The following is a 55,368-nucleotide window of genomic DNA, read 5'->3' as shown; positions in this document are numbered from 1 at the left end:
CCAGCGGAACAGCACGACCTTGTTCTCCAGGTACAGGCTGATGGCCTCGGCGGGGGTGTCGCAGTCGTGGTCGACGGTGTACCTCGCCGTAAGGATGCTTCCGTCAGTCAGCTCGATCTCCACGATGGCGGTGGTGATCGGGTCGCCGGTGAGGCGGTGCTCGTGGGCGATGCGGACCGGCGGGGCGTCGAAGAGGTTGCCCAGGTGCCAGGCGAAGTCGCGCGCGATCTCGTGGGCGGTGAGCGGGACGTCGGTCGTCACAGAGACCTTCGCTGCGGTGCTGGTCGCGTAGGCGAATCCGAGGGTGGGGTTCATGGGTCCTCCTCCTGGTGGGGTGCGTTTCGGGACCTGGGGCGGCGCGGCCAGCGCCGCCCCAGGGTGGTGCTTGGTCAGTCCGTGGCGCGGACCTCGTGCACGGGCTCCTCCTCGCCCGGCAGGACCCAGAGCGGGAGCGGGGTGAAGTCGGTCGGCGGAGCGAGCTTGGCGACGGCCACGGCGACCATGTCGGCGTCGACGTCGCGGGGCAACAGGCGGGCGACGGCGGCGGTGTCCTTGAGCACCGACCACAGGTCGTAGAGCGCCTTTTGGCGGAGCTGTAGGGCGTCACGCCATGCCGCGCGCGTGCTGCCGACCAGGTGGTTGGCCTCCATGGCCCGGATGATCAGCGCGGGGTCGACGTCCGGCTCGGCCTCCTCGTACTGCCGGGCCGCTTCCAGCATCTCGGCGCGCACCGCCCGGTAGGCCGCCACCCCGATCTTCTTCGCCTCGGCCCGCTGTTCGGGGGTAAGCTGGTCGGTCGTCTCGTTCATCGCTGGGCCTTTCCGGCGTGGTTCGGTGGTGTGTTTCGGGTGAGGCCGGGGGCGGCGCGGCCAGCACCGCCCCCGGGTGTCGCTCTGGGGTCTTACGCCTTGGGGAGGGTGAGGCGGGTTCCGAACTCCGTCGGGGCGGCCAGTCCGTTCCGAATGGCGGCGAACGTCAGGGCCTCGGCGAACTCCTCGATCATGGGCTTGACCAGGGCGTGCCGGGTGCCAAACAGACGGCGGGTGTGGATGCGGCCGTCCGGGCCGGTCTTGGCGTCCACGGTCCAGCCCTGCTCCTTCACCAGCCGGGACAGGTGCAGGATCGTGGGCCGCTGGCCCTGAAGCTCGGTGATGGTGGCCTGTGCGTAGAGGCCGAGGCGCACACCGTCCGGGCCGACCTCCTCGCAGCGCTCCATCACCTGGATGGTCAGCTCGTAGCTGCGGGCGCGGCACCCGGCCTCGGGGTAGGTGGTGACGCGGACCGCGCTGGGCTTGAACACCGGGGCCGCCGCCTTCTTGACGGAGCGACGACGACGGGCCTTGGTGAAGGTGGTCATGATGGTTGCCTTTCGGGTTGGTTGGTGTGTTCCGGGCCTCCGGGGCGGTTGCCGACCGCATCTCCGGGGCTTGTCGTCCGGGGGGCTCCCGCCCTCCCCTTCCGACAAAGACAACAATACCAGAATTAGCCAGGAAAGCAAGACCTGAAAGGGCCCTGACCAGCACTTTTCACCCGAATGACAAGATCATTCCCGAGGCCGTCCCCACCCACCGGACCCCCCTCCCAGCCAGCCCTCCGGCCCCGGCCCCCACAGGCCGGCACCCCGCTGACCAACCCTCACCACCCGAACCACCACACCGCACCACCACGACCACCCCCGCACGTCGGCAAGCCGACGACGGCGCCCGCCGCCAGCCCGTACCACGACGGCGACCAGCCACCCAACGGAGCCGTGGGGGGCGGGGGTCCGGAGGAGCCCCCCACGGAGCCCACGCGCGCGGCGAAGCCTCCCAAGACCGGCACAGCGCGGGCACGCGTCCCGCACCCGACCACCAGACCCGCACAGCGCGCGAACACGACCAAGCGCGCCCACTGCCGGATCGGCCGAAGGCCGATGCCGGAGAGCACACGCCGCACCACCACCCCCGCGGCCCCCCCCCCCACCCCAACCCGCGCACCACCACAACCAACCACCAACGAGCCGGCGCCCACCCCACCCACCACCCACCAACCCCCGCACCACCCCACCCACCACCACAAACCGACGCACAAACACCAAAACCCCCAGCAGCGGTCACCCAAATTTGGGTGACCGCTACCAGGGGCAGGAACCAGTGCCTGGGCCTACTCCGGTTCCGGTGCGAAGAGTGGGTCCTGGACGGGGCTGGGGGCCTGGGCGTAGACGGGGGCGTTCTGCTGGCGGTAGCGGAGGTGGTCGGCGACCGTCCACCCCAGCCACTCCCAGTCAGGCAAAAGCCGGTGGGGGCGGCTGGTGGTGTAGAGCGACGCTTCGCTACGCCCGATGGCGCTGGCGGCGGCCCTCGTCGTGCCGTCGATCAGGAGCATTTCGGAGCGGACCTGGTGGAGCGTGCTGTCGCCGTGGAGCCAGATGCCGCTCGTCGGCAGGGCCGGCGTGGTGAGCACGGCGAGACGGTGGATGTCTCCCCACCCCGGGTGGAGCCCGCCGGGGCGCACCCAGAGGGAGGCACCGGGGCGGATGTCGCCGGGGCCGGTGGGAATGTGGCTGGGGTGGTGGGGTCGTGGGCTGGTACGCCGTCGTGGTTTGGGCGGGTAGTAGTGGCTCGGCGGGTAGTTGGGGTTGGCCTGGTGGTAGGCGTGCAGTTCCTCGGCGAGGGCGGCGAGCTGGTCGGTGTGTGTGTAGCAGATGGGGCCGATGTGCCAGCGGCGGGGCAGTTTGAGGTCGTGGTACGTGGGGGCGCCGCACTGGCAGGTGCCGCTCTGGATGTAGGGCTGAGCGGTATCGCAGGGCCAGGGGGTCTGGCAGGTGCGGCAGGTCCAGCCCGCGGCGCTGCTGGGCAGGTGTTCGTCGGGCAGGTAGATGGGGCGCATTGGCCAGTGTCTGCTCGTTTCGGGGATGGCGGGCTCCGGTGGTCTCGCTCGGGCGGAGTGGAGTCGTGGCGGAACGGGTGCAGGCCCCGGGGCCGGGTCGGCTCCGGGGCCTGCACGGGTGTTGATCAGAACGGGCGGCCGTCGCAGCCCTCGTAGCCGTCCAGGCGTTGTGCCTCAGGGGCGGCTTCTGCCAGGGCGGCGGCGGCCAAGCCGAAGCCGGCGTCCAGCGTGGCCCGGTCGTACGCCTGGTCAGCGTCCGTCATCATCTGCTCGCGGGCGGTCCTGATCGCCTCGGCGGCCTTGATGGCGTTGGGGCGGGCGGGCGCGGAGGTGGTGGCGAGCACGAAGAGTTCGATCTCCAGGTCGTTGAGCTTCAGCGGGGTGTCCTGCTGCCTCGCGGCAGCAAGGGCGGAAGCGGCGGCCGCGTGGCCGATCGTGAGCATGGCTCCTCCTGGGTGAGGTGGTGTTCGGTGTGTTCCGGGGTCGTCCGGGTCGCGGTGCCGCCGCGCCTCGGGGTGTTGTTGGCTGCCATAGGTGCTTAGGGGAGCTATGCGTCGCAGACCGTGCAGACGACTCGGCCTCGGGGGCGGTCGGTGGCTGCGGTGGCGAGCTGGGCGAGGCCGTGCAATGCGGTCCAGGCCCGGCCGGGGCGATCCGGGATGAGGCAAGAGACCTGCACCTCGAGTCGGCGGTCGCCGACCTCCGGCCAGCCCAGTCACAGCTCCTGGCCGCAAGCGGCCAGGGTGCCGGCCCTGAGCTCGTGCCCCTTCGGATGGTGCGGTAGGTGGGGAGGGCCGGCCGAGGGAGCGTCAGCCCCGGGTCGGGCGGCTCGATGCCGCCCGACCCGGCCTGGCGCGCCGGGCAGCGGGGGCTGGCCCGGCGTACTGAGCCCGCCCCCGCACCTTGCGGACCTACTCAGCCAGGGCCTTCGCGACGGCGATACGGATGGCTCGCGCCTGACCGGGAACGAGCTTGCTCCAATCCCCTCCGATGGACTCCAGCGCCACCGTCTCAAGGAAGGCACAGCGGTGCAGCGCCGCGCCGGTCAGGTTCTGCTGGCCAGCGACCAGGTACCCGTAGTAGCGAGCGGTCAGGAAGCTGTCGCTGGTGCCGTCCAACTCCTCGGACGGGCTGCGGTCCTCGGCGGCAGCCTCAGCGGCGATCTTCTCGCACAGAGCCTGCAGGGCGGGGTGGTCGAGCTCGATGGCGGGGGTGGTGGACATGTCGTCTCCCTGGTGGGTGTGTTTCGGAGTTCCGGGCACCGGTGCCAACCGGCGCCCTGCCGGGGTAGAACCTAGCCCGACATGAAGAAAATTACCAGCTTTAGACCATCTTGTCGAGAGTGAGCGGTCACGACCGGCGTAATTCCCCTGGTGTCGGACCCGCTATGCTCGGTGGTACAGACTGGCATCTCCTTCCTGGGGAGGTCGGTGTGTTTCGGGACCGGTGGCCGCGCCAGCCTGCCGCACTTGTGCGGGGGGTCCGCCTTATGGCGGGTGGCCACCGGTTTTTTGCGCGCTCGGCCCGCTCGCCTGCGGGGTGCGGGACGGCGTTGATCGCGCCGCCCCGCCCGGGCCGTCTTACTCGCTGGACCCCTCGTCGGTGAGGTCGCCGTCCAGCTCCGCCTCGTCGTCGGTGAGGTCGCCGTCCAGCTCCAGCTCCGCCTCGTCGTCCTTCGCCTGGGCCGCCGCTCGGGCCGCTTCCTTGGCCGCGACCTCGGCGGCCTGCTGTCGGGCCGTCTCCAGCGTCTCCTCCTCGATCTCGCTGAGGGTGTAGCCGCAGTGCTTGGCCAGGAATTCGATCCACTGGACGACTGCGCGGTCGATGGTGTTGCGCCAGGCTCCGTCGTGCATGTACTGCCGCTCGCAGTGGGCGGCGACCTGGGCGAAAAGGATGGTCCATCGGCGCTGCTTGCCGGTACGGGCGATCAGGTCGCCGAAGGGGTCCTGGCGTCCGTAGCGGGGATCCCTGCCCGACTTCGGCTCGGCGCTGAGGAACTGCGCCATCATGTCGGTGTTGGCGGCGCACCCGCTGCTGATGATGGAGAGGATCTGCGTCCAGATTTCGGAGGATGCCTCGCCCTTACGGGCGCAGATCTGCTTGATGAAGTCGTGCCGCACCGTGCGGGCGGACCTCCACGCGGCGTTGTAGGCCTTCACCTGCCTGAGCTCGGAGTTGTCCGCGACCGGCTTCGGCGCCTCGGGCATCTGGTGCCGGTTGGCTTTCCAGTCCGCGCACAGCGGCACCGGCTCGCCGGAGGGGTCGATCGCCACCGCGCGCCCGGGGCAGTCCTGGGCGTGCCGCTCGGCGTCGAGGGGCTTGCCCAGGGAGCCGAGCAGGCCGGCTACCGGACGGGCCGCGACCTGCGTCCAGTCCGAGCGCCAGTCGAGCACGGTCAGCCCGGCTTCGCGAAGCTGCTCCCGGAGCTGGGCGAGCTTGGCGCGTTCGGTCAGCTCGTCGCGGAGCTTCTGCAGCGTGTGGTTCCAGCGTCCGCGATCGGCGCCCCCGGACCGCTGGTCCCAGTACCTCGCGGTCGAGAGCTCGGAGATCGCGTCGGGGTGCTCCTTGACGGTCTCCAGGTCGGCCAGTTCGAGGAGGTCGAAGTCGCGGTCCACGCCCCGCTTCAGGGTGGCGTCGTCGAGCTGGGATGCCTGGGCGGCGGCGTCCAGCTCCTGCTCCGTCAGGCCCATCGCTCGGGCCTGGCGCTTGCGCTTCGTCCTCGTGCCCCCCTTCATCAGCGCGAGCTGCTGGGCGGCCTCGATGTAGTCGAGCGTGCTGGCGTCCTCGCGGTGCCGGTTCTCGACCACGCTCAGCACCAGGGCGTCGTCGTCGGCGTCGGCCAGATCGTCCCGCACGATGGCGGGGACCTTCCAGGGCTGCCCGGCGGCCTTGCGGGCCGGGGCGGCCAGTTGCGCGGCCTTGTTGCGGCGCTGGCCGAAGATGATGCCGAGCGTGCCGTCGGGCTGCGGGCGGAGCAGGAGGGGCGTCTGGACGCCGAACTCTTCGACGCTGGCGATCAGTTCGAGGTTGGGCTCGGTGGTGTCGTCCTCGTCCTCTCCGTCGGATCGCTTCTTGCGGTGGTTGAACGGGTCCACCACGAGGACGAACGGGTCGGCCCAGACGAAGCGGCCCGCCCCGGCGCCGGCGTCGGGGTCCTGCTCTTCCTCCGGGTGGTGGTCGCTGTCGAGCACCTCGGCTCGCAGCTCCTCGTAGGCCGTGCGCTGGATCTCCTCGGCCTCGCCGTCCGCAAGGGCCGCCGACTGGTACTCGGTGACGGTGTCGGTCACGTTCATGCCTCTCGTTCGTGGTGAGCGGTGCGTTTCGGTCGGGGGCGGCGCGGCCAGCGCCGCCCCCGGATGTCGGAAGCAACCCCCTCCGACAAAGACAACATTACCAGCAAAAGACCGTTTTTGGAAGTGTCAGACGGTCCTTGAGCTGCCGTTTTCGCGCTGCTTGGTTCCTCGCGGCCGGGCGGTCGACTCGTCGACCGCCCGGCCGCGCCGCCTCAGCCCTCGCTGGGGCGGGCGATCGTGATCACCGGCTCGCCGCAGTCGCCGGGGCCGATCGTCGCCACCAGGATGACGCGCTGAGCCTTGACACTGGAGCCGTCACAGGGGATGCGGAACAGCTCCACGGTCAGCCGGTTGCCGCGCGGGCGGGCGGAGCTGCAGGCGGCGCCGATCGCCCGGCTCGTCATCAGCAGGAGGTCCCACTCGCGCTGCACCTCGTCCTGCCGCAGGGCCTCGGTGCCGGGGGCGTCCCGCCACGCGATGCACTCCCGGAACACGGCATCGGTGTAGGCGACTGGCGCGGGAAAGCCCCCGAGAGTCGCGACCAGCTGCGGGTCGGCCTCGATCAGGTAGCCGTCGGCGATGGCCTGGGCGCGAGTGTAGGTGGTGGTCATGGTGGTTGCCTTTCGGGTTGGTTGGTGTGTTCCGGGCCTCCGGGACGGTTGCCGACCGCCCGTCCGGGGCTTGTCGTCCGGGGGGCCTTGCCCCCTTCCGACAAAGACAACAATACCAGAGTTAGCCCTGAATGCAAGACCTGAAGGGCTCCTGACCAGCACTTTTCACCCGAATGCCAAGATCATTTCCAGGGCCGTCCCACCCCCGGAACCCCCCTCCCAGTCAGCCCGCCGTGACCCCAACCCCCGAAGGCCGGCACCCCGCTGACCAACCCTCACCACCCGACCGCGACACCGAGCACCACCACGGCCACCCCCGCGAACCGTCAGATCGGCGACGCTGCTGCGCCCCAGCACCCGCCACGACGACGACCAGCCACCTGCGCTGGGACCAACTGCCCAGGGAGGGCCGCGAGGCCCGAGTGGTGAACGCGGGAGCTTGCGAGCGCGTTCAGGGCAGGCGGTAGCGCATGTCCAGCCCGCGCAGGGCTGGTGGGGGGTGCGGGGGGAGGCGCCCCCCGCAGGGGTAGGCGGGTCCAGCGCCGCCGGGCGCTGGCGGCCTGCCGGGGCCGGTCCCGGCACCGGCGCGAAGCGCCGGTCTCACTGACCCGCGCGCTGCGGCCACCCGGAGGCACGCGGCCGTCGTTCGTCCTGCTCAGCCACCCAACGGCCGGCGCACCGCCGCCGCCACCCGACCGGTCGGCGCACCCGGCCGCAGCGGTTCCGGCGACGGCTCCCGTTCGCGGGGGGCGCCGCGCTGCGCCCCCCGCGAACGCAGACCCGGCCGCGCCTGGTCGGGCGCGGCCGGGTCTGGGGTCAGCTGCAGAATGCGGCGATCTCGCGGACCAGGTCCAGGGCGTCGAGGTCGCAGGTGCAGTTGTGGTCGTTCATGTGATCGGGGTCGCTCGCGAGATCGTTGATCTCGACCGCCCGCTCGAGCAGGGCTGCTAGGACTGCCTGTCGGTCGGCGGACTGAGTCGCGGCCGGGCGGATCGCCTGGCTGGAGTCGTTCTGCATCGTCTCTCCTGTGGGGGTGTTTCGGGTGGGCCGGGGCGGCGCGGCCAGCGCGCCCGAGGATGGGTCAGAAGTCGGCGGTGTGGAGGGCACCGGGGAAGGTCGCCACGTGGTACAGCAACTGGTCGGCGGCCAGGGCCAGCTCCTGACCGGCCAGTCCTCCGAACTCGCTGATGTGATCTGCGTAGGCCTCGCCGACGGCGAGGAAGGCGACTTCCCGAGCGTCGAACCGGTCGGCGGCGTCCACGTGGACAATCTCGGGCCCGAGCAGACTGTGCGTGTCGCCCCAGTCCAGGACGACCGTGTAAAACCTGCGTTCCTGTTCGGCGGTCTTCTCGCGGCGGGCGGCGGTGAGGAGGTTGATGAGCCTGCGGATCATGTTCTTGCTCCTTCGGTGGTGTGCTTCGGGTGGCCGGGGGCGGCGCGGCCAGCGCCGCCCCCGGGTGGGGTGGTCAGAAGTCCATGGAGTTGGTGGCGTGCTGGACCCCGGGGAAGGTGCACACGCGGCGGAACACCTGGGTGGCGGCCAGGATCAGCTCTTCGCCGTCCAGTCCCTGGAACTCGGCGACCTGGCTGGCGTAGGCGCGGGCGGCCTGGAGGTAGGCGGCCCAGACGGCGGCCAGCGGGGTGGCGGCGCGGACGTGGACCACCTCGACCGCGTAGTCCTGGTAGGCCTCGGGCATCCAGTCCAGGACGACGGTGTAGGGCTTGAGCCCGCCGGTCGCGGCCGCCGCGCGCTTCCGGGCTCGGATGGCCTTGAAGGTCTCGATGAAGGTGCGGAGCATGGTGGTTGCCTTTCGGGTTGGTTGGTGTGTTCCGGGCCTCCGGGGCGGTTGCCGACCGCATCTCCGGGGCTTGTCGTCCGGGGGGCTCTCGCCCTCCCCTTCCGACAAAGACAACAATACCAGAATTAGCCAGGAAAGCAAGACCTGAAAGGGCCCTGACCAGCACTTTTCACCCGAATGACAAGATCATTCCCGAGGCCGTCCCCACCCACCGGACCCCCCTCCCAGCCAGCCCTCCGGCCCCGGCCCCCACAGGCCGGCACCCCGCTGACCAACCCTCACCACCCGAACCACCACACCGCACCACCACGACCACCCCCGCACGTCGGCAAGCCGACGACGGCGCCCGCCGCCAGCCCGTACCACGACGGCGACCAGCCACCCAACGGAGCCGTGGGGGGCGGGGGTCCGGAGGAGCCCCCCACGGAGCCCACGCGCGCGGCGAAGCCTCCCAAGACCGGCACAGCGCGGGCACGCGTCCCGCACCCGACCACCAGACCCGCACAGCGCGCGAACACGACCAAGCGCGCCCACTGCCGGATCGGCCGAAGGCCGATGCCGGAGAGCACACGCCGCACCACCACCCCCGCGGCCCCCCCCCCCACCCCCACCCGCGCACCACCACAACCAACCACCAACGAGCCGGCGCCCACCCCACCCACCACCCACCAACCCCCGCACCACCCCACCCACCACCACAAACCGACGCACAAACACCAAAACCCCCAGCAGCGGTCACCCAAATTTGGGTGACCACCACCAGGGGCAGAAGCAGCAGACGATCAGGTGAGGACGACGGCCACGACGGCGGCTGCGAGTACGAGCAGCGCGACGATGGTGGTGTCGATGGCTCGTCGCAGGCCCTTGTACTTGCTTCGGGCCAGCTGGGACAGGATCACCACCTGGCTGGACAGCTGCTCGGTGGTGAGGTCGGCCGCGAGGTCGTCGGCGGTGCAGTTGGCCCAGTGGAGCCAGGAGCCGCGCACCTGGCCGTCCAGGCGGGGGCGGACGACGAGCAGCACCATCACCATGGCAGCGACGAGGCCGGCTGCTCCGAGCGCGACCAGCGCGGTTGCCACCGGCGGGAGGTGTCGGCTTGGGGCCAGGGCGACCAGGACGGCAAGTGGCAGGCCGAGCGCGGCCGTCAGGGCTTGGGCCTTCGCCTCGGCGCGGGCCAGCTCGTTGGCCACCGTGGCGTGTGCTCGTTCGTACTGGGTGTTGGTGGGCCTGACCACCGGCTCCTGATGCTGCACGGTCTCCTCCTGGGCTGTGGTGCGGCCGGACAGGACTTTCCTGTCCGGCCTGGGTGGTTCTGCTGCCTGCGTCACCCTGAAGACCGGGTGCGCGGAGCGTGGTGCGTGCGCCGGTGTCAGAAGGCCCAGGCGATACCGAGCTCGTCGGCGTGGGCGCGGAGGTCCGGCGTGATGTCGCCGATGAAGCCGAGCTTCTCCTCGGCCTGACGCAGCAGCCCGGGCCGGTCGTCGTCGCCCGCCTTGAGGGCGTTGGCAAGGTGGGAGGCGGCGGCCGTCAGCAGCCCGGCTTGCTCGAAGCTGTGGTCCTGGGTCAGGAAGTCAGCGGCATCAATCACGAGTTGGACCAACGTGGCGGCGTCGGCCGCGGTCGGATCCGATGGCACTGGGTTGCGGTCGAGGCTCGCGAGGTATGCGACCGCTCGGCCGTAACGGTCGGCCAGGACGGCGAAGGTCAAGGGGGTGGTCGTCATGGGCACTTCCTCCGTCACGGTTGTGTCGGCCGGGTAGCCGAGGCCGAGCAGGGGTGGGTCCTGCTCGACTTCGAGCGCCCGGTCAGTCGAGGGTCCAGCGGGTCGTCGGGGTGGACTCGCCCTGGTGGACGGTGGCCAAGTGCGCGGTCAGGCCGGCGCGCCCTCCTTGGCAGACCAGATAGCAGCGGGGGCATCCGTGTGACCACTGGTCGTCCTTCGGCAGGCGCCAGGGCTCCAGTTGGGCCGGGCTGGGTGCCCCCCAGAGGGGGGCATGGGTCGGTCGGCTGGTCACGGCAGCAGGTGGACGAGCGTCTCGACCAGGGCCAACGGGACGCCGCCGTCGCGGGCGGCCTGGTCGGCCCTCTGCAGCAGGGCACGGATATGGCGCTGGTCGAAGGAACCGGGGTGGGTCAGCTCGGCATCGATGACCCGCGCCACCCGGTCGTACAGCTCACCGGCCGCGTCGAGGGCGGCGGACTTCTCGAACTCGTGCGCCGGGACGTCGGCGAGGAAGTCGGTGCACTCGTCGCTCGCCCGGCTGACCAGCTCGTGGACGGCCGCGTGCACGAGCTGCGGCGCGTGTGCGGCGGCGGCGATGAGGCTGCCGGGGATCTGGGTGGTCACGGTGTGGTCCTCTCGTTCGGGTTCGATGGTTGCCGACGGTTCGTCAGCGGGTCGTCCGCTTCGGGACATTCAGCCGTCGGCCGATGTGGTAGTGCGGATTGCCGGTGCGGCTGTACGGGCACACGTAGGCGACGCGGTCCAGGTAGCCGGGGTGCTTGTCGGCGAAGTCGCGTCCGGCCTGCTGCGCGTCGGTCTTGTTGCTGTAGTGGGCCTTGCCGTTGCACGCCTTGGCGCGGCTGACGCCGGGCTTGCTCCTGCGGATCGCGGTCTTGCCCATGTCTGTGTTCCTCTCGCTCGTGCGGTTTGGTGGTGTTGCCGCGGGCCGGGTCGGCTGGGGGCGATCGGCGGACTTCGGCGGCTCCCTTGGCGGGATCTGGGGGCCGCCTCGACTCGCGGCGGGCGGTCAGGGGGCGTCGATGCTGGTGAGCAGGGCGCTGACGGCGGTCAACTGCCCGATGGTGGTGGCGGCGGGCGGCCAGGCCGCGGCGGCCAGGAAGGTGCCGGGAAGGCCGGCGAAGGTGTCGCCCTCCCGCTCGCGGTCGGCGAGCAGCTGCTCGCGCAGCCCCTCGGTGATCCGGGCGTAGGGGGCGACGAGTTCCAGGACGGTGTCGGGGTTGCTGATGTCGTACCGCGACCCGCCGGCGAAGACGTGGTCGACGGGCTGCTGCTCGCGGCCGCGGTCGTCGTAGACCTGAGCCCAGTAGGTGGCCAAGGCCTGGTCCCACCCCACGCGGGCGCTGCGGCCGGCGGGGGCTCCGTCGAGGAGGTCGAGGTGGTGGACGGACATGCGCTCCTCCTGTTCTGCGGTCCGGGGTTCCGGCTCCGTCCGCGCCGTCCGGAGGTGTGGTCCGGGCGGCACGGGCTAAGCCAGCTGGGCCCGCTCGCTGTCAGGAGTCCGGGGAGGCGGAAATGGCGACCTTCCAGGTATCCAGCAGGGGCCAGGCCGGCGCGTCGTGGACGGCTCCGCGGCAGGCCTCCATGCGTTGCGTGGCGGCGGCCGTGTCGCTGGAGAAGGCAGCGCGGACCAGCTCGGCGCGCTCGGTCTCCGTGAGGCTCCAGACGGTGGCCCGCACGAGGGGGCGGGCCTGGAGGCGCGGGCCGTTCGTGATGTCGCAGGTCGCCATGTCACTGGCGAAGAGCGCGTCGGCAGCCCACTGGCGGAGCTTGTCGTCGGTGTCCAGGCCGAGGCTCTGGATGGAGGTGTGCGTCACGCTGTACATCGGTCTCTCCGTCAGCTGGGCCCGGCGGGACGGCGGTACCGCCCCACCGGGCTCGGGTGGGGGCTCAGTGCTGCTGGCCGGTCCAGGCGCCAGCGGCGGCGTTGCCGCTGGTGCGGGCCCGGGCGGACAGGTCGCGGGCGTCGGCGGCCCGCTGGGGGTCCTGGGCGGCGGCGTAGGCCTGGCGGGCCTCAGCGTGCAGCTGCTGGACGGTCTCGGAGATGCCGGCGGCGGTGTTCTCGGACATGGGTCCTCGTCTCTCGTCGGAAGGGGGTGTGTTTCGGGTGCCGGAGCACTGCCACGTGCGTCCGGGTGGTCGGGACCACCGGTCCCGACAGATAGAACATTACCAGTTTTAGAACTAATCGGGAAGGGTGACGTCCCGTCGACCTTCCGGGGGTGGGAGTATTGGGCCGCCCTGGCCTTGGCCTGGGCAGGCCGGGGGCGAACCCGGCCCGCGGGTGCCGTCGGCGCCCGGCGTGGGCCCCGGGGTGTCTGCTTCATCCCGGGGCCCTTTGCCGTCGTCAGGCGCCCTGCGTGATCCCCGGTGTGCGCTCGGGGCTGGGCTTGGGACGGCGGTCGTACCGGTCCCGCGCGACGGCGAGGCGCTTGGCTGCCGTCGACTTGGGCCTCCCCGTTAGCAACATCGCCTCTGGGAGCTTGACCGTGAACCGGCCCCCGCGCTGGACCAACCGGGTCAGCAGGAGGTCGATCTCGGTCTCGATCTCGCCGATGCTGGAGACCTCGCCGTCCGGCTCGTCCTCGCCGGTCTCGGCCGGGACCTGGTCGGTCTCGGGCTCGGAGGTCCCGCTCCCCTCGGTACCGGAAAGGGGAGTCCCGTTGGTCTCACGGCGCCGAGTCTCGGCGGTCCAGGTCTCGGAAGCGATGGTCTCGGTCTCGGAAGCGGTGGTCTCGGTCTCGGAAGCGGTGGTCTCTCCCGCGCTGGTCCCGGTCCCGTTGGTCTCACGGCGCCGAGTCTCGGCGGTCCAGGTCTCGGAAGCGATGGTCTCGGTCTCGGAAGCGGTGGTCTCTCCGGCCCTGGTCCCGGACCCGTTGGTCTCACGGCGCCGAGTCTCGACGCCGGGGATCGTGGAGGTCTCCCTGGTCTCGCGACGGCGGGTGCCAGTCTCGCCGGTCCCGATGCTGCGGGTCTCGGTCCAGCTGGTCTCGCTGGCGGGCAGGGCCGGGGCGGGGAAGCCGGTCTCGGCCTTCCGTCGGGTCCCGGCCGTGGTCTCGCGCTTCGTCCCTCCCGAGGTACCTCCCTGGGTGTCCAGGCGCTCCAGGACGTAGGTCGCGGCCCGGTTGTACGGCGTCGTTGCGAGACCGGTCTCCTGCACGGCGAGACCGGGGAGACCGGCCGGGGAGAGACTGGGACTGATCGGGACCACCCTGAACGTGGACGGGACCGGAAGGCCGGCGCGTACGGCCTTCAGGGACCGGCGGTGCGCCAGTTTGGTCTCGGCAGCAGCCCACGCCAGTTCCAGCGTGACCAGCGACTCGTCGGTGATGGTCAGGGACCATGCGGTCCAGGAGTGCCGGGGGTAGCGGACCCATCGAATCAGGGTGATCTTTGGCCGCACCCGCGCTGCCAGTCCCTTGCTGCGCAGGTACTGCTTGTGGATCAGCCGGGCGTACAGCTCCCACAGGACCATGCCGGTAATCGACACCACCGCAAAGCTGACCGCCTTGGGGGTGGCGTGCCAGTAGGTGATCTGGTCGACCCACTTGCCGGATGCCGAGTCGAAGCTGCGGCCGGTGACCTGCCCGGAGTTATGCCAGTAGTTCATTACCGCGGCCCCGCTCGCAAAGCACCAGGTCGCGACCCGGTAGATCGTGCCAGCGTCGCCCTGCTTACGGGCTTCGTGGTACATCCAGCCCGTGAAGGTCGTGGACAGCTCCCAGGCGGCCGCGAACAAGATGGTGAACGGGAAGGCCCAGTCCAGGACGGTCTCCGCGAACGACGCCTGTCCGGTCCAGGCCACCGCCATCGGCGAGGTGATCGGGATGACCACCATCAGACGGCGCAGGTTGGCCTGCACGAAGCGCATGACCCGGTCGGACAGGGTGCCACGGTCCGCTCGCTCGGCCTGTCGGGCGCGTCGGCGGTCCGCCTTCGCCTGGTCCTTGAGCTCGCGGCGGTGGTTGCGCTGAATCGTGCGCGACATCGCACGCTCCAGCACCTCCTCGGCCTCGGCCAGGGCCCTTCCGGCGGCCAACTCCCGCTCCTTGGCTGCAGCTTCACGAGCCTGGGCCTTCGTCAGGAGCTCGTTGGCGTCGCTGGCGGCCTGGTTGGCTGCCGTGCGGGTCGCGTCGGCCTCCTTGCGGGCTGCGTCGCGCAGGGCGGCGGCGTCGGTGTCGGCATCCGACCGGCGCTGGTCGACCTCCCGGCCGACGGCCTGGCGCAGGCGGTCGGTGTCCGCGGCGGCCTGGTCCTGGAGGTTGGAGGCGGTCTGCTGCGCGGTGATCAGCGCGGCACGCGCGGTGCGCTGGGCCTCTTCGGCCTCCGCCTTCAGAGCGTTGGCCTGCTGCTTCGCCTCCTCCTGAAGGCGCCCGGCCGCAGCGGCGGCCTCGGCAAGGATCCGGTCCGCCTCCTGACGAGCGGCGTCGCGGATCCGCGCGGCCTCCTGCTTGGCCTCGGTCTCGGCGGTGCCCTTCGCGGTTGCGCAGACCTTCTCCGCTTCCTGCCGGGCCTCGGCGACCAGGGCGTCGGCCTTGTTCTGGGCCTCGGCGAGCAGGTCCTGAGCCTGCTGGTCGGCGGCCGCGAGGGCTTCCTCTGCGCCCTTGCGGTCTTCTTCGCCCGGGGCGGCGGCCTGCTCCTCGCCGGGGATAGCCGGCATGGCGCGGGGCACCCCCTCCGCCGGGTCCTGGACGGCGGGCGGGGCGGCCTGCCGGGGGGTCTTTCGGGGCCGTTTCGAGGCGGCCCGGGAGTTCCTGCTCAAGGGGTCTCCAATCGCTCTGGAAGGGCGGGATATCCGCCCCCCAACACAGAGAACATTACCAGGTTTAGTCCTGATTGGGAAGCCTGGCGCACACCGTCCGGTCGGCAGATTGCCGCCGGTGGCGTTCGTGCGGTGTCGGCTGGCTCGAGGAGAGTGCTGCCTAGGACGTCAGGAACGGCTTGGTGCAGAAGCCGGCTTCTGTGTCCCGCCTGCGGCTGCTCCTGGACCGGAGCAGCCGCACGGAAAACCGTCCTGAGAAGCCGGGTGGTGCTCGCTGACGGTGGGTCAGTCGCGTACCCGGCGCATCTCCTCGATCGCCGTGCGCAGGGCCTCCTCCAGCCGGACCGCGTGGGCGGCGGCCTGGGCGAGGGCCTTCTGGCCGTCGGTAACCTCGCGTTGTTCGGGGTCGCGGGCGTGCAGGAGCAGGGCGAGGCCCTGCTGGGTGAGGACGGGGGGCAGGTGCTCGGCCAGGGCGCGCAGGTGCTCGGCGGTGCGGGTGATCTCGTCCACGTCGTCGTAGGCGTCGCGGTCGGTGGCCTTCTCCCGGATGGTGCGGATCGCATCGGCGGCGTCGGAGGCGTGGCGGGTGGTCGTGTAGTAGCCCATGACGCACAGTCTGGTGAACCGGGCCGACCGGGTGGGGCGGGTTTGGCGATCTCCGTCCCGGGCGGTGACGGCGTGTCCGGCAGGTCGCCGTCGAGGCCTCCCCCGGAGGGGCCTGGAGGGCACCTCCGGGGGCGTTGGGCGGGGGGTGGGTGTAATGGCCGTAATGGCGTAACTGAGCAGGTCAGAGCCTGTGTGGGGGCGTAACCAGGGTGTGATCCGGCCGTACGGCCGGCGTCCCCGGTTACACCCCCGCAGCGGCCTCGGTTACGCCTCTTCGAGGGCGTCCGTCAGGTCCTGGAGCCGGTAGCCCCGAGCGGTCTTGCCGCCGACGTTGACCGGCTTCGGCACGCCCACGAGGGGCTTGAGGAGATCGCGGAGCTGGGTGCGGTTCCAGTCGCCGAACTCGTCGGGCCAGCGCTCGGTGAGGCGCTCCAGAAGGGTCTCCGCGCTGAGCGCGGCGTCGTTGTCGAAGGCGGCCGCGACCCACCCGATCCGGGCGTCCTGGTCTCCGTCGTCGCCGCCCGCATCGTGGCCGGCCTCCGTGAGGGTCGCCGCGTCGATCTGCACGATTCCGGCCGCCTGGCGCTCGACGGCGCGCTGCTTGGCTGCGACCGGCCCCATGTAGGTGCACTTACGCAGGATCGGGTCCGTCAGGCCCGGCCCCAGGATGTAGAACTTCCCGGCGTCGGCCGGGTCCCAGTCGCCCGGGGAGGGGGTGAGCCGGTGAGGTGCCCACCCCTCGGAGACCGCGGTGCTCGATCCGACGACCAGCGGCACGTCGGCGAGGCGGCAGGGGAGCATGATGCGGATGCCGAGCGCGTCGGCGATCGCGTCGCCGACCGCGTCGGCCGTCCCGTCCTGTACCAGGATCACCAACGAGATTCTGACCTTGCGGGTGATCCGGGTGCCCTGGATCAGCCGGGCCCTCTGCTTGGGCGTCAGCTGCAGGAACTCGTCACAGAACACGATGATCGCCGGGGCGTCCTCGGTGACCTGCCAGTTGTCGACGTCGTCGCCCAGCAGCCGGGTACGGGCCTGGGCGTACCGGATGATGTCGCCGATCGCCTTGTCGATGTCCGCCTTGGTGTAGGCGGTACGTCCGGCCGCGCCCCGCAGGGGGCCCAGGCCGCGCCCGGTGGGGTCGATGTCCCACGCCACGGCGTCATAGCAGCTGGTCACGTAGTCGGCCATCGTCCGTACCAGCGCGGACTTCCCGCCACCTGAGGCAGCGACGACCAACATGTTCTGTCCGGCGAGCACGACCGTCGTCGCGGTGCCGTCCATGGACGGGCCCAGGTTCACCGGGTTCAGGATGGAGTTCGACTTCGGCGCGTAGACCGGGTGTTCGGGCATCTGCGCGAACGGGTCGCTGGTGATGACCCGCAGGACCACGGATCCGGCGGCGGCGCGCTGCGGCTGCGCCATGACGCCGTTCTGCTGGACGCCGAGAAGCACCTCCAGGTCCGGCAGTTTGGCAACCAGGGTGCTCGGCCGGCCCTTCGTGAGGTGAGCCGTTGCCCTCCAGCCCCAGCGCTCCTGGGAGACATCGGTGACGGAGCCCACGGCCAGGCCCTCGGCGCGCAGGGCGAGGTGGATGCACTGCCCGGCCTGCTCCGGGGTGGCGGCCAGCCGGATCGGGTATGGCTGGCCGGTCGGCTGCGGGGCGTCGGCGCGCGGGGCGCCGGCCGGGCCCGGCGCAGGTGCGGCGGCGGGTGGTTCTGTCGGCGCCGCCGCCGGATCCCGCTGTTCGTCGGGCGCGGGGTTGCGGGCGACCAGGAGCGTGCCCTCGGGCACCGGGTAGGCCAGGCCGGGCGGCTGCGGAGAGGCGGCGCGCCAGCTGGGATTCGCGCCCTTCGCCCACCCCGCAACGGTCACGGCGGCGGCCGCGGCGGCGCCCACGACCATCAGGCCGTGGGCGCCGCCGGTCAGCAGGACCGTCCCGACAACAGCGAGCACGGTCGGCACGCACCGGCGCCACAGCCGCCGGGAGGCGATGCGGCGCCGGTGTTCGCTGATCTCCGCCGGGGTCGCGGGCAGGTGGTTTTGGTAACTGCGGGCGAGGACGGCTGCGGCCTGCTGCTCCCACTGGGCGGCGGTCGCCGTGGCGGCGAGGGCGGTCTTGCGGGCGGCGCCGTACTCGGTCGGGGTGACGCTCTGGACCCGGGAGGCGGAGGTCGCCTTCTTGGCCTCGACGTGGTGCTCCTTCGCGCGGGCGCTCAGGTTCGTGTGCTCGATGTCCTGCGCGCCCTTCCACTGCCGGTGGCGGCCGTTGAGGAGGTCGACGGCCACGTACTCGTCGCTCAGGTTGTGGCCAGTCAGCCAGGCGCCGCGCTCGGCGGCCAGGACGCGCAGGCCCTCGCGGGTGTGGGCGCGCTGCCGTTCCCACCACGGGAGCGGCTGGACCGGCCGCGGGCCGGGGTGGTCGTCGTCGAGGAGCTCGGCGTCGACCACCTCGTCTTCGTCGGGTGTGTCGTCGGGGGCGGGCTTGTTCAGCGTCACCGACACGTCGAGCTGTCCTTTCTGGTCGTGGGTCAGGAGCTGACGGCGTGGTTCAGGGCGGTGAGGAGGCTGTCGCCGCCCGTGGACAAGGCGAGGTGGGAGTAGTAGGCGACAAGGGGGACGGCGGTGAGGGCGGCCCCGTTGACCACGCCCGCCATCAGCTGGCGCTTCGGGCCCTTGTTGAGGCCCTTCCAGGCGGCGGCGCCTCCGACGGCGACGACGAACAGCAGCAGGGAGCCGCCGTTGGAGAGCGGGATCGGCTCGACGCCGTGGTACTGGGTGGTGGAGTCCGCGCCGGTGGCGCCCCAGAGGGTGAGCTGTCCGCCGTAGACGCTGGCCTGGTAGCTCAGCCAGCCCAGGCCGCCGAGGATGCCGCCGGTGCACAGGCCGCCGGTGACCCCGACGACGTTGCCGACACCGAACGGGACCAGATCCGTCACGTTCTTCGAGCCGGCGATGAGCTTGCCGATTCCGGTGACCTTGACGACGCGCCACGTGGTGAGGCCGAGCACGGTGGCGTAGGTGCCGAGGGTAATGTCCATGGGTTTCAGTTCCCTCCGGTGAAGACCTGGACAGTCCAGGTCGTGAAGTCGGTGATGGCGGGGATGTTGAGGACGCCGGTCAGGACGGCGACCCAGGCGGCCAGCCGGCGCAGGGGCGAGACCGGCGCGAGGGTGCCGTTCTTGGCGGCGTGGATGCGCCAGCTGGCGAGCGGCGCGATCAAGGCCAGGGCCTCGATGGTGTTGCTGGTGGCCTCATTCAGGCCCGCAGCGGCGGAGGCGTACCAGGCCGCGCACACGGTGGCGGATGCGAAGGCGACCGGCCGCAGCGGGAAGAGCACGAGTACCGTGGCGGCGACGGGGACGCCGTAGTGCGCCCCGAGTGGCTGCAGGTACCAGGCCGGGACGACGGCCAGGCCGGCGGCGACGGCGTTCTTGCCGAGCTGGAGCCAGGACCAGTCCCACATCGGCTCGGGCGGGGCGGGCGGCTCCACCACGTAAACCGGGACCGGGACCGGGGCGATGACCTCGACGGGGATCGGCTCGCCGGGGCGGAGGTTGCATCCGCCGCAGTTAGGGCTACTGCCGGGAGCGCACGGCGTGCACGGGGGTAGCGGCGGCGGGGGCGGAGCGGTGAACGTGCTGGGCGCCGGGGGGACGTAGGGGACGGTCCTCGGCGGCGGGACGTGGGTTCCTGGGCCGGGGGAGTCCTTCACGGTGGTGACGGGCTCGGGCTCGATCACAATGATCTGCGGTGCCGGTTCGGCTTCGGGGAGCGGGTCGATGATCTCGGCGTCGGCGATGTCCTCGATGACTACGGCGTCCACGATCTCGCCGGTGTGCGTGGCGAAGACGGTGTCGAACAGGTCGGCCGGGCTGGTGGTCTGGTCGGTCACCGCGGCCACCTCCGGATCAGCAGGTAGCAGCCGTAGACGATCAGCGCGGCGTTGAACAGGAGGAACAGCGCCGCAACGTACTCCAGCGCCCAGCGCGCGAAGTCGGGCATCCTGGTGTCTCCCTTCGGTTCGTGTAGCGGATCGGTGGGGTGGGCCGCCCGGCCGTGCCTGCAAGCTGGGGCCGGGCGGTCCGGTGCCGTCGCGGACGGCGGTCGGCATCCGTGCTCGGGCCGTGGGCCCGAAGGTCCGGAGCTCCCCGTTCGCCCCCGGCCGTCGGCTGATGCCGGCGGACGGGGGATCAGGGCAGCCACGGGCTGCGGATGGTGCTCCTGCGGCAGGCCGTGCCAGGGCCCCGCAGGCTGTTGTCGAATCAAGGAACCGCGCTGCCTTGGCCGTCCTGATGGGGAAGCGACTTCCGGGCGCTGGGTGGTGCGGATCAGGTGCGCTGACCGATGGCTCGGTCGGCGCCCACTGACGGGGCCGCTCCAGCCCGCGAAGGGGATCGGCCCGGGGGTGGGCGTCGATCAAGATGGCGACGCGTACGGGGGTGCGGCGGACTAGCCGCTGTTGGAAGTGCGCCTGGCGTCGGCCTGACGCGCCCACCTGAGGGCGAGGTCGGCCTGGTTCAGCACCGGCGCGTCCGGCGGCCGGAACTGAGCGACTCGGGGCGGGCACTCGCCGGAGGGGGTGCGCCTGGCGTCGGCCTGACGCGCCCACCTGAGGGCGAGGTCGGCCTGGTTCAGCACCGGCGCGTCCGTCACGCGGCGCCGCCCGGCAGGTCGGGCCAGGGTCCGGGGCGCCCGAAGTTGCGCCGCACGGGCTCGCTGCTCCCCTCCCCGTAGGGGTCCTGCTCGGGGGTGAGGGGCACCCGGCCGTCGACCGGGACGATCTGCCGCTCGGGGCGGGTGTCCGTGGAGGCGGCGGTCGGGCTCGAGGTGGCGTAGCGGGTTTTGGTCATGGGCTCGGCGGCGGTCGCGGACGGGCTGGCGCCGAAGCCGAAGTAGGACCGGATGCTCATCGGGCACCTCCAGCGATGCCGCCGTGGCGCCCGGTGTCGGGCAGAGCTGTCAGACTGTTCACGGGTCAGCTCCCTTCACGTTGGTGACCCTGTTGTCCAAGGCCGGCCATGCCCGGCGGGCCTTGGTGACTTCTCGAAAGGCCCGCCATGCCCGGCGGGCCTTTCGTTTTGCCTACTCAAGGGCTCATTGCCTAGCCCTTGTTGTCGAATCACATTGCCTAGACAATGTGCGGACAACGAGAACTCTTGCACCCCGGACGCGATTGGTCAAGGGCTATGGCGCATGTTGTTCATATTGACTAGACAATGGGCGTCTGAGCAGGTAGAACAGACTCATGTCACCTAGCAACCAGAAGCAGCAGCCGCTCTATCTGCAGATCGCGAGCTGGCTCCGCGCCCGCATCGTGCCGGGCCAAGCCGGCCCGGCGGGGGCTCTGGACGACGACCGCCTCATGCCTGGCGACGCGCTCCCGACGGAGAACGCTCTCGCCGAGCAGTGGAAGACCACCCGGACGACGGTCAAGCGCGCTCTGGAGGTGCTGATCAACGAAGGGCTGATCTACGCCGACCGTCCGCGCGGGCACTTCGTGCGCTCGCGCCAGCCCATGGTCTACCGTCCCCAGGCCGAGTTCCGGAAGCGCCCGCTGAGCCCGCAGATGGACTCGTTCATGACGGACATGGTGCGGGAGGGGCGCACGCCCGGCCAGACCATCACGATCGAGATCCTGCCGGCGCCCGCCGCCGTCCAGGAGCGCATGCACCTGAAGGCCGGCGAACTGGTGGCCGTGCGGCGTCGCATCCGCCTGCTCGACGGCGACCCCTACCTCACCAACGACTCCTACTACCCCCTGGCCATCGTCCAGGGTTCCGAGATCATGAACCCGGCGGACATCGCACGCGGAGCGAACCAGGTCCTGTCGGAGCTGGGGTACCACCAGGTCGACGCCATCGATGAGTTCGAGTGGCGCATGCCCACCCCGGATGAGGCTGGCCGACTCAGCATCCCGCCGGGCACGCCGGTGGCCGAGCACATTTCCACCGGCTACACGGCGGACGGGCAGGTCCCACGCGTGGTGGTCAACTGCCTGCCGGGCGACCGGATCAAGATGCTGTTCGAGCGGCGCCGGCCCCGGCTCGGCAACGAGCTGACGGTCTCGGCAGCCTCGCCGGACGATCTCAAGACGGTGGTCGAGCTCTGGGAACACGCCGCGTCCTGGCTCAAGGAACGAGGCATCGACCAGTGGCAGTACCCGCCCCGCACCGAGCGGATCCAGGAGAACATCGCGGCCGGGCAGTGCTACCTCGTCTGGGACGGCGAGGTGCCGGTGGCGACGGTCACCGTGGACGAGCACGCCGACACCGAGTTCTGGACGAGCGAGGAGGCAGCTGAACCAGCGTTCTACGTGCACCGGATGGCGGTCCGCCGGGACGCGAGCCGCCAGGAGCTGGGCAGCGCGATGCTCGACTGGGCGAGCAAGCTGGCCGAGGAGAGCGGCAAGCGCTGGCTCCGGCTGGACGCGTGGAAGTCCAACGAAAGTCTCCAGGCCTACTACCGGGCCCGCGGCTTCGAACACCTGCGAACCGTCGAACTCGAGCACCGAGGATCGGGAGCCCTCTTCCAGCGGGCTGCAGGGGTCACACGCGGCGTCGGTCCGCTGCTGAAGATGGCAGCAGCGGACGCCGTACCCGACTGCGACTGAGCCGTGGCTCCGGCATCACCGAGGAGCCCGGCATCGACTTACACCCGACGGCGAAGGCCCCGACCGAGGACGGTCGGGGCCTTCGCCGTTCGGTAGGGCGGCGTGGGTTTGGGCCGGCGGATCCCGCAGTCGCCGGGGGTCGTCGTGACGACCCCTCTGGGGGGTCGTCGTGACCACCCCTCGAAGGGTCGTCACGACGACCCCTGCAGGGGTCGTCGTGACGACCCCCCTTCTTCTTACTGGAGTTCTGGGTAACTGGAGTACTTCTCTCCGTACTACAGCTGACTGTTCCAAGGGGTACGGAGGCAGCCGGATCTGATGCGCTCACACACCTGGATGGGAACCGATCAGCCGCCGCCGGATCGCGCAGCTCGCCGGATAGGGTGCCGTGAAGGCAAGAGCCCCGACCAACGGCCGGGGCTCGGGTTGCCGGCGGGAGGACGAGTCCCGTAATCGGCAGCTGCCGCTCACACTCACGAAGGACGACGGAGCGGACATTGCAGAGCGTAGGCGATGGCCTCGGCCCAGACCACAACGGTCGCCCTGAAGGTCAGCTGGAGGCGGTCTTCGCACCGCAGGCCTGGCGCGCCAGGTTCAGGGAGCTCATGCTCCAGCACGCAGAGGATCTGCGGGGCCTACCGACCGCGGACATGCTGCTCGTCGGATACGACATCGCGACCGTGTACGAGATCGGCGAGGGGTCAGCCGAGTACGCGACCACCCCCCGCAAGGGCGCAGCCCTGCAGGATCCGCGCCGTCGCGCGGCTCTGGCGGAACTGACCAACAAGGGCAAGGCCTCCGTCGCCAGGGCCCTCAAGCTCCTCGTCGCCGCCGACCTGGTGTACGAGGAATCCGGAGGGGACGTGAACAGCCGTACCCGGTACGGCCTGGCGATCCCTCGGGTGCTCCCTGTGGCGGAGATCCTGCGCTGCGCGAGCGAGCTGGGCATCAACCTCAGCGCCCGTCAGCGCGACCTGACCAAGGCGACCGCCTACCGGCGCTCCTACGCCGCGCTCCGGGATGCGGGTGTCGAGATTCCTGGGCACCGTCATGACGCCCAGCCGCCCTGCGAGGGCGAGGTTCGGTACGACAACGTCACCGCGCTCGGCGAGCGGCGTGCGGATCCTCAGCACGCAGGCGGTGCTGTTCCGGACGGGCGGATCGACGGCGACCCACGGGGGGTCGTCGCGACGACCCCCGCTCCGGTTGGAGAGGATGGGAGCGGAGACGTGCAGGACCTGCGGTACCCGGCCATGGACGCCGGTCCGAACGCCAACCAGATCCTCTGGGAGATCCGGCAGAAGATGGCCGACGCCCAGGAGGCCAGACAGGCCGGATCTGGTCGTACGACGGGCCGCAGCGCCAACTAGCATGAGCCGACCAGGCGACCATCGAGGAGATCCACAGTGACGGGCAACGCTGTTCTGCTCCTCCGCTCCTACCTCCCGCCCGAGTACCAGCTGCACCTCGTGGAGGGGACCCGGGCTGCGGGTGACCCCTCCTGGTGGCACCAGTGCGACCGTTGCCCGATTCAGGTTCAGGGAGGCCTAGCCGGCTACCTGGCGCACTGCAGCACCGTGCACTGGGACCAGGAACTCCCCGGCGTCGCACCGGAGCCGGTAAGCGCGCCCCCCGGCGGGCTCTTCACGGGGATCATCCGCACCTCCCGTACGGGTGCTCCGGAGCAGCTGGCTCTCTGGTAGACGTGTCAGCGATTCGTTGACACGTGTCAGGGGCCTGTGCCCGCTGCTCCTAGCCGGCCGAGCCGTAGTGGTACTCGGAGATCGCTCTCTGCATGGCGGTCGTTGCGGCGGGCATCCAGCCGGTCGACGGCCAACGCCGCCAATCTCGCCGCGGGCCGGGCCGTGAAGAGGAGCTTCTCACCGCAGCGGAGCCGGTCCTTCCGACCATCCTCCGATAGCCGCACCACGAGCTGGCCTCCGCCCACCCGCGGCGTGAACGTCGGAGCGGAGCCTTCCGTCGAGAGCAGACTTCGGTGGTTGCTCGCCGTTAACCGGCGCTGCGCGGCACCACGATGCGCCCCCATGCTCGTAGGTGGTCCTCACCGTGGCGCATCGCGGCACCACGCATCAGCCGGCTCCCGCGTGTAGTCGCCACCTGGACGAGGTCCTAGCCGTGGGCTGCCGGGCTCCCGTTCGGGGTGGTCAGGGTGAGCCAGCTGCCTGTGGTGAGAGAAGTTCGAGTGGTGTTCGGACTTTTTTTCCCTGAGCCCTCCCCGGGCCGTCGCCCCCGTTTGCTGGTACCCGAACGACGATCCCGAACCGCCCGAAGCTCGACGTTCAGCACCACCAGGTCCACCCCCGCAGGCGTGTTGTCCGAGGACGGTGCTCGCCCCCGAAGTCCGCCCCGACGGCGACTGGCCACCTGCACCGGAACCAACTGCCCAGGGAGGGCCGCCAGGCCCGAGTGGTGAACGCGGGAGCTTGCGAGCGCGTTCAGGGCAGGCGGTAGCTGGCGGGTCCAGCGCCGCCCGGGCGCTGGCGGCCTGCCGGGGCCGGTCCCGGCACCGGCGCAGCGCGCCGGTCCTCCGGCCCTTGGCCGGCGAGACGGTGCCGCACGTGGTCGGAGACGTCTAGTGAGTATTAAGAGGAGAAACGCGTTTCCGCAGGTCAGGGGCCATATCGAGTGGACGATTCGTTCATTGCAGTGGACGAAACGTGCATTCACCTTGCCTATAGGCAACCTTCGGCGGTGATTCGGGGGGCGACACGACACGATTCACCCGCGCAGGGACTTGCCTATAGGCAAGTCCACGATATGGTGGTTCCCTCAGGTTGCCTATAGGCAACATCGCGAGGTGAGGAGGGGTATGTCGCGATCCAACCCGGTTCGTCTGGAGGGCGTGAACCGGGCGACAGGTGAAGTGGTCATGCAGCTGGACCTCTTCAGCGAGGAGGAGACCAAGCCCGGACCCGACAAGGTCCGCTACGACTGGAACCCTCACGCTGGGCGGCACATCAATCTGCCGAAGGCGCTCGCCCGGAAGCTGTGGCACAAGGACTCCGGGTACGACCAGAACGCGCGGGACATCTTCGGGTTCTTCCTGGCGCACTCTCCGGACGGGGCCGAGCCCCTGCGGCTGACGTTCGCGGAAATCTCTGAGATCCTTGGTCCCGCGCCGAAGACCGTGCGAGTGGCCGTCGAGACGCTCCACCGAGGGGGGCTGCTCCTGGAGGCGGAGAAGTTCGGGCGGATGCGGTTCTACCGGGTGAACCCGCGGGCAGGCTACGACGGCCCTGCGCGGACGCAGGTAGAAGCTACGAAGGACGCTCGCTTCCCGGTAGTCCCGGCTCCGGAAGCGCCGGCGAAGCCGAAGAGGAGGAAGGCCGCGTGAGCACGCCCGCTATGCATCAGGAGCATGACGCCGATTTCACCCAGGCGCTGATGCACGAGATCCTGCTGCGGACGGCGGGGGCTCCTGGCGCCGACTTCAGGGTGCTGGCCTTCTACGCCACGGCGGCCCCGCTCGGGCAGACCGTGCGGATCGTTGCGAAGTCGGTGGCCGAGGGGCTGAAGCTGAGCGAGCCGACGGTCTCCAAGAGCATCCGGCGCCTGGCCCAGGAGGGCTGGCTCGAGCTCAGCTATCGCCAGGGCCCGATCAACTTCTACCGGGTCGGCCCGCTGGTGAGGCAGGTCGTTGAGTGCCTGCAACGGCGCGAGGGCGAGGACGAGGCCGCGGAGGATCTGGCCACCGTCCACCACCTGCCGTTCGGGCGCCACGGCCAGGACGACGAGGACGAGTAGCAGGTCCTGCAGCAACGGCGGAGGCCGGTCACCTACTACGGGGTGACCGGCCTCCGCCGTTCGCGGTTGCCTACGCCGGGCTGTGGCCTGCCTCGGCTAGGGCGTCCAGGATCAGGCGGAACTCCCTGCCGTCCACGGCGCGGAGCACCCTTCCGAGCTGGACTCCGCAGCGGTTCAGGAGCGAGGCGGCGATCTCCAGGACTGCCTTCTCGCTGCTGGAGGCCTTGAGGATCCACGGCTTGTCGAGCAGGACCAGGCCGACGGCGTCCCAGTCGACGCTGGGGCGCCGGGCATCGCGGTCGATCAGGGGATGGTCGGCGGTGGCGGCCGCGAGCTCTTGGTCCCCGATGAAGCGCCGCAGCCAGTAGCCGTTGCGGTGGGCGCCCAGGAGCCTGGTGGCCGCCCTCATCTGTTCGTTGCCGACGCCCTGCAGCAGGTCCTCGGCCAGCGCCGCGCCCGAGATGTCGTTGTCGGTCCTCACCGGCACCGCGGTCTCCGTTCCCATCAAGGCCGGGGGGATCCGGCCCGCTCGCCCCCACTCTGAGGGGAGGCTGCCTGGCCTCCCGGGCGAACACGCCGAGGGTCGGCCGTGCACGTCAGGCCCTTCTCCAGCATGCAGGGATAACGAGCCCAGGCGGCGTGGACTCCTCTGAGGGGGAGGGTGCCCGCTCGGCACCCTCCCCCTCGTGACACCCCTTGTGCGCGGACGCCGGCAGGCCCCCGGCCGTAGTTGCCCCGGCCCTTCGAGAGGAAGGACGGTGCGTGCTGAGGCGTACGAGGGGTGGCCTGGGCCCGCGAGGCGAGCGAGCGTAGGACGGTGACGTCACGGGGCGATGTCTCGTCGCGCCTGGGCTCGTTATCCCCCTTGGTTGAGGGAACGCGCGCCCAAGGGCGCGCGGAACGGGTCGTGAGGGTGGGGCGGGGCCGGTGGCTCGCCTTCTACCCTCCCTGCGGGCCCGTACGGGGCCGGGCAGGCCCCGCCCCACCCTCACGAGCTGCATTTCGTCCGTACGCCCCTGACCCGCCGTCGGCAGCCTGCAGACCGTAAATGGTTCAAGCGGACGCGCTTCGCGCGGCTCCTAGAAGCAGTAGCCCGGCCCGAGCGCGAACGTGAACGTGACTGCTGGTCAGCACGCAATCACGCCGTACAGGCCCTGGAAGGCCCCTCCAGGGGCCGAACGGCGTGCGCACGGCCGATTCCTCGTGACAGCCCGTCAGCGGCCCTTCACGGGCGCAAAGCCCGCTCCGTCGCTCGGCGAGGCCCGTTTGCCGGCCCTGGTGTCAACGATTCGCTGACACCAGGGCCGGTGTGGCACGCTCCTCTCCATGCCAGTCGACCCCGAGAGCCAGCAGCAGCTGCGCGAGGCCGCGGAGGAACGGCTCCGCGCCCGGTACGGCAGCGGGCAGCCCCTGATCCCGACCCGGGCGATGAACGCGGTCCGGGGCGCATCCCTGGGCCTGGGGCTCCCGGCCGGCGAGCCCGCGCCGGAGGTGCCGGCCGGTGACCTGCTGGCGGCCCTGACCCAGGTGGGAGAGGCCCAGCACGACCTCGACGTCCTGGAGCACGACCTGATCGCCGGGGCGCGCGAGCGGGGAGCCACCTGGCAGCAGATCGCCGACCACCTCGGCTTGACCAGCCGCCAGGCCGCCGAGAACCGCGCGCTTCGCCTGGAGCGCGCGGTTCAGGCACGGGGCGACCGCTACGTCGAACGGCAGCGGGAGGACCGTGCCCGCCAGCGCAACGGCGAGTCCTGGTGCCGCGCGCACGAGCAGCAGTTACGTGCGGCTGCGGCCGCGCTGGTCGACGTCGCGGAGGCCTGGCCGTTGCTGCGGGACGCTGCCGGCGCGCCCAGGGTGCGGGCCCTGGCTGCCGCCGCCGAGGACGAGACTCGAGGCCCGGAGCTGGCGCAGCTGCTGCGGGGACTGCGGTACGCGCTCGACTCGCCCAGCGGGCAGGAACGGCTGCCTGACGGAGAGCGGACTGGTGAAGCGCTGTCGGCGCGCGATCAGGTCCTGGGGCTGCTCGATCAGCTGGCCGCCGAGCGGGCCAGGGATCCACGGCTGTCAACGAACCGCTGACACTGCGGTCCAGCTGACGGACGGTCAGGTGGGAGACTTCGGGGATGACTACCGCCCGCCGCCCGCTGAACACCGGCCCCCTGCCCGCCGAGCGCCAGGGCGAGGAACAGGCCCTGATCCACCGGCGCGGAAGCGCGGTCGAGCGGCTGCTGGTGCCGGGCCTGGTGGGCACGCCGGTAGTGCCGGTGGTCGAGCCGCAGGCCCCGCGCACTGGCCGCCGCCCGCTGGCCGGTGGCATCGACCGGAGCGGCGACCCGCGGTGACCCCGCACGAGGTGTTCACGTAGCTCGGGGCGCGGCTGGCCCAGGTGCTGGAGACGATCGGCCGCAGCAACACCGCGGCCGCCGTCGCCCGGCGTACTGCCTGACGGTTCAGGCGCTGAACTGCTGGCGGAGGCGGTCCAGCTTCTCCAGGACCGCCTCCGGTGACGACGAGCTGGCGCGCTCGGCGGCCGCCGTCGCCAGCGACACCGCCGCCACCCGGTCGAGGCCACCCAGGTCGCCGAGCGGGCCGAAGTCGCCGTCGGCGAAGGCCCGCAGCGCGGCTCCCACCTCCGGTGGCATCATGAACCGGCCCATCATCACCACGACCTCCACCGCCACGGTGCTGGACGACATCGCCACCGTGTCGCCCGGGTGGCAGCCGAGGGCTTCCACCGCGTCGGCGAACAGCTCCTCCACCCGGTACCTGATGTAGCTGTCGAGCGCGAAGCCGCCGGCCGGGTCGGTCAACCGGCGCATCGCGGTGTTCAGCTCCGCCAGCAGGTCGCGCAGGTCGTCCGCGTCGTGCCGGACGCAGGCCCGCAGCATGTCCACGGCCAGGACGTCGCCGCGCAGTTCGGGCAGGGAGGGGTTCGAGACGGTATCCATGCCCAGCCAACGACCCCGGCCACAGGCGGATACCCCGGCGACCGGATCGAGGGCATGCCCCGGGCCTGACCGGCCCGACGGACGGGTCAGTCAGGCCCCACCCCAACCTAGTGCCGGAGTGCGCGGACCCCCAGGTCGTAGGCCGTGGAGCCGAGGGCGAGGACGACGAGCGGCCACACCAATGGGGAGTCGGGCGGAACGATGCCGCTGATCAGGAGGGTGCCGACCGAGCCGTTGCTCACGACGGCAGCGCACGGAGTTGCCGCCCACGCGTGCCGAGCCGTCCTGGGCTGCCTGTATGCTCCCGAACTGTTACTTAACGCTGACATAATGGAACGGTGCGTGACTGGACTGCTCGGAGGAGGTCCCCATGTACGACACGGAAGCCGGTGCAGCGCAACCGTCGACCGTGGATACCGCAGAGGTGCTGCCCGCTGCCTACGCTCCCCGGGTCGCCCGGATTCGGGCCGCGGTGGAGTCAGGCGACGGGACTTTGGCAGCCCGGCTTACTGAAGAGCTCCGGCAGGACATCGAAGCGCGACGGGGTGCCGGGCATCCGGAGGTTCTGCGCGCTCAAGAGGTGCAGGCCCACGTCGCTGCGGCTGGCGCCGACTGGGTACGGGCGGGTGAGCTCTACGCGGAGGCCGCGGCGGCGTGGGCGAGCCGGGGCGCGTGGGAGCGGTGGACGGCCGAGCGCAATGCCGAGTTCTGCCGACGGCAGGCGCGGGTTGCCACGCCGACCCTGGTGTCGTCTCCGGCGGCCGGGGGGAGTTCGGGCTGGCCCCCGGCCCGGGTGCTGGGACGGGGGACGGTCGTCGCACTCGGCGTCTTGGCGGCGTTGCTCGCCGGAGCGGTGTCCTCGATCCCGCCCTCCCGGCCCGACGACGTTGCGCTGCCGGATCAACAGGTGGTCGCGCCCGTTTTGGTGGGTGCGCTGCAGGGCGACGCGCGACCCGCACCGATGCCGACGCCGGTTCAGCCATCGGCCACGCTCCCGGTCTCCCCTCCGCCGACGTTCGGCGAGCCCGGCCTGGTGGAAGAACCCGCGCCTGAAGGCGGGGCCGACGTCCAAGGAAGCGGCCCGGCCGACGATGGCCCGGTCCGCCCGCGCCCGGGGCGGACGCCTGCGCTTAGTGGAAGGTCGGACCACGGCGGGCCGGCATCCGCTCCCCGGCCCCAGCCGGGCCCCGTCCCCGAACCGGCCGCTCCGGCCAGCGGGGGAGGGACAGACCCGTGTGGGGCCGCTCGCCAGGTCGGTCAACTGCCCGGGTCCCTCGTGGAGCTCTGCCAGCGCGCAGCGGGGATGTCCGGCAGGCGTTCGGCTCCGCCCGTTCCCTGGCCGACTGGCCGTCGCTCGGTACCCGGCCCACCCGCAGTGCCTTGAGCCTCTGCCGGGGTGAGCGACTGCCCGGGCCCGTACTTGGGCCGGGGAGCCGTGCCCGGGGCGGCGCCGAACGGCCGCACGGTCCGGAAAATGACACCGAACGCGGAATGATCAAGACGACACAGGACGCGGAACCGTCAGAAACCCCAGCTCACAGCGTCAGCCTGTGACACCGAAAGCCCGATCCAGCGCCAACCGGCTTCCCAGAGCTGCCGATGTCTGTAGTCGGCCGCTGCCGGTTCGGCCCTGGGCCGCTCGGATGGATTAGCGGCCGTGCCTGCGCGGGTCGTGTGGCGGTTGGCATGTGTCGATCCGTGCTCACCGTTGGGGGTTCCGTGCGCTGCGCTGTCCGTGTTCTTGTCCGTCCTGCCACCGTGGTTGCGGCGGCCGTGCTGGTCACTGGCCTGTCCGCTCCGACCGTCTACGCGCAGACACGCGGCATACACCGTGGCGTGGACGGCTGTATCGCCTGGAGCTATGACCCGGGGTGGGCGACCACCACGGTCTACGTGCACAACCGCTGCGACGAGGCCCGGGTCGCGAAGATCGCGTGGAAGTGGACCGGCCTGGAGGTGACGACTGTCAGGCTCGCCAGCGACGCGAAGACGAGCGTGAACCGGCGGTCGGACCCCGACACGATCTGGGACGCGGGCAGGGCCTGACAGCTGATCGGGGCGTCTGGCCGGGTCCGCGCCGGATCCAAGCCACGCCGGGCCTGCTGGACGGCGGGCCGATCCTGTGCGGTGTATGCGGCTCGGAGTTCGCCCCGTAGGGGGTGCCGGTGTCGGTCGGCAGCCGTGAGTGCGGTGGTGGTGGTCGACAGGAACATGAACAGCCCACTGACGGGCCCGGGCCGCCAACTCGCGCCTCCTCGCCTTCGACCGGACTGCAGATCGGTCGAACGAGCTGAGAATGCTTCAGGTATCCCGAAGTTACTTCACAGGCCGGCGAAACACTCGAAGGAGGAAGAAGTCTCTGGTCAGGACCTCGGGCACTCAGCGGGGCTCAGGAGAACCCGCGGGATGTCTCACACAGGTCCGCGTGGGCGAGGCGGACGTTGATGCCCAGGGTGCGCAGTCGGTGTGCGCAGGCCTGGGCCGTGGTGAACAGCTCAGCCTGCATGCCTGCTGCACGGGCTCCGGCGACGAAGGTGATCGCGTCGTCGAAGTAGCAGACGTCCCCCGGCGCGATCCCCATGCGCTCGGCCGCCTCGCGGAAGGCGAGCGGGGAGGGTTTCGCGACGCCCAGGTCGGCGGAGGAGAAGGCGTAGTCGGGGGTGATGCCGTGGCGGTGGAGGTCGGCGTGCATGGCATCGGTGAAGTTCGACAGGACGCCGCACGGGGTTCCGGCGGCCATCACCTGGCCGAGGAGGTCGATCATCACGGGGTCGGGGCGGCCCCGGTCCGCGCGCCACGGCCCGATCGCGGAGCGTGCGACTTCGCCGCAGTCGGCGACCAGACGCCGTTCGACGCCCAGCGCCCACTCGGTATCTGTCATCAGGCCGACCTTCGCCGCCTCGTAGTCCGGGTGCTGGTAGGCGTAGCGGGCGAGCGTGCCGGGGTCGAGGCCGGCGGCACTCTCGCCCTCGGCTGCTCCCCTGCCGTCGAAAATCTGGAAGAGGCCGTGCAAGTCGAACAGCACGCCCTTGGGCTTGGTCACCGTGGTGTCTCCGTTCTCCCGTTCGCCGGGACGCGGTTTGGGGGCGGGGCGCTTCACTGCTGGTGCTGGCGGGCGTGGATCGCCTGTTCGTATTGCTCGGCATACCGGTCGGCGACGGGCGCCCAGTCGTAGACGTCCTGGACGTGACGGGCACCGTTTGCCGCGCGCCGGGCTCGTTCGCGCGGGTCGACGAGGGCCTGCTTGATCGCGGCGGCCAGCGAGACGGCGTCGTTCGGGCGCACCAGCCAGCCGGTGGCGTCGTGCCCGGCCGGGGTGATGGTGCGGGCGGGCCCGCCGGTGTCGGTGGCGATGGGCGGGGTGCCGCAGCCCATCGCCTCCAGGTAAACCATGCCGAAGGGTTCGTTGACGGCGGGGGCGACCATGAGGTCGGCGGTGTGCAGGCCGGCGGGTAGTTCGTCGTGCCCGCGCCAGCCGATGAAGTACACGTCGCGGTCGATGCCGAGGCGCCGGGCGATGTCGGCGGGGTGCTCGCCTTCGCACTCGCCCGGGTAGCCGCCCCACATCAGCAGAACCGGCGGGACGGGGACCTGGTCGCGGACCTGGCGGACGGCCTTCAGGAGAACCGGGACCTTCTTGAACTCAAGGTAGCGGCCGACCCACAGCAGCAGGGGGCGCAGGCGGCCGGTGGCGGAGTCGTGCAGGCGGGTGAGGTCGGTGTCGGTGTAGCGGATGCTGCCGGGCGGCCGACTCTCTGCCCATCCTCGGGGGTCGGTGACCAGCCATCGGCGGAGGTTGGCCATGCGCTGGTCGTCGGAGAGGTCGGCGGGGCGGAACGCGCTGATGTCGACGCCGTTGGTGATGACCGGCACCGTCTGGTCGCGCAGGGCGGGCAGGAGACGCAGTGCCAGATCACGGTCGTGGTGGGAGACGGCCACGATGTGACCGGCGTGCGGGACGGCGGCGGCGAGGGCGGCGTGCCAGTAGTCGGCGAAGCGCCACTTGGGCCACTCGGTGGTGCGCAGGAGCCGGTCCTGGTCGTCGTCGAGGCGGCCGTCGTGGGCGAGTTGCTTGAGGGTGCGCTCACGGTGGGGGTGGTCGGGGTGGAGGGTGTCGGCGAGGGCATGGGGGGTGGTGCCGAGGTGGTGGGCCAGGTCGATGCGGTTGCGCATGCCGTGGATCTGCTTGAGCTCGGTGCCGTGGAGGGTGGTGATCCGGGGCACACCGCTGTAGGCCCGGTAGGCGGCGTTCTGGAGGTGGGAGAGGTGGTGGAGGTGGAGGACGTCGGGGGCCTGTGAGCGGTGCCGGGCGAGGTGGTGGGTCCAGGCGCGGGTGAGGCGGACGTCGGCGGTCGGCGCCACGGCGGCGAACATCGGGTCGGGGCAGCCTCGGGCGCCGAGGGCGCGGTCCTCGTAGGAGGGGTGGAAGGGCAGCGGGTCGGCCTGGGGGTCCCGGCCGTCGGTGAAGCGGTGGTGGGCGGGGTTGTAGTCGTAGGGGCGCAGGTCGAGGCCGGAGTAGAAGGTGGGGGCGTGGCCGGGGTCGCCGGGCTGGCCGAGGGATCCGGCGTGGATGCGGGTGGTGAAGCCGCGGCGGTTGTACTCGCGGTTGAGGTAGCGGGCGACCTGGGCGCTGCCGCCGCGCGGGAAGAAGATGAGGGCGGTGTCGACGCTCAGGCGCATCCCGGGGTCTCCCGTTCGTCGTTGTGGTTGGGGATGACCAGGGGGAGGCCGCCGGCGGCCTTGCCCGACCACATGGGGTCGCCGGGGTGGCGCGGGGCGCGGACGGCGACCGCGAGGGCCTGGCTCAGGAAGTGCTGGTCGCGCATCGCCAGCGGCGCGGCGAGGGTGAGGGTGTGGGCGTCCCAGGTGTAGGGCACGTGCGCGCGGCCGATGGCGGCGAGTTCGCCGCGGATGCGCGCGTGGGTCAGCGGGGCGCGGCGGCTGGTGAGCGTCGTGCACCGCCCGCGCTGCCTGTCCGGGCAGCGGTTGAAGCGGGTGCAGGTCGGCGTGCCGTGGACGCCGGCGCGGTCGGCCCGGCCCAGGACGTAGGCGAGGGCGCAGGAGTTCGTCTCGAAGATCGGGTGGTGGGCGTACTGGGACGGCAGGTCGCTCAGGAAGGTCCGCATCGCCTCGGGCCAGATCGATTCCGCCGCGTGCAGGTCGAGCCCGGGGTCGGCGAGGGCGGGCCACAGGTCGGCCGCCTGGTCGCGCGCGGACGGCTTGACCTTGAGGCCGACGGAGATGGTCGCGTCCGCGTACGTGCTGGCCCAGGACAGGACCGTGCGCATCGCCTCCGGCGTGGAGTTCGCGGGCAGCGCCGGGCGCCAGTAGTGCAGGACGGGAACGGCGGCCTCGCGCAGGCGCGGGAAGTTGGCGCGCAGCAGGTCGTGGTGGATGCCGCGTTCGATGTCGCGGCCGAGGCCGGAGTAGGAGAGGTAGACGAGCACCGGCAGGCCGGCCGCGCGGGAGCACACGATCTCCCCCAGTACGGCGTCCGTCACGTGGAACTTGGTGATGATGCACACCGGGTTGCGCACGGCCCGGGCGACGAGGGCGCGCAGGAGGCCGATGAGGTGGGCGCGGGTCTTCGGCGTGGAGAGGGCGTCGGTGTAGGTGTACAGGGCGTAGATGGTGGTGGGGCGGTGACGGGGGTCGGCGAGCAGCAGGTCGGCCGTCTCCTCCGGGGTGGCGAGCTCGACGGGCCGGGTGCGGGTGAGGCCGAGGTCTTCGAGGTAGCAGTAGGCGCAGGCGGCCGGGCAGCCCACGATCGGGTTGACGACGGACCAGGTGTCGTGGACGTCGATGATCTTCACGTCGTCGCGGGCTGTGGCGGGGATGAGGTCGGCCAACGAGGGCTCCTCCGTCGTTGTGCACGCCCCGCGGTCGGGTCCGGGGCATCCCGGGCAGCGGGACGCCCCGGACCCGACCGCGGTGGCGGGCTATTCGGTGGGTGTGGGGGCGCCGAGTTCGGCGGCGAGCTTGCGCAGGTCCGGCGCGTACTCGGGGTCGGCAAGGGCGGCGGCGAACTGCGCGCGCAGGTAGGCGGCCGGGTTGCCGGTGTCGTACCAGGTGCCGTCGATGACCTGCCCGTAGACCGCGCGGCGGGTGGCGAAGGCGTTGATGGCGTCGGTCAGGTAGACCTCGTCGACCGGGTTCTCCTGCCAGCGGCGGGTGGCCTCGCGCAGCTCGTCGACGATGCCGGGGGTGATCACGTAGCCGCCGATCGCGGCGTACGACGACGGGGCGTCGGCGGGCTTGGGCTTCTCGACCAGGCCGCTGATCCGCAGGGACCCGCCCCCGAGGTCCTCCTTCACCACCGGCACGCCGTACCGGTAGGAGTCCTCGGGTGCCATCGGCATGAGCGCGAGCACCGGCGCGTTGGTCTGCTCGTACGCCTGGATGAGCTGCTGCGCGCGCGGGACGTCGGCGACGAACACGTCGTCCGGCCACAGCACCAGGCACGGCTCGTCGCCGAAGTGGCGGGCCGCGTTGAGCACCGGCGTCCCGTTGCCGTACGGGCCGTGCTGGTACAGGTAGCTGATGTGGCCCTTGCGGGACAGCTCCCCGACCTCCTCGACCGCGTCCGCGAACGCGTCCTTGCCGTCGCGGCGCAGCTGCTCGACGAGCACCGGGTTGGGGCGAAAATGCTCCTGGATCAGGCTCTTGTCGCCGTTGACGACGATGGTGATGTCGGTGATGCCGCTGTCGATCAGCTCGCGCACGGTGTGCTCGATGACCGGCCGGTCTCCGACGGGCAGCATCTCCTTCGGGGTGGCCTTGGTGAGAGGCAGGAGGCGGGAGCCGAGGCCGGCGGCGGGGATGACGGCTCGGCGGATCGTCTTGGGGGCCATGCGACCCTCTCTCATCTCGACGGGTGCTGCGCCGCGGTGGCGCGGCGGGCGGACGACGCTACCAACGATCACAGCGTGATCACTTACGGTGTCTGGGTGGGGAGTTGAGCGGCCCACTTCGTGCCGACGTACTTGACCGGCAGCAGGGTGTGCAGGGGCGCGAAGACGCCGTGCTCGCCCTGGGGGACGACCGCCTGGATCTGCGGGGCGTGGTCGAGGAGGACCTCGCGGCAGCCTCCGCAGGGGGAGACGATCCGCGCGCCACCGGCCTCGGACGGCTTCGGGTAGCGGACGGCGGCGACGGCCATCAGCGGCTGCCGGGTGTAGAGGCGGGCGGCGGCGAGCGCGGCCATCTCGGCGCAGATGCTGTAGCGGCCGACCATGGCCTCGACGTGGATGCCGCAGTAGACCTTGCCGTCGGCGGCGATGATCGCGGCGCCGATCTGATGGCGGCCTTCGGCGTAGCGCTGGCGGATGACGTCGTAGGCGGTGGCGACCAAGCGGGCAGCCTGCGGGTCGGCGCAGGTGACGGCGGGGTTGACGGCGTCCACCGGGCCGGGGCCGCTCACGAGGCGGCCGCCAGGGCGCGGGGGGCGTCGAGGTGGATCCGGGACGGCATCGGCCCGCGGCTGCCCTGGTACTTGCCCCGGTAGAGCATCGGCTCGCCGAGGACAACGCGGAAGTCCACCTGCGCGATGGAGTCGCCCGGGTAGACGACGAGCGGTTGGACGACGCGCAGCATGTGGGTGAGCTGGCCGACCGAGCCCTGGTCGATCAGGTCCGCGGTGACGTGGACGTAGCCGCCCAACCGGGCGAACCCGGAGCGGCCGTGCATGGTGGGCACATAGTGATCGCTCCCGATCACCTCAACACTGTGGCCGAGGTAGATGCGATCAGGCTCCAGCAGGAATCCCTCCGGCCCGATCTCCACCGTCTCGTAGGTATTCGGGCGACGGGTGTCGAGCACGGCCTCGGTGTAGTAGCCGATCGTCGCACCGAGGGTGATGTTGTAGCTGTCCGGGTTCACGGACCCCGGGTCGAACGGCTCGATCGTGATGCGGCCGGCAGCGCGCTCCTCCCGAATCTTGGGGCCGGTGAGGATCACAGCGGTACCTCCAGGTGGTGTGGGGTGGTCAGGAAGTGGCCGGAGGACGGAAGGGTCGCCTCGTCGATCCGGCCGAACCGGCCGGTGTACTCCGGGACCTCGCCGCTCTTCACCGTCCACGTGATCTGGCCCATGCGATCGCCGGGATAGATCCGGGTGCGCTGCACCACCTCGATCTCCAGCGTCCAGGCGTGGCAGGCGCCCAAGTTGCCCATGTAGGCGGAGTACTCCATGAAGACACCGAGACGGCCGACACTGCTGCGCCCGATGAGGCTGGGCACGAAGTGCGCACTGCCGAACCTCTCCACGGTGGTGCCGAGGTAGATCCGGCCGGGCTCCAGCACGCAGCCGCCAGCCGGGATCGTGAACTCGTCCAGCTCGTGCTCAGCGTGGGCATCGATGCGGTGGGTACGGTGGACACGCAGGACAGGGCCGATCCGGTAGTTGTAGCTGTCCGGATTGAGCAGGGCCGGGTCGAAAGGGTCGATGGTGATCCGGCCAGTCGCCACCTCCTCGCGGATCCGGTGGCCCGTGAGGATCACAGGACGAACCCGTCGACGAGTTCCTCGGCCCGCACCAGCAAGGCCTGCACCGATCCGGCGTTCTCGATCCGGTAATGCGGGGTGATGGTGATCTCCGCCTCCGTGGGGTGGTTCTCGTCACCCGGCGTCAGGTCGCCGCGCTGCGCCTTGCGCAGGCGGCGGAAGTCGTCGGGCGCCCAGACCTGAATGAACTTGAAGCCGAGGGCGTCGAGGGCGTCAACGTCCGCGGCCCTCGCGTCGTCGCAGAGGATCACCGCGTCGGGGTTCTCCTCCGTGGCCGCCTTCACCTTCGCCTCGAAGGTGTCGGTCAGTGCGGCCGGGTTAATCCGGCGCAGGTGGGAGCCGAGCGCGTTGAGGAGCTGCCCGTCCTGCCGGTCCGCGCTGACCAGCGGGCGCCCCGCGACCTGGTACACGAGGCTCTGGAGGTCATAGAGAGGGGCGCCGAGCTTGATCCTGACGACGGGGACTCCTCGGCGGCCGAACTGCTCGGCCAGCATCCCGGTGAAGGTGCTCTTGCCGGCGCCGGGGCGTCCGTAGGTCGCGATCCGCATCGCGTGCTCCGTTCTGGCGAGTCCGGCACCGTCGGTGCCGGGAGCGAGAGTGAGCGGGCCCGGCCTCCGCGGGGGAGGCGGGCCGGGCCCGCCCGGGCCACACCGGCCGGAAGGGGTCCAGTCCGTCGGCCGGTGTGGAGTCGAAGGGGTGGTCAGGCCGCCGCGGCGACTGAGGGCATGGCCGCGACGGTGTCGAGCGCGGCGGCGAGGTCGCGCGGGTCGGTCGGCGCGGGCAGGGGCGGCATGTGAGCCCACACGACCGCCCGGTTCAGGAAGCCGAGTTCGGGCGAGGGGACGGCGAGGTAACAGCCGGTGGACAGCAGCCGCGCCCGCGCGTTCTTCCTGCCCCAGTCGACGCCGCTGTCCGGCGGGATGAGGACGTAGACGAGCGCGGTGTCGCGGTCGTGCAGGACCGGGCCCGGCTCTGCGGCATCGCGCAGGAGCGCCTCCAGGACGGCCAGGCCGAGCCGTTCCGGCAGCCGGACAGCGTCCCAGCGCACCCCGCAGGGCAGCAGCAGCAGACCGCCGGGCCTGCCCGGCCACGACGCGAGGGTCGCGTCCCGGTCGCCTTCGGCGGCGGAGGCGAGCCACAGCGGAGCGGGCAGCCGGGCAAGGCGCCGGCGGGAACGCGGGGGCCGGATGGGCCCGGGATCCGGGAGCGGGTGCGCGGGGGTGGAGGACGTCATCATGGCCTGCCAAAGGGGGGCTCGTCGTCGAGGAACCGGCGGCGCTGCGGCGTCCGCGACGCCAGGGCGAATCCGCCGCTGATGCCCCGTCAAACAGGGCGTGTCATCAAGGTGGCGCGCTTACGCTGAATCTGCAACTGAATCTGCGTTGAATCACCCGGCGCCGAGGAGATGGCACATGCCAGCGCAAACGCATGGCCTGGTGTGGCGAGCACGTGACGTGCCACACTGCGCGCATCAGCACGGGCGGTAGACGCATGCACCCGGGAGGCAACCACGTGTCAGCACGGCCACGGCCGACAGCACGGCGCATCGAACTCGGCCACGACCTCCGCGAACTGCGCCAGCAGGCCGGCGTCACCCTCGAAGACGCCGTCAAGGGCCTGAGATTCTCCGAGACGAAACTCCAGCGCGTCGAGACCGGACTGCAAGACCTGCGCAGCGCGGGAGACCTGCGCAAACTCCTCGACAGGTACGGCGTCGACGACGACGACCAGGTCGACCGGCTGGTGGAGCTCCAGCGCACCGCCGCCCGCCAGGACTGGTGGACGCCCTACACAGCGGCCACCATGGCGCCGTCGATGCCGCGATTCCTCGGCGTCGAAAGCGCCGCACAGGCTATCCGGGCCTTCCACCCGACCGTCGTACTCGGCCTGCTCCAGACCCGGCGCTACGCCCAGGCACTCCACTTACTCGCCAAGCCCATCGAGGAGACGACCAGCGACTTCATCCAGAAGTCCGTCGATCTGCGAATGGCCCGCAAGGAACGCCTGCATGATCCGGACGATCCCGTCAAGTTGTGGGCGATCCTCTACGAGCCCGCGATACGGTACGTCGTCGGCGACGAGAGCACCATGTGCGAGCAGTACGAGGAGATCCTGCGCCTCGCGCGGCTCGACACCGTGACGGTGCAGGTCCTCCCCCAGGCCAACCGCGGCTACCTGGCGCTCGCCGACTTCACACTCCTGGACCTCGGCGACAGGCTGCCCGCCACGGTCCAGGTGGACACCGCCGGCGCCGGGATGTCCATCACGGACAAGCCGCGCGACGTCGGCACCTTCGTCCGCAGCTTCGAGTCGTTGTCCCGCTCGGCGCTCCCGGCCGAGGCGACGCCCGGATTCCTGCAACAACTCATTCGAGAGACCAGCATCTGATGACCAAGCACACCACCGCCCCCGAACTCGCCGACGTGGCCGACTGGATCAAGTCGTCCTACAGCGGATCCGGGAACAACTGTGTTGAGATCGCCAACCTGACCGGCACGCCCTACGATGCCGTCGCCATCCGCGACTCGAAAGACCCCGACGGCCCGGCCCTACTCATCACGCCCGAGGCGTTCACGGAGCTCCTAAAGTTCGCAAAGACGTTCACTGCCTGACCGATTCGGGTGAACGCCCCGTTACTGTCGGGGACTTGGCGTTCGGCGTCGCTCCGGTGGTCTACACCGTTCGCCAGGCCGAGGAAGCGGGCAACTGCCGAGACGGCGAGCGGAGCGGTTGAATCGCCGGAGGCGTAGCCAAGGGTCTTGGCCGAATGCGGATCTTGGTCGCCAAAGATCGCGGACGGCCGACCATAGACCTGCAGGTCATCGTCGAGCGTGCGGTCGGTCTCCGCCCAGTCTTCGGCTGTCTCGACGAGGTTCGTGTAGTCGTGCGTCCGCAAGGCTCGATCGAGACGGAGCCAGCCGTGCTCGGCCCGCGTGGCGGCGGCCGCAGGACGGCGGCCCGAAGGGGGGGCAGCTAGCCGCTGCCGCCGCTAGGGCGCGGGTCGGCCCTGGCGCCCGCACTCCGGGCCCAGGCAGCTCCTTGGAGCCGCTGCGGAGCTGTGACCTGAGAGGTCAAGGAGTCCGTCTTCCGGTCCCTGCGCGCCGACTACTTCCGTACGACACCCTCCGGCGAAGGAGGGACAGCGGAACCGGTCTCGCTCCGCCGTCCCGTGTCGGCCCTGCGCTCGGGTAGCTACGGCAGAGGGACAAGTAGCTCTGCGTAGCCGATTTGACGGGCTGTTGTCACGGGTTTCGGTGTTCTCGTCCCGGCCGGGCTGGCCGTCGGCATCTTGATCACGCTGGCGTGGCCGAGGCCGAGGAGGGGTTGTGCAGCAGGAGTGGGAGCCGGAGGAGCTGATCTCCGTCTGGACGCTGCTGGAGGAGGACATGGGGCGGCTGCGGAACAAGTCCGGGGCGAATCGCCTCGGGTTCGCGTTGCTGTTGAAGTTCTTCGAGGTGGAGGCGCGGTTCCCGGAGGGGTCCGGGGAGGTGCCGGGCGCGGTGGTCGGGTACGTGGCCCAGCAGGTGAAGGTGCCGGTCGGGGAGTGGGGGTCCTACGACTGGCTGGGCAAGGCGATTCAGCGGCACCGGGTGGAGATCCGCTCGGTCTACGGCTTCCGGCCCACTACCGAGGACGACCAGGCCAGGTTGACGGAGTGGCTGGCCACTGAGCTGTGCCCGGTGGAGCTGTCGCGCGAGCGGCTGGCGGAGGCGGTGGTGGCCCGGTGCCGCAACGAGCGGATCGAGCCGCCGGCGCCGGGGCAGGTGCGCCGGCTGGTGGCGAGCGCGGTGAAGGACTTCGAGACGCAGTTCTGCCGGCGGACGGTGCGTCGGCTGTCTCAGCTGACCCGGGCACGGCTGGACGAGCTGGTGACGGGCGATCAGGAGGACGGTGACGGCGGCGCGGAGGAGGCGACGTCGGCGGGCGGCGGTCGGGCGTTCTTCGCCGAGCTCAAGGCCGACCCGGGGGCGCCTGGGCTGGACAGCCTGTTCGCGGAGATCAACAAGCTGGAGCGGGTGCGCCGGCTCGCGCTGCCCGGGGACCTGTTCGCGAACGTGTCGGAGAAGCTGGTGGAGTCGTGGCGGGCGCGGGCCTCGAAGGAGTACCCGGCCAACCTGCTGCCGCCGCGGATGAAGCCGGAGGTGCGCTGGACGCTGCTGGCCGCGCTGTGCCACGTGCGGGAGGCGGAGATCACCGACTCGTTGGTGGACCTGTTCACCCAGCTGGTGCTGCGGATCAACACCCGGGCGGAGAAGAAGGTGGACAAGGAGTTCACCAACGAGTTGAAGAAGATCCGGGGCAAGGACGCGATGCTGCTGCGGGTCGCGGAGGCCGCGCTGGCAGAGCCGTCGGGCATCGTGCGGCGGGTGATCTACCCGGTGATGGGCGGTGAGAAGACGCTCAAGGCGCTGGCGGCGGAGGCCGCGGCGAACGAGCGCCAGTACCAGGCGAGGGTGCGGACCGTGCTGCGCTCGTCGTACTCGGGGCACTGGCGCCGGATGCTCAAGCCGCTGCTCAAGGCGCTGACGCTCAAGAGCAACAACGACGCGCACCGGCCGGTGATGGACGCGATCGAGCTGCTGGAGCGGTACCTGGACCAGCCGCTCAAGGAGGGGGCGTTCTTCGACCCGGCCGAGACGGTGCCGCTGGAGGGGGTGGTGCCGGCCCAGTGGCGGGCGGCGGTGGTGGACGACAAGGGCCGGGTGGAGCGGATCCCGTACGAGCTGTGCGTGCTGGTCTCGCTGCGGGACGCGTTGCGGCGCCGGGAGATCTGGGTGGTCGGTGCGAACCGGTGGCGCAATCCGGAGGACGACCTGCCGGCCGACTTCGAGGACAACCGCGACGTGCACTACGACGCGCTGGGGCATCCGCAGGACCCAGCCGAGTTCATCGCGGCCCTGCAGAAGCGCCACCGTGAGGCCCTGGACCGTCTGGAGCAGGCGTTGGTGGACGGCACGGCCGGCGGGGTGACAGTCACCATCCGGCGAGGCGAGCCGTGGATCAAGGTCCCGCCGCTGGACAAGCAGGAGGAGCCGGAGAACCTGACGGCGGTGAAGGCCGAGATCGAGCGCCGCTGGGGCACGATCGACCTGCTGGACATGCTCAAGTACGCCGAGTTCGACGTCGGCTTCACCGAGGAGTTCTCCTCGGTGGCCACCCGCCAGAACCTGCCCCAGGACAAGCTGCGGCGCCGGCTGCTGCTGGTGCTGTTCGCCCTGGGCACCAACATGGGCATCAAGCGCGTGGCGGTGACTGGCAAGCACGGCGAGACGGAGGCGACGCTTCGCCGGGTGCGGCACCTGTTCGTCAACCGGGCCAACATGCGCGCTGCGGTGGTGAAGCTGGTCAACGCCACCTTCGCCGCCCGGGACAAGGGCTGGTGGGGCACCGGGACGGCGTGCGCCTCCGACAGCCGCAAATTCGGCGCCTGGTCCTCGAATCTGATGACCGAGTGGCACCAGCGCTACCGAGGGCCCGGGGTGATGATCTACTGGCACGTCGAGCGGAAGTCGGTGTGCATCTACTCCCAGCTCAAGCACTGCTCGGCGTCCGAGGTCGCCGCGATGATCGAGGGCGTGCTGCGGCACTGCACCGACACCGAGGTGGATCGCCAGTACACCGACACCCACGGCGCGTCCATCGTCGGGTTCGCGTTCGCGCACATGCTCGACTTCAAGCTGCTGCCCCGGCTCAAGAACATCGGCCGTGCCACCCTGTATCGGCCGGGCACCGACGAGGACGGCGAGTGGCCGACGCTGGCCCCGGTGCTCACCCCGAAGAGCCGCACCATCAACTGGGGCCTGATCGCCCAGCAGTACGACCAGATCGTGAAGTACACCACCGCGCTGCGGCTCGGTACGGCGGAGGCCGAGCAGGTGCTGCGACGCTTCACCCGGGGCGGCCCCAAGCACCCGACGTTCCAGGCGATCGAGGAGCTGGGGCGGGCGGTGCGTACGGCGTTCATCTGCGACTACCTGGCGGACGAGGGACTTCGCCGGGAGATCAACGAGGGGCTGCAGGTGGTGGAGAACTGGAACTCGGCGAACAAGGACCTGTTCTACGGCAAGGACGGCGACCTGACCGGCGAGGACCGGGAGAGCATGGAGGTCAGCATGCTCGCGCTGCACCTGCTCCAGTCCGCCCTGGTCCACGTCAACACGCTGCTGATCCAGCAGGTCCTGGCCGAGCCGAAGTGGGCCGACCGCCTGACCGACGCCGACCGGCGCGGCCTCTCCCCGTTGTTCTGGACCCACGTGAACCCCTACGGCCGGTTCGAGCTGGACATGAACTCCCGCCTCCACCTCCTCCCGTCGGTTGCGACGGTGCCCGGGCCGCGTTCCGAGCAGCCGACCCAGGGCGCTGGGATATGACGCACCCTCATTTCGGCAGGCTGCAAATCGCGTTGCGACTGTGGCGATTGCGCGGATCCGGTTGATCCGCCGCGGTCAACTGCTGGATTATGTCCGCGACGATTGGGGGGCCAGGTGGACTGGATCCACGGCGCGGCCTACGGGGCGGTCGGCGGTGCAATGATCGAAGCACTTGTGTTCAACGGGCGTGTGCTGACGTGGCAGGCGGCGCGGCGCCGGGCCCGGGACGCCAAGCGCCGCAGGCTCCCGCCACTGCGCGCCTACGTGGACCCGCCGGCGGATCTGGCAGCAGCCGTCAGCCGGCTGCTGCTCGGGGCCCTGGTGGGTTGGCTTCTTCACTCTCAGATCACCGGCTTGTACGCGGCCGTGGCCGCCGGTGCTTCCGCCCCCGCACTGCTGCGACAGCTGGGGTCCCTACGCACAGTGCAGGAGGTCGTCCAGGGCGGAAGTCCGGATGCAGGCGAGCGGAACCCGGATGCTCCAGTGACCGTCCCATCTGGGCCGGAGCATCCGCCGATGCCCGTCCAGCCACAGGCCGAGCGGAACCCGGATGCTCCAGTGACCGTCCCATCTGGGCCGGAGCATCCGCCGATGCCCGTCCAGCCACAGGCCGAGACGACTGGGGAGGTGAGCAGTTGAGCTTCAAACGGCGCTACATGAACTCCCTCCTGTCCGCAGCGCCCCATCCACTCCCGGAGCCGGTGTCGGAGCGGGCCATCGGAGGCAACTGGTGGCGACGCTTCCTTGCGTCGCTACTCGACGTTCCAGCGGCCGGCGGGCCGCCTTCGCACGCGGCCCCGAACGCCGCGCCGGAGACCGTCGCCGAAGGCCGGGCGGGTCGTCAGGCATCGAAGACGGTGATCCGCGCCCGCTCCGCGCCCGCGCAGCCACCGATGTCCCCGCGCTCGGCAACCGTCGCGGCCCCGGCGCGGGCCGCCGTCGGCAACCTGGCGGTCGCGGCCCGCAGATCCCGGTCGTGGGGGTGGGCTGTCGCTGGAGCCGGTCTGTGTCTGCTCGTCGGCCTCTTCGCACTGGCGAACCGTCAGTCCCCGGGTCCGATCATCACCCAGCCCGCGCCCACCCAGTCAATCTTGCCTGCCCCGGGCAGCCCAGGCACCGCAGAGCCAGGAGGGGGGCCGTCCGCGGGCGGCACCGGCACCGGCGCCGGCCCCGGCGCCACACTGTCGCCAGGACCGCCCCCGTCGACTCCCGCCGGCACGCCAGGCCAGGTGTTGTGGCAGGGGACCTTGACCTTCCCCTCGCAGCCCGGCTCGGACACCCACCCGGTGGCGGCGACGCCCGCCACCGCGCTGTTGGCAGGCGAGGCGCTGTACCTGTGCGGAGCGTGCTCGCCGCAGGTGATCGGTGGCGAACTGCTTGTTCCCTGGAGCGGGACGAAGCCGCCGACCCCCGACCAGTGCGGCTCCGCATTGACGGCACAGACGAGCGGGCCAGGGTACGTCCCCTTGCGGGTCGGCCAGATGGGGTGTTTCTCCAGCGACGCCGGGACTGTCGGCTACTTCACCGTGCTCACGACGTCGCCCCTTTCCGCGAGCGCGATCATCTGGCACGCATGACGGCGCCCGCCGGGTTGCGGTTCGCAGAAATGACCAGTTGTGCGAGTTCTGGGAGAGGCCCGGATCGCGTCCGGTTTGCCCAGGTCTCCGTTCGCAGAACATCTCTCAGAACCACCGTGTTCTGAGAGGCACTTCTGCGAGAATCCCGGCATGGATCTGACACACGATCAGGCCGCAGATGCGGTAGAGCGGCACGATTGTCCCAAGTGCGAGGCCCCGGCGGGAAGCCCGTGCCGCACCCTCGGCGGGAAGGTCGCTGCGAAGTACCACACCGCCCGCTTCACCCTCGTGGCCAAGCTGCGCGAGGAGCTGGAGGTGTTGGTTCCCGCCGGCCGGGGACCGGGCCGGGTGTGGGTCGAGCGCCCGCCACTGGCGGTCCGGCCGGCCGAGACCGGCTCGGCGGTGATCCGGATCGGGTACGCACGCTGCTCGATGGCTGAGCAGGAGATCGCCAGTCAGTTGGTCGCACTAGAGAAGGCCGGCTGCACGAAGGTGTTCCAGGAGAAGATCTCCACCCGGGTGCACCGTCGGCCCGAGATGGAGGCCGCGCTCGCGCTGGCCAACAACATCAAGGAGGCCGCCCCGGACCAGGCAGTCATCCTGACTGTCCACGAGATGAAGCGCCTGGCCCGCAACGCGGCCGAGTTGATGCAGCTGTCCTCCGACCTGGAGAAGGCGGACATCCTGCTGGAGCTGCTGACCGGCCCGCTGACCGGGGTCTACGACCCGAACGGGATGGGCGCGATGTTCTTCGCCGTGCTGGCCGCCGCCGCCCAGATCGAACGCAATTACATCCGGGAGAAGACGCTGGAGGGCCAGCAGATCGCCGCGGCCAAGGGCAACCACGGCGGCCGGCCCAAGGTGATCGACGACGACATGCTCACCTTCGCCCTCGCGCTCAAGGCCAAGGGCATTCCGGTGCCGGAGATCGCCGGGAAACTGGTCATCAAGACCGGCAAGAACACCGGGAAGAACCCGTCGGTGGCCTCCGTCTACCGGGCGCTCGCCGAAGCCGAGGAAGCCGACGCGGCGGCCGAGGCCCTGGCCGACGGGATCGAGCCGTGCGACCACCTGGTGACCCAGCACAGCCGGCCGGCCGCCACCCACCGCCCGGAAGGGGCAGCGCTGTGATCCCCGCAAGCACCGGATGAAGGGCGGCGCCCCACGGCTCGGAGCCGAGCGACCCGCCGCCAGCCCCGACCAGCAGCAGCCATCTCACGGTGAGTCACGAGAGCTACTCAGTGCTACCTGTCCCCCTGCCGTAGCTACCCGAGCGCAGGGCCGTGTCCGGGTCTACCGCCCAATCCTGGGCTCCCGGTTCTGCTGCTGCGGCTGGGCGACCGCCGCGGCGGATGCCGGCGGGGCTGGGGCTGGACCTGGCGGGCGTGGAAGGTGCGGGCGAGGGCATCGGCTTGGTGGAAGTCGTGAACCTCAGCTAGGCCCCCGGCAGGTGTGCTAGCTGACCAAGATCAATCTCACCGGGATTTCCTGTACGCCAACTACTCACACCCGTCCTCGCCGTCGGGCAGGGCGGCGCGGGCGGCACACCCCGCCGGGCTACCAGCCCCAGACCGTTTCGGTGTTGGCGCTGACCGTGTAGGGCTGGGTGCGGTCTTCTCCCGGGCCGTCGGGGAGCATCGGGTAGCAAAGGCTGCTGGACGGGTGAGTGCTGGCGTCACCGAGAAGACGGACAACCTCGTCGTAGGTGTCGGGATCCAGCTGTTGCTCGACCGCGAGCCGGGTCACGACGGCGCTGGCGGTGATCGCGGCCGGCGCCTCCGGGACAGGCCGGAGCTCCATCTCTAGGTCCACGTCCAGGTAGGGGTCGAACCTGCGGTCACGCAGCAGCTGGTAGGCGGCCACCAGGGCGTCGGTGTTGAGGTCGTCCTGCCAGGCCGGCTCCAGGACGAAGTCAGGGTGCTCACGGCAGATGCGGGGCCAGTCCAGCGGGTCCCAGAGCCTGCCGAGCGCGAGGGAGGGCGACGTGGAGGGGTGCATCCTCCCGTCGAACTCCGCACGCATCCACGCCGGGATCCGGGTGTTGGGCCCGAAGGAGTGTGTGCGGTCGGAGCCATGGACCATGTCGTCCATGGCCTTCTCGTGGGCGTCCCGGGCGTCCCTGGGCCACTGGTTCCAGTAGGTGTGCTGTTCTTCGGCGTGGGTGGTTAGCTGGGCGTTCAGGTCGTCCAGGCAGGGGCGGCAGCCATGGGCGTGGCGTACTTCGGCGGCTTCGGTCCACACGGTCATCAGCCCGTTGTGGCTCATCCCGACCTTGCCGTCCTTGACCCACACCACGGTCTCGGTGACAGGCGCGCCGCGGTGGGTGAGGACCTGCTGACCCTTCCGGAAGTGTCCGCGGCGCTCCCAGGCCGGACGACGGGTCAGCAGTCGGCGGACGGCGCTGATCACGGCTGCGCCTCGTCAGCGGCGGCCAGGGCTTCACGCACGCTCGCCGGCCGGGAGCGGTCTTGGTAGGGGCGTGCGATGTTGAGGAGGAGGTTCCACAGCAGGTGGATTGGGGTCTCCTCGGGCTGGCCGGCGAGGAGATGGCGCTCCAGTTCCTGGGCGGCGGCGTGTGCGGATTGGCCGAGGGCTCGGGGCAGGCGGAGCAGTTCGACCGCGTCGGGGGTCTCGCGTTGGTCGGTAGGGATGCGCTCGAGGAGGATTTGCACGGACTCTTCGAGGCGGGCCTGGATGAAGGCGTCGAGGGCGTGGACGGTACCGACGGCCGGCAGGGGCAGGCTCCTGGTGGTGTCGTGGGTCATGGACGGGAGCGTAGCCGTCGCTGACGGCCAGTCGTGGGGGATTTCGGGGGCCGATGTCGGCCGTGGGGCCACCGGGCGTCCTGCCCGGCGCTGGTGGTGAGACGGGTGGACGTCACCTGCTGCCTGGTCCGGGCCCGGCGCGGAAGCCGGAGGGAGTCTCTCATCGGCCGGGTTGGCGGTTCAGGGCTGGGCTGGGCTGTGCGAGCGGGCCCGGGGGTCTGCCGAGTGGTGGTAGGCCTGGCCGACCTGGGTCCAGTGCAGTTCGCGGGCCGGTGAGGAGTTCCAGTACTCCTCGAAGCAATGGGGCCGTGCGTGGGTGCATGCCCGCTGCCCGTTGAGGTACAGGTACTCCTGCGCGTTGTGCGAGATGCACAGCAGGCCGCGGACCTCGCCGGTTCGGTGATCATGGTCGATGGTGGCCGGGGAGGTTGCGCAGCAGGCGCAGCGGCCGTCCTGGAGTTCGTAGAGGCGCCACCACACGTACCAGCGGGGGATCTTGCCGCGTGCGGGCCACTGCCTCGGGAGGGGGCCGATCGGGCGCTCGACGTACAGAGGCCAGCCGTAGGTGTTGCAGCGCTGGTCCGGGGGGACGGTGGCGGCTCCTGCGGGCGGGCCGAGGTACGTGTCCGGGACGCGGTACCAAGGATCGGGCATCAGTGCCCGGCAGGGGCTGTTCCAGCGGGGGCAGAAACCCAACCGTGGGCCGTAGCGGGGGTCCCAGAGGTGGTACAGGCCTGTGCGCAGATCCTGGCGGGCCAGTTCGGGGCCGGTTGGCCGGTTGGTGGCGTGGCCTTCGAGGCAGGGCTTCGTCACGTTCGAGTCATCGGCCGACGGTACCCAGTGCATGATGCGCGGTCCGGGCGACGGCGCCGGGGCCAACCTTCTATTTGTGTCTGCGACAGAGTCCAGTGGCCCCGCCTGAACGGTGGGAGTTGGCGCCGCCAAACGTTCGAAGGCGGGCCGCTTGCCGGGCTGGCCTACAGACATAGCCAGCAGGAACGGGCCCGTGGCGGGCGAGGCAGTCATTCCGCTGACCGTTCGGGGGGGCCAGACGAAACCGTCGGAGTGGGGCCGGCGGAGGGCCGTCCAAGACACTCCGCATCACCGGGGCGGGCCTTTCAGGTTGGGTGATTTACACCCCGAGGGCGGCGAGCAGGCGCCCGTCGTAGCCGGCGGCCGCCAGGTCGGTGGGCGCGAGGCCGGCCTGGTGGAGGACGGTGAGGACGAGGATGTGGCCGGGGCCGGTGGCCCAGGCCTGCCGCGTGGCTTCGGTGAGGTCCTTTCGCGCGCGCTGTACTGCCGGTTCGGTGTCGTCGCCGTCCGCCTTCGGGCGGGCGGTGTGGAAGGCGTCGACGGCACGGGCGACGTCGGCGAAGGCCTGGGCGGTTCGCTTGCCGTCGGGGGTCGGTCCGAGGACCAGCACCGGCGCCCATCGGTCGCGCTTCGGTGCGTCCGGGTGGTCCTGGGCGCGTCGGCGGGCGCGCTCCTGGACGCCGCGGCGCAGTTGCTCCATGCGAACCGGGATCTCCCAGCCCTTCCCGCCCCTGGCGGTCAGGTCGTCCTTCATCAGCTGGATCTGCTTGCGGTAGGTAGTGGCCAGGCCGTGCGTCTCCAGCCGCATGCCGGGGCGACGGGCACCGCGGTTGCCCGCGGCGGCGGTCCCGCCGTTGTGGTTGGCGCGCAGGGAGACCCACAGCGCATCCGCGCTGCCCTCCATGCCGCGGACCAGGTCCTGGCGGAGCGGCAGGTAGTGGCCGACGGCGGCGCGACTGGTCGGGGAGAGCGCCCAGACCTCCGTGATCGCCTCGGTGGCGATCTGGGCCTGCGGGTTGCGCCGGATCCTGGTCCAGGAGAGGTCCGGGGAGAGGTCGTCCAGGTCCTGGGAGCAGAGTTCGCCGGCGCGGGCGGCGGTGTCGAGCACCACGCCGATGATCGCCAGGATCCTGGCGCGCTGGTGGTCGGTGGGGCGGCGCTGGACGAGGGTGTCCAGCCGGTCGTGGAAGGCGGAGCGGGCCCAGCTCGGCAGGGAGTCCTTGAGGGTGGGCTTGGAGAAGCTCGGGGCGCCGCAGGGGACGCCGGCGGTCGCGGCCAGGCGGCGGAGCATGGTGGCGCGGCGGCGCTGGGAGGCGAGTACGCCCTTGGTGGGCGTCTGCAGCTCGGCCTTGCGCAGCTCGCCCTGGGCGGTGAGCCGCAGGAGCTCGGCGGCACCGGGGCCAAGGAGGTCGCGCAGGGACCTGCCGTAGCGCATGCGGAAGTCGTCGTCGTCCAGGGCGAGTTTCAGGGTGCCTTCGATCCAGCGCAGCCCGTTCTCGACGGCCTTGCTGACGCCTTCCGCGATGGCGAGGTCGACCAGGACGGGGAGTTCCTCGCGCGCGGCGCGGTGGCGGCCGTCGGTGTCGAGTTCGCTGGTGGATTCGGGCTCGTTATCCCTCACTCGGGGAGTCTTTCACGATGGGGCGGGGAGGGCCAGTCCCCGAAGGGGTGACCTCGGGGACCGGCTGGTGTTCAGGCTGGTGCTGGTGCTTCCTGGGCTGGTTCGCCGGGCCGTGCGGCCGGGACGGCTGCGAAGGGATCGACGGCGGGGTCGATCAGCGGGCGGACGTAGACCTGCTCGGGGATGGCGGAGTCGTCGCGCCAGCGTCCGGCGCGGGCGAGCTGCTTGCCGCGGACTCCGTGTTCGGCGAGGTCGGTGGAGGCCCCGGCGCGGATGCCCTGGGAGGTGATGGTGGCCGGTTTGCGGATGCCGGCGTTTGCGGCGAGGACCTTGATCCGCTCGCCGATGGCGGCGGGGGACAGCCGGGCTTCGGGGCCGGCCGATCGGGCCCGCTTGGTCAGGTTGTGGGCGACGGAGAGCTGGCGCAGGAGCGGGCCGTTGGTGATGCCCTGCTGGCGCAGCCAGGCGAGCCAGGTGCGGGTGCGGCGGACGAGCTGGGTGTCCGGGCGGTCGTGGAGGCGGATGAGGTCGAGGCCTTCGCCATCCTGGTGGGTCTTGTCCATCTCCAGGTCGATGACGACCTGGTGGTCGAGCACTTCGAGGTACTCGATGTCCACGGCGGCCGGTTCGCTGCGGCGTCCCAGCATCTGGTACATCATGCCGAGCAGTACGACGTCGCGCTGGCCGGTGGGGGTGGACTCGTCGCAGGCGTCGATCATGGCGAGGACGTCGGACAGCTGGAGGGCGGGGGCCTGCTTCTTGCGGTTGGTCCGGGGGTTCTCGCGGCGGTAGGTGTCGAGCAGCGCGAGCGTCTCGTCGCGTTCGGGCCTGCGGCCGGGCGGCTGCCAGCGCCAGATGTGCCCCATGTAGGTGTTGATCGTGTCGGCCTTGGGGCTGGGCTGCTGGCGCATCAGGTGGGCGGCGTACTCGAGGTAGGTGGCGTCGGTGCAGGGCCTGGCGACGCGGCCTTCGGCGGCGCACCACTGCTCGAACCGGCGGATCGCGGCGGCGCGGTTGATGCGGGTGTTGTCGGCGCCGGCGCGGGCGCGGCGCTGGGCGGTGTCCGCGGAGATCCGGAAGTCCGCCTCGGTGTAGCGCGGCTGGTCCTCGGCGGTGGGCGGCAGCTCGCCGGGGGCGAGGACGGTGTGCCGGTCCACGAGGTAGCGAGGGTGGTGACTGCGGGTGCTGGCCGGCAGCAGAGCGGTTCCGGACCAGTCGACCGCGTCGTCGTCGACCAGCTCTGCGTCCAAGATGTCCTGGTCGGCGGCGTCGGCGGCCATGGGCGGGCGGGCTCCCTTCGGTTCGTCGTGTGGTGGCGGCGCTGCAGGAGCGCCGCCCGGGAGGTGGTTCAGGCGCTGGTCTGGGCCGGGGCGTGCGCGTTGAGGGCGATGAGTTCCATCTCCTGGGTGCCCATCCAGATCGGCTCAGCGTATGCGGGTCGGTCGTCCCACAGCTGGGCGGTGCGGGCCAGGAAATCCCAGGCGTCAGCGCTCAGGACCCGCTTGGCGGCTGCCAGCCGCTCGTCCTCGTCGGCCGCGGACGGCAGCAGGTAGGTCTCCAGGGCGGCGGCTGCGGAGTTGACCTGGTCGAACAGCGCCTCGGCCGTTCGTCGCTCGTCGGTGCGCGGCCCGGTGGCGTCCACCACCTTCGGCCGGATGCGGTCCTGGATGAAGTCGGCGAGCTCGCGGACCTGGTCGATGGTCACGGTGGTGAGGATGGTGGCCCCTTGCCGGGTGTCGTCGTCGTACATCAGGTTCTCCTCTGCGCTGGGGTCGGGTGGTGCACGGCCGCTGCCGGCGGGCCGGTGTGCGGCGACGGGTGGTGCGTCAGATTCCGCGGGACGTGACGTTGATGATCTTGCCGTCCCGCTCGGCCGTCCAGGCGGAGGGGTCGAGGATCCCGGCGGCGATCTCGCGCTCCTTGAGCGCCGCCTGGCGGTGGTCGTTGCGCAGGATCGGCTCGACCACGGCCAGGCGCTCGTAGGCCTCGGCACGCGCGAGGTGCGCCTCTGCCCATGACTCCTTCGAGCCTCCAGGCTCCTGGCCCATGTAGGCGTTGTAGGCGCGCTCGTGGTCGAGCCGGGCGCGTAGTTCGACGGCCTCGGTCCGGTGCTGCTGGGCGAGGTGCCGGTCCGCCTCGTTGCGGGGGTCGGCGGCGGCGAGGTGGGCGCTGATGGCGGGCGGTTCTCCGGGCACGAGCTCGGCGTACCAGGCATCCAGCTCTGCGGCGAGCGCCCGGGTGTCGGCCGTCTCCCCGGCGGGGGTTCGGCGGCGTCTGTTGATCAGGGCCCACCCTCGGAGCTGGGTGATCCACCGCTCGTGGGCGGCCTGGCGGCTGCTGTGAGCGGCGTCGCCGAGGTCCTGCCAGGTTGCGCCGCGCTCGCGCTCGGCGATGGCCGCCCACCTGACGACTTCGTCGGCGAGTTCACGCAGCTCGATGGCGTCGGACAGGGTCGGCGCCCCGTCAACGGAGGCCCTCTGGTCGAGCGGGAACTGCTCAAGCGCGGTGTTCACGAGCCGCCGAAGGGCGTGGGCGTGGGCGACGAAAGCCTCGTCGGCCGGCACGAGGGTGCCGGGGGTCGGTGTGTCATCACTCGTCATGTTGTCAAGGTATCCCTGACAGATAAGCTCTGTCAGGGATACCTTGACGACATGCTGAAGTTCACCCAGGGGTGACCCGAAGACCTCCTGACGCGGCCTCCGATGGGGCGCCGGTCAGCGCGGGGTGGCGCCTTCGGGGCGCGTACCCCGTCTGACCGCCCGGCAGATGCTCACCGAGCCGTGCCCCGCGTGCGAGGCCCCCGTCGGAGAGGCGTGCACGATCCAGGGCGGACACGCCGCACGCGCCGAGGCAGTCCTCGCAGCCGTCACCAGGGGCGTGCGCCCCGACCAGGTCGCGACCGTGACCGCGTGGGCCGAACGCGAGGTGCGCAAGCAGCAAGGCCAGGTGGCGGAGACCTCCGGCCGCGAGGACCGGGCACCAAGGTCCGCGTTCGGCTGAGCGGCCCTATCCGGCGCCCTGGTCGCGGCCGGTCGCGCGACGCTGGAGGCGTGGCCACGCGACGGAAGGCGCCGAGTCCGCTGGTCCTGCACCCGCCGGTGCCGCTGATGCAGCCGCGACCGGTGCAGGTGCTCCCGGCCGAGGACGGCATGCCCGGCGGCACGCTGTACGAGATCAAACTGGACGGCGTCCGCTGTTGTGCGGTGCGCACCGAGGCCGGGATCGAGCTGTGGTCGCGGCGCGGCCGCCCGTTGAACACGAGGTTCCCGGAGGTGCTGTCGGCGCTGGCGGAGACGCTCGACCCGGGCGTCGTCCTCGACGGCGAGGTCTGCGCCTACCGGGACGGTCGGCTCGCGTTCACCGAGGTGCTGCGCTCGGCCCGGGCCCGGGCCGCTGACCGGGTCGCGGTGAGCTATGTCGCCTGGGACGTCCTCGCCGTCCCGGGGCGCGACGTCCGGGGCCTGCCGCTCACCGAACGCCGCGAGCTCCTGGCGGAGGTACTTGCCGGGGCCCATCCGCCGATCGAACAGGTCATGGCGACGCGCAGTCGGGAGACGGCGATCGGTTGGTACCGGGACCTGCAGGTTGCAGGTGTGGAGGGTCTGGTCTGCAAGGCGGCTGCGGCCCCCTACCGGCCGGGGGGTTCTTCGTGGGTGAAGTTGCGGCACACCGAAACCTCCGACTGCGAACTCGCCGGGATCGTCGGCGACCCGGCTCGGCCCGAAGCCTTGCTCGTGCACCTGCCCGACGGCCGACAGGCGACCACCTCACCCCGCCTCACCACCGTGCAGGCCCACCAGGTGGTGCAGGCGGTTCGCAGCCGGCTACGTCCGGACCCCTCGCACGCCTGGGTGCACTGGATCACCGAACCACGGCCCCTGGTGGAAGTGCTGGTCGGCTCGGGGCGCCATAGGCAGGTCCGATTCGTCCGGATGCGGCCCGAGGAGTAGGCCAAGAGCCGTGCGAACCGCCGCCCCGATCCGCTGTCTGCTGAGCCCGGGCGCAGCTATCCGTCGCCCGATAGAGGTAACCGAAGGCGGGTCGCTCCGCCCCCAGCGGGGCTTCATTCGAACCGGTCATCGCGGCCCAGGCGGCCGTCGCCGATGCCTCCACCATGACCATCGACATCGCCACGCTGCAGGCTCCCGCAACAGGGCCCGACGGCCAGCGGCTGTTCACCTGCCCGCCCTGGTGCAACGACGCGCCGCCCCACCCTGACCATGCAGGCGACCGCCGGACGCTCGCCGACGTCATCCACTACGGGCCGACCGCCGGCTTCACCCTGGCCGAGTGGCCCGGGCCTGGGTACGGGTACCGCTGGCCCTCGCTGGAGGTCACCATCGACCTCGCCGCCCGGTCCCTGGCTGACGGCACCCCGGGTCCGGCCTACCTTGTCTGCTCGCCCGACGAACTCGGCGAGCGCTTCGAGATCCACGACCCCGAGCGGGTCGTCCGGTTGATCGCCGCCTACACCCGCACTGCCGCCACCCTGCATGAGATGCGGGCAATCATGACCGGCAGCTCGGGGAAGTAGATCCCGGCCGAAGGCCCGGCGCCGTCCCTCCGGTGCAGCGCTCCAACCCGCTCGGGGGGTCAGGCCGGCCGCTGCTCTTCACGGTTGTTTTTATCGGGGTGAACGAGAGCCACGACTCCGGTCTGCTTGAGAGCCAGTGGTTCTCCGGCGAGAGCAAGAGCCATCCGTCCGGTCAGGTGA

At 71.1% G+C, this 55,368-nt stretch carries 59 protein-coding genes (1 of these 59 only partly in view); 15 read left to right on the top strand and 44 right to left on the bottom strand.

Annotation, left to right across the window (positions count from 1 at the left end; translation table 11 throughout):
- The 25 genes from P3T27_RS37520 to P3T27_RS37400 all read right to left on the bottom strand — a co-directional run.
- Positions 1-315: the 5' portion of a hypothetical protein gene (locus P3T27_RS37520; RefSeq protein ID WP_280685815.1), read on the bottom strand. 93 nt of this gene lie to the left of the window's left edge; 315 of the gene's 408 nt are visible here — the first part of the coding sequence; its start codon is at positions 313-315; its stop codon lies off the left edge, out of view.
- A 74-nt stretch (positions 316-389) separates the two neighbouring features.
- On the bottom strand, positions 390-809 hold the full coding sequence (locus P3T27_RS37515) for a hypothetical protein (protein WP_280685814.1): 420 nt from the start codon (positions 807-809) through the stop codon (positions 390-392).
- Positions 810-901: 92 nt separating this feature from the next.
- A complete protein-coding gene (locus P3T27_RS37510) occupies positions 902-1,357 on the bottom strand; it encodes a hypothetical protein (protein ID WP_280685813.1) in 456 nt (151 codons plus the stop codon).
- A 785-nt stretch (positions 1,358-2,142) separates the two neighbouring features.
- Entirely contained in the window at positions 2,143-2,868 is a 726-nt protein-coding gene (locus P3T27_RS37505; RefSeq protein WP_280685812.1) for a hypothetical protein, read from the bottom strand.
- A gap of 125 nt (positions 2,869-2,993) precedes the next feature.
- Positions 2,994-3,311, bottom strand: coding sequence for a hypothetical protein (locus P3T27_RS37500; protein ID WP_280685811.1), 318 nt, complete (start codon positions 3,309-3,311; stop codon positions 2,994-2,996).
- Between the two features lie 468 nt (positions 3,312-3,779).
- A complete protein-coding gene (locus P3T27_RS37495) occupies positions 3,780-4,091 on the bottom strand; it encodes a hypothetical protein (RefSeq protein WP_280685810.1) in 312 nt (103 codons plus the stop codon).
- 357 nt (positions 4,092-4,448) lie between these two features.
- The gene (locus tag P3T27_RS37490; protein ID WP_280685809.1) at positions 4,449-6,161 is read right to left on the bottom strand and encodes a ParB/RepB/Spo0J family partition protein; all 1,713 of its coding nucleotides are present in this window, start codon (positions 6,159-6,161) and stop codon (positions 4,449-4,451) included.
- 212 nt (positions 6,162-6,373) lie between these two features.
- Entirely contained in the window at positions 6,374-6,772 is a 399-nt protein-coding gene (locus tag P3T27_RS37485; RefSeq protein ID WP_280685808.1) for a DUF6573 family protein, read from the bottom strand.
- Between the two features lie 816 nt (positions 6,773-7,588).
- A complete protein-coding gene (locus P3T27_RS37480; RefSeq protein ID WP_280685807.1) occupies positions 7,589-7,789 on the bottom strand; it encodes a hypothetical protein in 201 nt (66 codons plus the stop codon).
- A 64-nt stretch (positions 7,790-7,853) separates the two neighbouring features.
- Positions 7,854-8,165 (bottom strand): hypothetical protein, encoded by a 312-nt coding sequence (locus P3T27_RS37475; RefSeq protein ID WP_280685806.1) that lies wholly within the window; start codon positions 8,163-8,165, stop codon positions 7,854-7,856.
- A 73-nt stretch (positions 8,166-8,238) separates the two neighbouring features.
- The gene (locus P3T27_RS37470; RefSeq protein WP_280685805.1) at positions 8,239-8,571 is read right to left on the bottom strand and encodes a hypothetical protein; all 333 of its coding nucleotides are present in this window, start codon (positions 8,569-8,571) and stop codon (positions 8,239-8,241) included.
- A gap of 782 nt (positions 8,572-9,353) precedes the next feature.
- Positions 9,354-9,824, bottom strand: coding sequence for a Pycsar system effector family protein (locus P3T27_RS37465; protein ID WP_280685804.1), 471 nt, complete (start codon positions 9,822-9,824; stop codon positions 9,354-9,356).
- 116 nt (positions 9,825-9,940) lie between these two features.
- A complete protein-coding gene (locus P3T27_RS37460; RefSeq protein ID WP_280685803.1) occupies positions 9,941-10,294 on the bottom strand; it encodes a hypothetical protein in 354 nt (117 codons plus the stop codon).
- An 82-nt stretch (positions 10,295-10,376) separates the two neighbouring features.
- On the bottom strand, positions 10,377-10,586 hold the full coding sequence (locus P3T27_RS37455; RefSeq protein WP_280685802.1) for a hypothetical protein: 210 nt from the start codon (positions 10,584-10,586) through the stop codon (positions 10,377-10,379).
- The gene (locus tag P3T27_RS37450; RefSeq protein ID WP_280685801.1) at positions 10,583-10,918 is read right to left on the bottom strand and encodes a hypothetical protein; all 336 of its coding nucleotides are present in this window, start codon (positions 10,916-10,918) and stop codon (positions 10,583-10,585) included. Before P3T27_RS37450 ends, P3T27_RS37455 begins: the two co-directional genes overlap by 4 nt.
- Before the next feature lie 43 nt (positions 10,919-10,961).
- On the bottom strand, positions 10,962-11,195 hold the full coding sequence (locus P3T27_RS37445) for a hypothetical protein (protein ID WP_280685800.1): 234 nt from the start codon (positions 11,193-11,195) through the stop codon (positions 10,962-10,964).
- 126 nt (positions 11,196-11,321) lie between these two features.
- Positions 11,322-11,705 (bottom strand): hypothetical protein, encoded by a 384-nt coding sequence (locus tag P3T27_RS37440; protein ID WP_280685799.1) that lies wholly within the window; start codon positions 11,703-11,705, stop codon positions 11,322-11,324.
- A gap of 100 nt (positions 11,706-11,805) precedes the next feature.
- Positions 11,806-12,138 carry a hypothetical protein gene (locus P3T27_RS37435; protein ID WP_280685798.1) on the bottom strand — a complete coding sequence of 111 codons (333 nt, stop codon included), beginning with the start codon at positions 12,136-12,138 and terminating at the stop codon, positions 11,806-11,808.
- Between the two features lie 64 nt (positions 12,139-12,202).
- Entirely contained in the window at positions 12,203-12,382 is a 180-nt protein-coding gene (locus tag P3T27_RS37430) for a hypothetical protein (protein WP_280685797.1), read from the bottom strand.
- A 277-nt stretch (positions 12,383-12,659) separates the two neighbouring features.
- Positions 12,660-15,074 carry a hypothetical protein gene (locus P3T27_RS37425; RefSeq protein WP_280685796.1) on the bottom strand — a complete coding sequence of 805 codons (2,415 nt, stop codon included), beginning with the start codon at positions 15,072-15,074 and terminating at the stop codon, positions 12,660-12,662.
- A gap of 285 nt (positions 15,075-15,359) precedes the next feature.
- Positions 15,360-15,680, bottom strand: a complete 321-nt coding sequence (locus tag P3T27_RS37420; RefSeq protein ID WP_280685795.1) for a hypothetical protein — start codon at positions 15,678-15,680, stop codon at positions 15,360-15,362.
- A 264-nt stretch (positions 15,681-15,944) separates the two neighbouring features.
- Positions 15,945-18,185 (bottom strand): hypothetical protein, encoded by a 2,241-nt coding sequence (locus P3T27_RS37415; RefSeq protein ID WP_280685794.1) that lies wholly within the window; start codon positions 18,183-18,185, stop codon positions 15,945-15,947.
- A gap of 26 nt (positions 18,186-18,211) precedes the next feature.
- Positions 18,212-18,721 (bottom strand): hypothetical protein, encoded by a 510-nt coding sequence (locus P3T27_RS37410; protein WP_280685793.1) that lies wholly within the window; start codon positions 18,719-18,721, stop codon positions 18,212-18,214.
- Between the two features lie 5 nt (positions 18,722-18,726).
- Positions 18,727-19,575, bottom strand: coding sequence for a hypothetical protein (locus P3T27_RS37405; protein WP_280685792.1), 849 nt, complete (start codon positions 19,573-19,575; stop codon positions 18,727-18,729).
- Between the two features lie 757 nt (positions 19,576-20,332).
- Positions 20,333-20,593 carry a hypothetical protein gene (locus tag P3T27_RS37400; RefSeq protein ID WP_280685791.1) on the bottom strand — a complete coding sequence of 87 codons (261 nt, stop codon included), beginning with the start codon at positions 20,591-20,593 and terminating at the stop codon, positions 20,333-20,335.
- Positions 20,594-20,928: 335 nt separating this feature from the next.
- Here P3T27_RS37400 and P3T27_RS37395 point away from each other — a divergent pair, with 335 nt between their 5' ends.
- The 4 genes from P3T27_RS37395 to P3T27_RS37380 all read left to right on the top strand — a co-directional run bounded on the left by P3T27_RS37395 (position 20,929) and on the right by P3T27_RS37380 (position 26,058).
- A complete protein-coding gene (locus P3T27_RS37395; protein ID WP_280685790.1) occupies positions 20,929-22,293 on the top strand; it encodes a GNAT family N-acetyltransferase in 1,365 nt (454 codons plus the stop codon).
- A gap of 605 nt (positions 22,294-22,898) precedes the next feature.
- The gene (locus tag P3T27_RS37390; protein ID WP_280685789.1) at positions 22,899-23,663 is read left to right on the top strand and encodes a hypothetical protein; all 765 of its coding nucleotides are present in this window, start codon (positions 22,899-22,901) and stop codon (positions 23,661-23,663) included.
- Positions 23,664-25,183: 1,520 nt separating this feature from the next.
- A complete protein-coding gene (locus tag P3T27_RS37385) occupies positions 25,184-25,648 on the top strand; it encodes a helix-turn-helix domain-containing protein (RefSeq protein ID WP_280685788.1) in 465 nt (154 codons plus the stop codon).
- On the top strand, positions 25,645-26,058 hold the full coding sequence (locus tag P3T27_RS37380; RefSeq protein WP_280685787.1) for a hypothetical protein: 414 nt from the start codon (positions 25,645-25,647) through the stop codon (positions 26,056-26,058). Before P3T27_RS37385 ends, P3T27_RS37380 begins: the two co-directional genes overlap by 4 nt.
- Before the next feature lie 70 nt (positions 26,059-26,128).
- Here P3T27_RS37380 and P3T27_RS37375 read toward each other — a convergent pair whose 3' ends face one another.
- Positions 26,129-26,545, bottom strand: a complete 417-nt coding sequence (locus tag P3T27_RS37375) for a hypothetical protein (RefSeq protein WP_280685786.1) — start codon at positions 26,543-26,545, stop codon at positions 26,129-26,131.
- Between the two features lie 839 nt (positions 26,546-27,384).
- Here P3T27_RS37375 and P3T27_RS37370 point away from each other — a divergent pair.
- Both P3T27_RS37370 and P3T27_RS37365 read left to right on the top strand, forming a co-directional pair.
- The gene (locus P3T27_RS37370; RefSeq protein WP_280685785.1) at positions 27,385-28,137 is read left to right on the top strand and encodes a hypothetical protein; all 753 of its coding nucleotides are present in this window, start codon (positions 27,385-27,387) and stop codon (positions 28,135-28,137) included.
- 44 nt (positions 28,138-28,181) lie between these two features.
- The gene (locus P3T27_RS37365) at positions 28,182-28,400 is read left to right on the top strand and encodes a hypothetical protein (protein WP_280685784.1); all 219 of its coding nucleotides are present in this window, start codon (positions 28,182-28,184) and stop codon (positions 28,398-28,400) included.
- Positions 28,401-28,508: 108 nt separating this feature from the next.
- Here P3T27_RS37365 and P3T27_RS37360 read toward each other — a convergent pair whose 3' ends face one another.
- On the bottom strand, positions 28,509-29,006 hold the full coding sequence (locus tag P3T27_RS37360) for a hypothetical protein (protein WP_280685783.1): 498 nt from the start codon (positions 29,004-29,006) through the stop codon (positions 28,509-28,511).
- 107 nt (positions 29,007-29,113) lie between these two features.
- Complete coding sequence (locus P3T27_RS37355; RefSeq protein ID WP_280685782.1) at positions 29,114-29,248, bottom strand: hypothetical protein; 135 nt, start codon at positions 29,246-29,248, stop codon at positions 29,114-29,116.
- A gap of 1,594 nt (positions 29,249-30,842) precedes the next feature.
- On the opposite strand from P3T27_RS37355, the gene P3T27_RS37350 reads away from it, so the two are divergent.
- Positions 30,843-31,052: a hypothetical protein gene (locus tag P3T27_RS37350; RefSeq protein ID WP_280685781.1), complete on the top strand. Its 210-nt coding sequence runs from the start codon at positions 30,843-30,845 to the stop codon at positions 31,050-31,052.
- 343 nt (positions 31,053-31,395) lie between these two features.
- Here P3T27_RS37350 and P3T27_RS37345 read toward each other — a convergent pair whose 3' ends face one another.
- The 9 genes from P3T27_RS37345 to P3T27_RS37305 all read right to left on the bottom strand — a co-directional run bounded on the left by P3T27_RS37345 (position 31,396) and on the right by P3T27_RS37305 (position 38,744).
- Entirely contained in the window at positions 31,396-32,049 is a 654-nt protein-coding gene (locus tag P3T27_RS37345; protein WP_280685780.1) for an HAD-IA family hydrolase, read from the bottom strand.
- Positions 32,050-32,102: 53 nt separating this feature from the next.
- A complete protein-coding gene (locus P3T27_RS37340; RefSeq protein WP_280685779.1) occupies positions 32,103-33,686 on the bottom strand; it encodes a glycosyltransferase in 1,584 nt (527 codons plus the stop codon).
- A complete protein-coding gene (locus P3T27_RS37335) occupies positions 33,677-34,855 on the bottom strand; it encodes a hypothetical protein (protein ID WP_280685778.1) in 1,179 nt (392 codons plus the stop codon). The genes P3T27_RS37340 and P3T27_RS37335 overlap by 10 nt, the downstream gene beginning before the upstream one ends.
- 90 nt (positions 34,856-34,945) lie before the next feature.
- Positions 34,946-35,857: a UTP--glucose-1-phosphate uridylyltransferase gene (locus tag P3T27_RS37330; RefSeq protein WP_280685777.1), complete on the bottom strand. Its 912-nt coding sequence runs from the start codon at positions 35,855-35,857 to the stop codon at positions 34,946-34,948.
- A gap of 83 nt (positions 35,858-35,940) precedes the next feature.
- Entirely contained in the window at positions 35,941-36,426 is a 486-nt protein-coding gene (locus P3T27_RS37325; RefSeq protein ID WP_280685776.1) for a hypothetical protein, read from the bottom strand.
- Entirely contained in the window at positions 36,423-36,962 is a 540-nt protein-coding gene (locus P3T27_RS37320) for a dCTP deaminase (RefSeq protein ID WP_280685775.1), read from the bottom strand. The genes P3T27_RS37325 and P3T27_RS37320 overlap by 4 nt, the downstream gene beginning before the upstream one ends.
- The gene (locus tag P3T27_RS37315) at positions 36,959-37,504 is read right to left on the bottom strand and encodes a deoxycytidine deaminase (RefSeq protein WP_280685774.1); all 546 of its coding nucleotides are present in this window, start codon (positions 37,502-37,504) and stop codon (positions 36,959-36,961) included. The genes P3T27_RS37320 and P3T27_RS37315 overlap by 4 nt, the downstream gene beginning before the upstream one ends.
- Complete coding sequence (locus P3T27_RS37310) at positions 37,501-38,055, bottom strand: hypothetical protein (RefSeq protein ID WP_280685773.1); 555 nt, start codon at positions 38,053-38,055, stop codon at positions 37,501-37,503. Before P3T27_RS37310 ends, P3T27_RS37315 begins: the two co-directional genes overlap by 4 nt.
- Before the next feature lie 152 nt (positions 38,056-38,207).
- The gene (locus P3T27_RS37305) at positions 38,208-38,744 is read right to left on the bottom strand and encodes a hypothetical protein (protein ID WP_280685772.1); all 537 of its coding nucleotides are present in this window, start codon (positions 38,742-38,744) and stop codon (positions 38,208-38,210) included.
- 275 nt (positions 38,745-39,019) lie between these two features.
- Here P3T27_RS37305 and P3T27_RS37300 point away from each other — a divergent pair, with 275 nt between their 5' ends.
- From P3T27_RS37300 to P3T27_RS37280, 5 genes are all read left to right on the top strand, one after another.
- The gene (locus P3T27_RS37300) at positions 39,020-39,895 is read left to right on the top strand and encodes a helix-turn-helix transcriptional regulator (RefSeq protein WP_280685771.1); all 876 of its coding nucleotides are present in this window, start codon (positions 39,020-39,022) and stop codon (positions 39,893-39,895) included.
- Entirely contained in the window at positions 39,895-40,119 is a 225-nt protein-coding gene (locus tag P3T27_RS37295) for a DUF397 domain-containing protein (protein ID WP_280685770.1), read from the top strand. The genes P3T27_RS37300 and P3T27_RS37295 overlap by 1 nt, the downstream gene beginning before the upstream one ends.
- A 714-nt stretch (positions 40,120-40,833) precedes the next feature.
- Positions 40,834-43,878 (top strand): Tn3 family transposase, encoded by a 3,045-nt coding sequence (locus tag P3T27_RS37290; RefSeq protein WP_280685769.1) that lies wholly within the window; start codon positions 40,834-40,836, stop codon positions 43,876-43,878.
- Between the two features lie 1,247 nt (positions 43,879-45,125).
- Complete coding sequence (locus P3T27_RS37285; protein ID WP_280685768.1) at positions 45,126-45,455, top strand: hypothetical protein; 330 nt, start codon at positions 45,126-45,128, stop codon at positions 45,453-45,455.
- 150 nt (positions 45,456-45,605) lie between these two features.
- Positions 45,606-46,586, top strand: coding sequence for a recombinase family protein (locus P3T27_RS37280; protein WP_280685767.1), 981 nt, complete (start codon positions 45,606-45,608; stop codon positions 46,584-46,586).
- A 426-nt stretch (positions 46,587-47,012) separates the two neighbouring features.
- Here P3T27_RS37280 and P3T27_RS37275 read toward each other — a convergent pair whose 3' ends face one another.
- From P3T27_RS37275 to P3T27_RS37245, 7 genes are all read right to left on the bottom strand, one after another.
- Positions 47,013-47,864: a hypothetical protein gene (locus P3T27_RS37275; protein WP_280685766.1), complete on the bottom strand. Its 852-nt coding sequence runs from the start codon at positions 47,862-47,864 to the stop codon at positions 47,013-47,015.
- Positions 47,861-48,220 (bottom strand): hypothetical protein, encoded by a 360-nt coding sequence (locus P3T27_RS37270; protein ID WP_280685765.1) that lies wholly within the window; start codon positions 48,218-48,220, stop codon positions 47,861-47,863. Before P3T27_RS37270 ends, P3T27_RS37275 begins: the two co-directional genes overlap by 4 nt.
- Before the next feature lie 180 nt (positions 48,221-48,400).
- A complete protein-coding gene (locus P3T27_RS37265) occupies positions 48,401-49,033 on the bottom strand; it encodes an endonuclease domain-containing protein (RefSeq protein ID WP_280685764.1) in 633 nt (210 codons plus the stop codon).
- A gap of 319 nt (positions 49,034-49,352) precedes the next feature.
- Positions 49,353-50,654 (bottom strand): hypothetical protein, encoded by a 1,302-nt coding sequence (locus P3T27_RS37260; RefSeq protein WP_280685763.1) that lies wholly within the window; start codon positions 50,652-50,654, stop codon positions 49,353-49,355.
- 71 nt (positions 50,655-50,725) lie between these two features.
- Positions 50,726-51,934, bottom strand: coding sequence for a tyrosine-type recombinase/integrase (locus tag P3T27_RS37255; protein ID WP_280685762.1), 1,209 nt, complete (start codon positions 51,932-51,934; stop codon positions 50,726-50,728).
- Between the two features lie 68 nt (positions 51,935-52,002).
- A complete protein-coding gene (locus P3T27_RS37250; RefSeq protein WP_280685761.1) occupies positions 52,003-52,404 on the bottom strand; it encodes a hypothetical protein in 402 nt (133 codons plus the stop codon).
- Positions 52,405-52,480: 76 nt separating this feature from the next.
- Positions 52,481-53,254 carry a hypothetical protein gene (locus tag P3T27_RS37245; RefSeq protein ID WP_280685760.1) on the bottom strand — a complete coding sequence of 258 codons (774 nt, stop codon included), beginning with the start codon at positions 53,252-53,254 and terminating at the stop codon, positions 52,481-52,483.
- A gap of 166 nt (positions 53,255-53,420) precedes the next feature.
- On the opposite strand from P3T27_RS37245, the gene P3T27_RS37240 reads away from it, so the two are divergent.
- From P3T27_RS37240 to P3T27_RS37230, 3 genes are all read left to right on the top strand, one after another.
- Positions 53,421-53,654 carry a hypothetical protein gene (locus tag P3T27_RS37240; protein ID WP_280685759.1) on the top strand — a complete coding sequence of 78 codons (234 nt, stop codon included), beginning with the start codon at positions 53,421-53,423 and terminating at the stop codon, positions 53,652-53,654.
- 50 nt (positions 53,655-53,704) lie between these two features.
- Positions 53,705-54,604, top strand: coding sequence for a DNA ligase (locus tag P3T27_RS37235; protein WP_280685758.1), 900 nt, complete (start codon positions 53,705-53,707; stop codon positions 54,602-54,604).
- A 164-nt stretch (positions 54,605-54,768) separates the two neighbouring features.
- Positions 54,769-55,188, top strand: a complete 420-nt coding sequence (locus tag P3T27_RS37230) for a hypothetical protein (RefSeq protein ID WP_280685757.1) — start codon at positions 54,769-54,771, stop codon at positions 55,186-55,188.
- Positions 55,189-55,368: the final 180 nt, after the last annotated feature.

The organism is Kitasatospora sp. MAA19 (genome assembly GCF_029894125.1).
Taxonomy (GTDB): domain Bacteria; phylum Actinomycetota; class Actinomycetes; order Streptomycetales; family Streptomycetaceae; genus Kitasatospora.
The sequence above is the reverse complement of the archived record's forward strand: the minus strand, read 5'-3'. Positions and strand labels throughout refer to the sequence as shown.

What these genes read in the sequence shown, in the direction of transcription:
- P3T27_RS37515 (WP_280685814.1), bottom strand. Translation starts at nt 809, where the DNA reads ATGAACGAGACGACCGACCAGCTTACCCCCGAACAGCGGGCCGAGGCG.
- P3T27_RS37510 (WP_280685813.1), bottom strand. Translation starts at nt 1,357, where the DNA reads ATGACCACCTTCACCAAGGCCCGTCGTCGTCGCTCCGTCAAGAAGGCG.
- P3T27_RS37505 (WP_280685812.1), bottom strand. Translation starts at nt 2,868, where the DNA reads ATGCGCCCCATCTACCTGCCCGACGAACACCTGCCCAGCAGCGCCGCG.
- P3T27_RS37500 (WP_280685811.1), bottom strand. Translation starts at nt 3,311, where the DNA reads ATGCTCACGATCGGCCACGCGGCCGCCGCTTCCGCCCTTGCTGCCGCG.
- P3T27_RS37495 (WP_280685810.1), bottom strand. Translation starts at nt 4,091, where the DNA reads ATGTCCACCACCCCCGCCATCGAGCTCGACCACCCCGCCCTGCAGGCT.
- P3T27_RS37490 (WP_280685809.1), bottom strand. Translation starts at nt 6,161, where the DNA reads ATGAACGTGACCGACACCGTCACCGAGTACCAGTCGGCGGCCCTTGCG.
- P3T27_RS37485 (WP_280685808.1), bottom strand. Translation starts at nt 6,772, where the DNA reads ATGACCACCACCTACACTCGCGCCCAGGCCATCGCCGACGGCTACCTG.
- P3T27_RS37480 (WP_280685807.1), bottom strand. Translation starts at nt 7,789, where the DNA reads ATGCAGAACGACTCCAGCCAGGCGATCCGCCCGGCCGCGACTCAGTCC.
- P3T27_RS37475 (WP_280685806.1), bottom strand. Translation starts at nt 8,165, where the DNA reads ATGATCCGCAGGCTCATCAACCTCCTCACCGCCGCCCGCCGCGAGAAG.
- P3T27_RS37470 (WP_280685805.1), bottom strand. Translation starts at nt 8,571, where the DNA reads ATGCTCCGCACCTTCATCGAGACCTTCAAGGCCATCCGAGCCCGGAAG.
- P3T27_RS37460 (WP_280685803.1), bottom strand. Translation starts at nt 10,294, where the DNA reads ATGACGACCACCCCCTTGACCTTCGCCGTCCTGGCCGACCGTTACGGC.
- P3T27_RS37445 (WP_280685800.1), bottom strand. Translation starts at nt 11,195, where the DNA reads ATGGGCAAGACCGCGATCCGCAGGAGCAAGCCCGGCGTCAGCCGCGCC.
- P3T27_RS37440 (WP_280685799.1), bottom strand. Translation starts at nt 11,705, where the DNA reads ATGTCCGTCCACCACCTCGACCTCCTCGACGGAGCCCCCGCCGGCCGC.
- P3T27_RS37435 (WP_280685798.1), bottom strand. Translation starts at nt 12,138, where the DNA reads ATGTACAGCGTGACGCACACCTCCATCCAGAGCCTCGGCCTGGACACC.
- P3T27_RS37430 (WP_280685797.1), bottom strand. Translation starts at nt 12,382, where the DNA reads ATGTCCGAGAACACCGCCGCCGGCATCTCCGAGACCGTCCAGCAGCTG.
- P3T27_RS37420 (WP_280685795.1), bottom strand. Translation starts at nt 15,680, where the DNA reads ATGGGCTACTACACGACCACCCGCCACGCCTCCGACGCCGCCGATGCG.
- P3T27_RS37410 (WP_280685793.1), bottom strand. Translation starts at nt 18,721, where the DNA reads ATGGACATTACCCTCGGCACCTACGCCACCGTGCTCGGCCTCACCACG.
- P3T27_RS37400 (WP_280685791.1), bottom strand. Translation starts at nt 20,593, where the DNA reads ATGAGCATCCGGTCCTACTTCGGCTTCGGCGCCAGCCCGTCCGCGACC.
- P3T27_RS37395 (WP_280685790.1), top strand. Translation starts at nt 20,929, where the DNA reads ATGTCACCTAGCAACCAGAAGCAGCAGCCGCTCTATCTGCAGATCGCG.
- P3T27_RS37390 (WP_280685789.1), top strand. Translation starts at nt 22,899, where the DNA reads ATGCTCCAGCACGCAGAGGATCTGCGGGGCCTACCGACCGCGGACATG.
- P3T27_RS37385 (WP_280685788.1), top strand. Translation starts at nt 25,184, where the DNA reads ATGCAGCTGGACCTCTTCAGCGAGGAGGAGACCAAGCCCGGACCCGAC.
- P3T27_RS37370 (WP_280685785.1), top strand. Translation starts at nt 27,385, where the DNA reads ATGCCAGTCGACCCCGAGAGCCAGCAGCAGCTGCGCGAGGCCGCGGAG.
- P3T27_RS37365 (WP_280685784.1), top strand. Translation starts at nt 28,182, where the DNA reads ATGACTACCGCCCGCCGCCCGCTGAACACCGGCCCCCTGCCCGCCGAG.
- P3T27_RS37360 (WP_280685783.1), bottom strand. Translation starts at nt 29,006, where the DNA reads ATGGATACCGTCTCGAACCCCTCCCTGCCCGAACTGCGCGGCGACGTC.
- P3T27_RS37340 (WP_280685779.1), bottom strand. Translation starts at nt 33,686, where the DNA reads ATGCGCCTGAGCGTCGACACCGCCCTCATCTTCTTCCCGCGCGGCGGC.
- P3T27_RS37330 (WP_280685777.1), bottom strand. Translation starts at nt 35,857, where the DNA reads ATGGCCCCCAAGACGATCCGCCGAGCCGTCATCCCCGCCGCCGGCCTC.
- P3T27_RS37310 (WP_280685773.1), bottom strand. Translation starts at nt 38,055, where the DNA reads ATGCGGATCGCGACCTACGGACGCCCCGGCGCCGGCAAGAGCACCTTC.
- P3T27_RS37305 (WP_280685772.1), bottom strand. Translation starts at nt 38,744, where the DNA reads ATGATGACGTCCTCCACCCCCGCGCACCCGCTCCCGGATCCCGGGCCC.
- P3T27_RS37295 (WP_280685770.1), top strand. Translation starts at nt 39,895, where the DNA reads ATGACCAAGCACACCACCGCCCCCGAACTCGCCGACGTGGCCGACTGG.
- P3T27_RS37280 (WP_280685767.1), top strand. Translation starts at nt 45,606, where the DNA reads ATGGATCTGACACACGATCAGGCCGCAGATGCGGTAGAGCGGCACGAT.
- P3T27_RS37270 (WP_280685765.1), bottom strand. Translation starts at nt 48,220, where the DNA reads ATGACCCACGACACCACCAGGAGCCTGCCCCTGCCGGCCGTCGGTACC.
- P3T27_RS37255 (WP_280685762.1), bottom strand. Translation starts at nt 51,934, where the DNA reads ATGGCCGCCGACGCCGCCGACCAGGACATCTTGGACGCAGAGCTGGTC.
- P3T27_RS37250 (WP_280685761.1), bottom strand. Translation starts at nt 52,404, where the DNA reads ATGTACGACGACGACACCCGGCAAGGGGCCACCATCCTCACCACCGTG.
- P3T27_RS37245 (WP_280685760.1), bottom strand. Translation starts at nt 53,254, where the DNA reads ATGACGAGTGATGACACACCGACCCCCGGCACCCTCGTGCCGGCCGAC.
- P3T27_RS37240 (WP_280685759.1), top strand. Translation starts at nt 53,421, where the DNA reads ATGCTCACCGAGCCGTGCCCCGCGTGCGAGGCCCCCGTCGGAGAGGCG.
- P3T27_RS37230 (WP_280685757.1), top strand. Translation starts at nt 54,769, where the DNA reads ATGACCATCGACATCGCCACGCTGCAGGCTCCCGCAACAGGGCCCGAC.